Annotated in this window: 52 protein-coding genes and 1 pseudogene (1 of these 53 cut by a window edge); 40 read left to right on the top strand and 13 right to left on the bottom strand. The window is 64.1% G+C overall.

The window, feature by feature from the left end:
* From AC0L3J_RS25045 to AC0L3J_RS25155, 23 genes are all read left to right on the top strand, one after another.
* Positions 1-922 carry the 3' portion of an FkbM family methyltransferase gene (locus tag AC0L3J_RS25045; RefSeq protein ID WP_473348681.1) on the top strand. 41 nt of this gene lie to the left of the window's left edge, so the window shows 922 of its 963 coding nt (coding positions 42-963); its start codon lies beyond the left edge, outside the window; the stop codon is at positions 920-922.
* Positions 923-934: 12 nt separating this feature from the next.
* Positions 935-1546 carry an NADH-quinone oxidoreductase subunit NuoE gene (nuoE, locus tag AC0L3J_RS25050; protein WP_007610983.1) on the top strand — a complete coding sequence of 204 codons (612 nt, stop codon included), beginning with the start codon at positions 935-937 and terminating at the stop codon, positions 1544-1546.
* Positions 1546-1749, top strand: coding sequence for a hypothetical protein (locus tag AC0L3J_RS25055; protein ID WP_247289471.1), 204 nt, complete (start codon positions 1546-1548; stop codon positions 1747-1749). The genes nuoE and AC0L3J_RS25055 overlap by 1 nt, the downstream gene beginning before the upstream one ends.
* Positions 1750-1764: 15 nt before the next feature.
* The gene (nuoF, locus tag AC0L3J_RS25060; RefSeq protein WP_456764096.1) at positions 1765-3090 is read left to right on the top strand and encodes an NADH-quinone oxidoreductase subunit NuoF; all 1326 of its coding nucleotides are present in this window, start codon (positions 1765-1767) and stop codon (positions 3088-3090) included.
* Positions 3091-3095: 5 nt separating this feature from the next.
* Entirely contained in the window at positions 3096-5171 is a 2076-nt protein-coding gene (gene nuoG, locus AC0L3J_RS25065) for an NADH-quinone oxidoreductase subunit NuoG (protein ID WP_247397462.1), read from the top strand.
* A gap of 4 nt (positions 5172-5175) precedes the next feature.
* Positions 5176-6243, top strand: coding sequence for an NADH-quinone oxidoreductase subunit NuoH (gene nuoH, locus AC0L3J_RS25070; protein ID WP_007603555.1), 1068 nt, complete (start codon positions 5176-5178; stop codon positions 6241-6243).
* Between the two features lie 14 nt (positions 6244-6257).
* Entirely contained in the window at positions 6258-6746 is a 489-nt protein-coding gene (gene nuoI / locus AC0L3J_RS25075) for an NADH-quinone oxidoreductase subunit NuoI (RefSeq protein ID WP_026232873.1), read from the top strand.
* Between the two features lie 9 nt (positions 6747-6755).
* Positions 6756-7394 (top strand): NADH-quinone oxidoreductase subunit J, encoded by a 639-nt coding sequence (locus AC0L3J_RS25080; protein ID WP_007610978.1) that lies wholly within the window; start codon positions 6756-6758, stop codon positions 7392-7394.
* A complete protein-coding gene (gene nuoK / locus AC0L3J_RS25085; RefSeq protein WP_007603558.1) occupies positions 7391-7699 on the top strand; it encodes an NADH-quinone oxidoreductase subunit NuoK in 309 nt (102 codons plus the stop codon). The genes AC0L3J_RS25080 and nuoK overlap by 4 nt, the downstream gene beginning before the upstream one ends.
* A gap of 61 nt (positions 7700-7760) precedes the next feature.
* Positions 7761-9860 carry an NADH-quinone oxidoreductase subunit L gene (gene nuoL, locus AC0L3J_RS25090; RefSeq protein WP_473348647.1) on the top strand — a complete coding sequence of 700 codons (2100 nt, stop codon included), beginning with the start codon at positions 7761-7763 and terminating at the stop codon, positions 9858-9860.
* A 1-nt stretch (position 9861) separates the two neighbouring features.
* Positions 9862-11370, top strand: a complete 1509-nt coding sequence (locus tag AC0L3J_RS25095; protein WP_473348648.1) for an NADH-quinone oxidoreductase subunit M — start codon at positions 9862-9864, stop codon at positions 11368-11370.
* 22 nt (positions 11371-11392) lie between these two features.
* On the top strand, positions 11393-12829 hold the full coding sequence (nuoN, locus tag AC0L3J_RS25100; RefSeq protein ID WP_007610975.1) for an NADH-quinone oxidoreductase subunit NuoN: 1437 nt from the start codon (positions 11393-11395) through the stop codon (positions 12827-12829).
* Between the two features lies 1 nt (position 12830).
* Positions 12831-13637: a biotin--[acetyl-CoA-carboxylase] ligase gene (locus tag AC0L3J_RS25105; RefSeq protein ID WP_473348649.1), complete on the top strand. Its 807-nt coding sequence runs from the start codon at positions 12831-12833 to the stop codon at positions 13635-13637.
* Complete coding sequence (locus tag AC0L3J_RS25110) at positions 13637-15307, top strand: ribonuclease J (protein ID WP_473289333.1); 1671 nt, start codon at positions 13637-13639, stop codon at positions 15305-15307. Before AC0L3J_RS25105 ends, AC0L3J_RS25110 begins: the two co-directional genes overlap by 1 nt.
* Before the next feature lie 13 nt (positions 15308-15320).
* Positions 15321-15725: a methylmalonyl-CoA epimerase gene (mce, locus tag AC0L3J_RS25115; RefSeq protein ID WP_106944962.1), complete on the top strand. Its 405-nt coding sequence runs from the start codon at positions 15321-15323 to the stop codon at positions 15723-15725.
* A 9-nt stretch (positions 15726-15734) separates the two neighbouring features.
* The gene (locus tag AC0L3J_RS25120) at positions 15735-16010 is read left to right on the top strand and encodes a DUF1467 family protein (RefSeq protein ID WP_473289330.1); all 276 of its coding nucleotides are present in this window, start codon (positions 15735-15737) and stop codon (positions 16008-16010) included.
* 30 nt (positions 16011-16040) lie between these two features.
* A complete protein-coding gene (locus AC0L3J_RS25125; RefSeq protein ID WP_007603574.1) occupies positions 16041-16388 on the top strand; it encodes a hypothetical protein in 348 nt (115 codons plus the stop codon).
* A gap of 31 nt (positions 16389-16419) precedes the next feature.
* Positions 16420-17700 (top strand): S-methyl-5-thioribose kinase, encoded by a 1281-nt coding sequence (gene mtnK, locus AC0L3J_RS25130; protein ID WP_473348650.1) that lies wholly within the window; start codon positions 16420-16422, stop codon positions 17698-17700.
* Positions 17701-17833: 133 nt separating this feature from the next.
* Positions 17834-19423, top strand: a complete 1590-nt coding sequence (locus AC0L3J_RS25135; RefSeq protein WP_473348651.1) for an ABC transporter substrate-binding protein — start codon at positions 17834-17836, stop codon at positions 19421-19423.
* 60 nt (positions 19424-19483) lie between these two features.
* Complete coding sequence (locus tag AC0L3J_RS25140) at positions 19484-20407, top strand: ABC transporter permease (RefSeq protein WP_473348682.1); 924 nt, start codon at positions 19484-19486, stop codon at positions 20405-20407.
* Positions 20404-21225, top strand: a complete 822-nt coding sequence (locus AC0L3J_RS25145) for an ABC transporter permease (protein ID WP_027518234.1) — start codon at positions 20404-20406, stop codon at positions 21223-21225. Before AC0L3J_RS25140 ends, AC0L3J_RS25145 begins: the two co-directional genes overlap by 4 nt.
* Positions 21222-22202, top strand: a complete 981-nt coding sequence (locus AC0L3J_RS25150; RefSeq protein WP_473348652.1) for an ABC transporter ATP-binding protein — start codon at positions 21222-21224, stop codon at positions 22200-22202. The genes AC0L3J_RS25145 and AC0L3J_RS25150 overlap by 4 nt, the downstream gene beginning before the upstream one ends.
* On the top strand, positions 22195-23247 hold the full coding sequence (locus AC0L3J_RS25155; protein WP_473348653.1) for an ABC transporter ATP-binding protein: 1053 nt from the start codon (positions 22195-22197) through the stop codon (positions 23245-23247). The genes AC0L3J_RS25150 and AC0L3J_RS25155 overlap by 8 nt, the downstream gene beginning before the upstream one ends.
* Before the next feature lie 97 nt (positions 23248-23344).
* On the opposite strand, the gene AC0L3J_RS25160 is transcribed toward AC0L3J_RS25155, so the two are convergent.
* The 3 genes and pseudogenes from AC0L3J_RS25160 to AC0L3J_RS25170 all read right to left on the bottom strand — a co-directional run.
* Positions 23345-23965 (bottom strand): alpha/beta hydrolase, encoded by a 621-nt coding sequence (locus AC0L3J_RS25160; protein ID WP_473348654.1) that lies wholly within the window; start codon positions 23963-23965, stop codon positions 23345-23347.
* A 2-nt stretch (positions 23966-23967) separates the two neighbouring features.
* The gene (locus AC0L3J_RS25165; RefSeq protein ID WP_473348655.1) at positions 23968-24579 is read right to left on the bottom strand and encodes a hydrolase; all 612 of its coding nucleotides are present in this window, start codon (positions 24577-24579) and stop codon (positions 23968-23970) included.
* Positions 24580-25051: 472 nt separating this feature from the next.
* A pseudogene (locus AC0L3J_RS25170) lies at positions 25052-25990 on the bottom strand (alpha/beta fold hydrolase); the annotation flags it as partial.
* Positions 25991-26095: 105 nt separating this feature from the next.
* On the opposite strand from AC0L3J_RS25170, the gene AC0L3J_RS25175 reads away from it, so the two are divergent.
* Complete coding sequence (locus AC0L3J_RS25175; protein ID WP_473348656.1) at positions 26096-27055, top strand: LysR family transcriptional regulator; 960 nt, start codon at positions 26096-26098, stop codon at positions 27053-27055.
* Positions 27056-27173: 118 nt separating this feature from the next.
* Here the strand turns inward: AC0L3J_RS25175 and AC0L3J_RS25180 are convergent, their stop codons facing one another.
* Positions 27174-27797: a LysR family transcriptional regulator gene (locus AC0L3J_RS25180; RefSeq protein WP_473348657.1), complete on the bottom strand. Its 624-nt coding sequence runs from the start codon at positions 27795-27797 to the stop codon at positions 27174-27176.
* A gap of 129 nt (positions 27798-27926) precedes the next feature.
* Here AC0L3J_RS25180 and AC0L3J_RS25185 point away from each other — a divergent pair, with 129 nt between their 5' ends.
* Both AC0L3J_RS25185 and AC0L3J_RS25190 read left to right on the top strand, forming a co-directional pair.
* On the top strand, positions 27927-28319 hold the full coding sequence (locus tag AC0L3J_RS25185) for a RidA family protein (protein ID WP_473348658.1): 393 nt from the start codon (positions 27927-27929) through the stop codon (positions 28317-28319).
* A 42-nt stretch (positions 28320-28361) separates the two neighbouring features.
* A complete protein-coding gene (locus AC0L3J_RS25190; protein WP_473348659.1) occupies positions 28362-29066 on the top strand; it encodes an L-2-amino-thiazoline-4-carboxylic acid hydrolase in 705 nt (234 codons plus the stop codon).
* Between the two features lie 327 nt (positions 29067-29393).
* Here the strand turns inward: AC0L3J_RS25190 and AC0L3J_RS25195 are convergent, their stop codons facing one another.
* The 4 genes from AC0L3J_RS25195 to AC0L3J_RS25210 form a co-directional block, all read right to left on the bottom strand.
* Positions 29394-30422 carry an ABC transporter permease gene (locus tag AC0L3J_RS25195; protein WP_247819375.1) on the bottom strand — a complete coding sequence of 343 codons (1029 nt, stop codon included), beginning with the start codon at positions 30420-30422 and terminating at the stop codon, positions 29394-29396.
* Between the two features lie 14 nt (positions 30423-30436).
* Positions 30437-31939 carry a sugar ABC transporter ATP-binding protein gene (locus AC0L3J_RS25200; RefSeq protein ID WP_473348660.1) on the bottom strand — a complete coding sequence of 501 codons (1503 nt, stop codon included), beginning with the start codon at positions 31937-31939 and terminating at the stop codon, positions 30437-30439.
* A gap of 6 nt (positions 31940-31945) precedes the next feature.
* Positions 31946-32968 carry a sugar ABC transporter substrate-binding protein gene (locus tag AC0L3J_RS25205; protein WP_199198585.1) on the bottom strand — a complete coding sequence of 341 codons (1023 nt, stop codon included), beginning with the start codon at positions 32966-32968 and terminating at the stop codon, positions 31946-31948.
* Positions 32969-33110: 142 nt separating this feature from the next.
* Positions 33111-33515 (bottom strand): globin, encoded by a 405-nt coding sequence (locus AC0L3J_RS25210; protein WP_473348661.1) that lies wholly within the window; start codon positions 33513-33515, stop codon positions 33111-33113.
* Between the two features lie 478 nt (positions 33516-33993).
* Here AC0L3J_RS25210 and AC0L3J_RS25215 point away from each other — a divergent pair, with 478 nt between their 5' ends.
* The 8 genes from AC0L3J_RS25215 (at position 33994) to AC0L3J_RS25250 (ending at position 42977) form a co-directional block, all read left to right on the top strand.
* Positions 33994-34368 carry a DUF2946 family protein gene (locus AC0L3J_RS25215; protein ID WP_473348662.1) on the top strand — a complete coding sequence of 125 codons (375 nt, stop codon included), beginning with the start codon at positions 33994-33996 and terminating at the stop codon, positions 34366-34368.
* An 84-nt stretch (positions 34369-34452) separates the two neighbouring features.
* The gene (locus AC0L3J_RS25220; protein ID WP_473348663.1) at positions 34453-36660 is read left to right on the top strand and encodes a TonB-dependent receptor family protein; all 2208 of its coding nucleotides are present in this window, start codon (positions 34453-34455) and stop codon (positions 36658-36660) included.
* A 141-nt stretch (positions 36661-36801) separates the two neighbouring features.
* On the top strand, positions 36802-37320 hold the full coding sequence (locus AC0L3J_RS25225) for a copper chaperone PCu(A)C (protein ID WP_473348664.1): 519 nt from the start codon (positions 36802-36804) through the stop codon (positions 37318-37320).
* 26 nt (positions 37321-37346) lie between these two features.
* On the top strand, positions 37347-37862 hold the full coding sequence (locus AC0L3J_RS25230; protein ID WP_456769618.1) for a YcnI family copper-binding membrane protein: 516 nt from the start codon (positions 37347-37349) through the stop codon (positions 37860-37862).
* Entirely contained in the window at positions 37862-39424 is a 1563-nt protein-coding gene (locus AC0L3J_RS25235) for a copper resistance CopC/CopD family protein (RefSeq protein ID WP_473348665.1), read from the top strand. The genes AC0L3J_RS25230 and AC0L3J_RS25235 overlap by 1 nt, the downstream gene beginning before the upstream one ends.
* Positions 39425-39577: 153 nt before the next feature.
* A complete protein-coding gene (gene proS / locus AC0L3J_RS25240) occupies positions 39578-40897 on the top strand; it encodes a proline--tRNA ligase (RefSeq protein ID WP_007610920.1) in 1320 nt (439 codons plus the stop codon).
* 90 nt (positions 40898-40987) lie between these two features.
* Positions 40988-42268, top strand: a complete 1281-nt coding sequence (locus AC0L3J_RS25245; RefSeq protein ID WP_007603606.1) for a lipoprotein-releasing ABC transporter permease subunit — start codon at positions 40988-40990, stop codon at positions 42266-42268.
* 7 nt (positions 42269-42275) lie between these two features.
* A complete protein-coding gene (locus AC0L3J_RS25250; RefSeq protein WP_007603608.1) occupies positions 42276-42977 on the top strand; it encodes an ABC transporter ATP-binding protein in 702 nt (233 codons plus the stop codon).
* A 79-nt stretch (positions 42978-43056) separates the two neighbouring features.
* Here AC0L3J_RS25250 and AC0L3J_RS25255 read toward each other — a convergent pair whose 3' ends face one another.
* Positions 43057-44136 (bottom strand): alcohol dehydrogenase catalytic domain-containing protein, encoded by a 1080-nt coding sequence (locus tag AC0L3J_RS25255; RefSeq protein WP_473348666.1) that lies wholly within the window; start codon positions 44134-44136, stop codon positions 43057-43059.
* 108 nt (positions 44137-44244) lie between these two features.
* On the opposite strand from AC0L3J_RS25255, the gene AC0L3J_RS25260 reads away from it, so the two are divergent.
* Positions 44245-45018: a helix-turn-helix transcriptional regulator gene (locus AC0L3J_RS25260; protein ID WP_473348667.1), complete on the top strand. Its 774-nt coding sequence runs from the start codon at positions 44245-44247 to the stop codon at positions 45016-45018.
* Positions 45019-45044: 26 nt separating this feature from the next.
* Here AC0L3J_RS25260 and pdxR read toward each other — a convergent pair whose 3' ends face one another.
* Positions 45045-46451 (bottom strand): MocR-like pyridoxine biosynthesis transcription factor PdxR, encoded by a 1407-nt coding sequence (gene pdxR, locus AC0L3J_RS25265; protein WP_473348683.1) that lies wholly within the window; start codon positions 46449-46451, stop codon positions 45045-45047.
* Between the two features lie 125 nt (positions 46452-46576).
* Between pdxR and AC0L3J_RS25270 the strand changes: the two genes are divergently transcribed.
* Positions 46577-47041: a carboxymuconolactone decarboxylase family protein gene (locus AC0L3J_RS25270; RefSeq protein ID WP_473348668.1), complete on the top strand. Its 465-nt coding sequence runs from the start codon at positions 46577-46579 to the stop codon at positions 47039-47041.
* Between the two features lie 90 nt (positions 47042-47131).
* Positions 47132-47770 carry an HD domain-containing protein gene (locus AC0L3J_RS25275; protein WP_473348669.1) on the top strand — a complete coding sequence of 213 codons (639 nt, stop codon included), beginning with the start codon at positions 47132-47134 and terminating at the stop codon, positions 47768-47770.
* Positions 47771-47809: 39 nt separating this feature from the next.
* On the opposite strand, the gene AC0L3J_RS25280 is transcribed toward AC0L3J_RS25275, so the two are convergent.
* Complete coding sequence (locus AC0L3J_RS25280) at positions 47810-49069, bottom strand: hypothetical protein (RefSeq protein WP_473348670.1); 1260 nt, start codon at positions 49067-49069, stop codon at positions 47810-47812.
* A gap of 329 nt (positions 49070-49398) precedes the next feature.
* Here AC0L3J_RS25280 and AC0L3J_RS25285 point away from each other — a divergent pair, with 329 nt between their 5' ends.
* Together AC0L3J_RS25285 and map are read left to right on the top strand one after the other, a co-directional pair.
* Entirely contained in the window at positions 49399-52548 is a 3150-nt protein-coding gene (locus AC0L3J_RS25285; protein ID WP_473348684.1) for a GAF domain-containing protein, read from the top strand.
* Positions 52549-52626: 78 nt separating this feature from the next.
* Positions 52627-53376 (top strand): type I methionyl aminopeptidase, encoded by a 750-nt coding sequence (gene map / locus AC0L3J_RS25290; protein ID WP_473348671.1) that lies wholly within the window; start codon positions 52627-52629, stop codon positions 53374-53376.
* Positions 53377-53386: 10 nt separating this feature from the next.
* On the opposite strand, the gene AC0L3J_RS25295 is transcribed toward map, so the two are convergent.
* Complete coding sequence (locus AC0L3J_RS25295; RefSeq protein ID WP_473289268.1) at positions 53387-54721, bottom strand: MFS transporter; 1335 nt, start codon at positions 54719-54721, stop codon at positions 53387-53389.
* A 217-nt stretch (positions 54722-54938) separates the two neighbouring features.
* The gene (locus tag AC0L3J_RS25300; RefSeq protein ID WP_473348672.1) at positions 54939-55259 is read right to left on the bottom strand and encodes a DUF3551 domain-containing protein; all 321 of its coding nucleotides are present in this window, start codon (positions 55257-55259) and stop codon (positions 54939-54941) included.
* Between the two features lie 252 nt (positions 55260-55511).
* Here AC0L3J_RS25300 and AC0L3J_RS25305 point away from each other — a divergent pair, with 252 nt between their 5' ends.
* Positions 55512-56231, top strand: coding sequence for an outer membrane protein (locus AC0L3J_RS25305; protein WP_473348673.1), 720 nt, complete (start codon positions 55512-55514; stop codon positions 56229-56231).
* The last annotated feature ends 199 nt before the right edge of the window (positions 56232-56430 follow it).

Genomic DNA, 56430 nt, shown 5'->3' on the forward strand with positions numbered 1-56430 from the left:
CCTTGAAGGGGCCAACCTGTGGGAGCGGACGGCTGCCTTGGCGCTGGTGACGGGATCGAAGATCTCCTCGCATTTCTCGCATATGGGCTACATCGCCTGCGCCAATCTGCTGCGGAAGACGCTGCCCGAGCGCAACATCGCGATCAAGCTCAACCCGGACGCCGTGTTCGAATTTCCCTACGGCGACGGCTATTGGAGCAAGCTGCTCAACCGCTCGTACAATTACGAGGACGAGCTGGAGCTGCTGTTCGCCGACTCCATCGACGTCGACTACACGCTGCTCGATTGCGGCGCGAATTACGGCTATTGGTCGGTGCTGGTGTCGAGCAAGCCGTTCGGCTCGCACAAGGCGATCGCGATCGAGCCGTCGGGTCAGAACCATCCGAAGCTCGCCAACAACGCCCGCATCAACGGCAGCCGCTTCGAGACCATGAAATGCGCGATCGGCGCGGCCCGTGGCACCGCGCGTCTGTCAGGCACCAAGCACGAGGCCTTCAGCATCGCCGGCGATGCGTCGATGGGCGGCGAGGACGTGCCGGTCATCGCGCTCGATAATCTCATCGACGACGGCAAGATCGCTAGCACCGGCAAGTACCTGATCAAGCTCGACGTCGAGGGCGTCGAGATCGAGGCGATCAAGGGCGGCGCCCGGCTGCTCCAGGCCGACAGCGTCATCATGTGCGAGGAGCACGGCAGCGACCGCTCGCATGCGGTCTCGCGCTACATCCTCGAACACACCCCGCTGAAGCTGATCGTCTACGATCCCAGCACAAGGCGTATGGAGACGGTGACCGAGCTGTCGATCCTCGACCGCATCAAGGTCTCGACCCACGTCGGCTACAATGTTTTCGGCACCGCAAGCGCATTCTGGCAGGACAGGATCAATGCCCTGAATGCGAAAACCGCGCGCCGCGTGCAGTGAGAGATTGAAGAGATGTCCGTTCGCCGATTAGCACCGAAGGAAGTCCAGCCCGCGAGCTTTGCGTTCACGGAGGAGAACCTCGCGTTCGCCAAGCAGCAGATCGCGAAATATCCGGCCGGCCGACAAGCCTCCGCGGTCATCGCCATTCTCTGGCGCGTACAGGAACAGCACGACGGCTGGGTCTCGGAGGCCGCGATCCGCGCTGTCGCCGACATGCTCGACATGCCCTATATCCGCGTGCTCGAGGTCGCGACCTTCTACACGATGTTCCAGCTGGCCCCGGTCGGCAAGAAGGCCCACGTCCAGGTCTGCGGCACCACGCCGTGCCGCCTGCGCGGCGCCGAGGATCTGATCCACGTCTGCGAGCACCGCATCCATCACGAGCCCTTCCATCTCTCCAAGGACGGCAATTTCAGCTGGGAAGAGGTGGAGTGCCTCGGTGCCTGCGTGAACGCGCCGATGGTGCTGATCGGCAAGGACACCTATGAAGATCTGACCAAGGAAAGCTTCGGCAAGGTGCTCGACGGCTTTGCTTCGGGCAATCCGCCCAAGCCCGGTCCGCAGAACGGCCGCCAGTTCTCGGCGCCGACCGGTGGGCCGACCACGCTGAAGGAGATCACCTGATGCGTGATCTCTCGCCGCCAGCTGAAGGGAGCAGTGTTGTGAAGAAGTGGGGCTTCGTCGCAATGCATTCCGCCGTGGCGGCTACATTCATTTTCCTGCTTCAGCGCTTCGCCCTGAACGCGTCGCTGGAATCCAGTCTGCTCTGGGCGCTGACCTTCGCCGTCTGCGCCGCCGGGCTTGCCTACAAGCAAGCCAACCGTTGATCGGAAAGCACTGACATGCTCGAGGACAAGGACCGCATCTTCAAGAACCTCTACGGCCTCCACGATTGGGGGCTCGAGGGCGCGCGGCGCCGCGGCGCCTGGGATGGTACGAAGAACATCATCGACAAGGGCCGTGACTGGATCATCAACGAGATGAAGGCGTCGGGGCTGCGCGGCCGCGGTGGCGCCGGCTTCCCGACCGGCCTGAAATGGTCGTTCATGCCGAAGGAATCGACCGACGGCCGGCCGAGCTATCTCGTCGTCAACGCCGACGAATCCGAGCCCGGGACCTGCAAGGATCGCGAGATCATGCGGCACGATCCGCATCTGCTGATCGAGGGCTGCCTGATCGCGAGCTGCGCGATGAACGCGCATGCCTGCTACATCTATGTCCGCGGCGAGTTCATCCGCGAGCGCGAGCATCTCCAGGCGGCGATCGACCAGGCCTATGAGGCCAAGCTGGTCGGCAAGGACAATGTCAACGGCTGGCCGTTCGACATCTACGTCGCCCACGGCGCCGGCGCCTATATCTGCGGCGAGGAAACCGCGCTGCTCGAGAGCCTCGAAGGCAAGAAGGGCCAGCCGCGCCTGAAGCCGCCGTTCCCGGCCAATGTCGGCCTGTACGGCTGCCCGACCACCGTCAACAATGTCGAGTCGATCGCGGTTGCGCCGGACATTCTGCGCCGTGGCGCGGCGTGGTTCGCCGGCATCGGCCGTCCGAACAATGTCGGCACCAAGCTGTTCTGCATCTCCGGCCATGTCGAGCGGCCCTGCAACGTCGAAGAAGCCATGGGCATTCCGTTCCGTGAGCTGATCGAGAAGCATTGCGGCGGCGTCCGCGGCGGCTGGGACAACCTCAAGGCCGTGATCCCCGGCGGCTCCTCCGTGCGCATGGTGCCGGCCGAGCAGATCATCGACACGCCGATGGATTTCGACAGCTTGAGCAAGCTGCGCTCGGGTCTCGGCACCGCGGCCGTGATCGTGATGGACAAGTCGACCGACTTGATCCGCGCCATCGCCCGCATCTCCTATTTCTACAAGCACGAGAGCTGCGGCCAGTGCACGCCGTGCCGCGAGGGCACCGGCTGGATGTGGCGCGTCTTGACCCGCATGGCCGACGGTCGCGCCCACAAGCGCGAAATCGACATGCTGCTGGAAGTCACCAAACAGGTCGAAGGCCACACCATCTGCGCGCTTGGCGACGCCGCCGCGTGGCCGATCCAGGGCCTGATCGCGCATTTCCGTCATGAGATCGAAGCGCGCATCGACGAATATTCGCACAAGGCCGACATTGACGATGCCGGCGTCCGCGATCCCGTGAACATGGTCGCGGCGGAGTAGAGACAATGACCAAGCTCATCATCGACGGTAAAGAGATCGATGTCCCCGCCGAATACACGCTGCTTCAGGCGTGCGAGGCGGCCGGCGCCGAGATTCCGCGCTTCTGCTATCACGAGCGGCTGTCGATCGCCGGCAATTGCCGGATGTGCCTCGTCGAGGTGAAGGGCGGCCCGAAGCCGGTCGCGAGCTGCGCCTGGGGCGTGCGCGATTGCCGTCCGGGTCCCAAGGGCGAACCGCCGGAAATCTCCACCCGTTCGCCGATGGTGAAGAAGGCGCGCGAAGGCGTGATGGAATTCCTTCTCATCAACCATCCGCTGGATTGCCCGATCTGCGACCAGGGCGGCGAGTGCGACCTGCAGGACCAGGCGATGGGCTACGGTGTCGACACCAGCCGCTTCGCCGAGAACAAGCGCGCGGTCGAGGACAAATATCTCGGCGCGCTGGTCAAGACCTCGATGAACCGCTGCATCCAGTGCACCCGCTGCGTCCGCTTCTCGGCGGAAGTGGCCGGCGCCCCCGAAATGGGCGCGACCGGCCGCGGCGAGGACATGGAGATCACGACCTATCTCGAGCACGCGCTGACGTCTGAGCTTCAGGGCAATCTCGTCGATATCTGCCCGGTCGGCGCGCTGACCTCGAAGCCTTATGCCTTCGCCGCGCGCCCGTGGGAGCTCGGCAAGACCCAGTCGATCGACGTGATGGACGGCGTGGGCTCTGCGATCCGCGTCGACACCCGCGGCCGCGAAGTGATGCGTATCCTGCCGCGCATCAACGAGGCCGTGAACGAGGAGTGGATCTCCGACAAGACCCGTCACGTCGTCGACGGCCTGCGCACCCAGCGCCTCGACCGGCCCTATATCCGCGAAGCCGGCAAGCTGCGCGCGGCGAGCTGGCCCGAGGCCTTTGCCGCGATCGCCTCCAAGGCGGCGCGCACCGACGGCAAGCGGATCGGCGCGATCGCGGGCGACCTCGCCGGCGTCGAAGAGATGTTCGCACTGAAGGATCTGCTGGCCAAATATGGCTCGGCCAATCTGGCGGTGCAGGGCGGCGACGCCTTCGATCCCGCGCTCGGCCGCGGCTCCTACATCTTCAATCCGACGCTCGCCGGCGTCGAGCAGGCCGATGCGCTGCTCATCATCGGCGCCAATCCGCGGAAAGAGGCGGCCGTGTTCAACGCCCGCATCCGCAAGCGCTGGCGCGCCGGCGGCTTCAAGGTTGGCGTGATAGGGGCCAAGCCCGACCTCACGTACGACTATGATCACCTCGGCGCGGGCACCGACACGCTCGGTGAGCTCGCGGCCGGCAAGCACTCCTTCATGGACGTGCTGAAGAACGCCAAGAACCCCATCATCCTGGTCGGTGCGGGCGCCGCCTCGCGCCACGACGGCGCCGCCATTCTCGCAGCCGCGGCCAAGCTCGCGCTCGACGTCGGCGCGCTCAAGGACGGCTGGAACGGCTTTGGGGTGCTGCACGAGAGCGCCTCGCGCGTCGGCGCGCTCGATATCGGCTTTGTCGCCGGTCAGGGCGGGCTGAATGCGGCGCAGATGACGACGTTCGGGACGCTCGATCTGCTGTTCCTGCTCGGCGCGGACGAGATCAAGCCATCGGACGGCACCTTCGTCGTCTATATCGGCACCCACGGCGACCGCGGCGCCCATCGCGCCGACGTCATCCTGCCGGCAGCCGCCTATACCGAGAAGTCCGCGATCTACGTCAACACCGAAGGCCGCGTGCAGATGACCGGACGGGCCGCATTCCCGCCGGGTGAGGCCCGCGAGGACTGGGCGATCGTCCGCGCGCTGTCGGAGGCGCTCGGCAAGAAGCTTGGCTATGACTCGCTTTCGGCCCTGCGCCAGGCGATCTTCAAGGCCGTGCCGCATCTGATCCGTCTGGACCAGATCGAGGCCGGCGCGGCCGACCAGATCAAGAAGCTCGCGGGGAAGGGCGGCACGACGGAGAAGGCTCCGTTCAAGCCGCTCGTCGAGGACTTCTATTTGACCAACCCAATCGCGCGTGCGTCCGCCGTGATGGCGGAGTGTTCGCGGCTTGCCTCCGGGCAGATGCTGACCGCAGCGGAGTGAGCCGATGGAATTCTTCGAAAGCGCATTCTGGACCGGGTTCCTCTGGCCGCTGATCATCATGATCGCGGAGAGCGTCCTGGTGCTGGTCGTCCTGCTGGTGGCGATCGCCTACATCCTGCTGGCCGACCGCAAGATCTGGGCGGCGGTGCAGATCCGCCGCGGCCCGAACGTGGTAGGGCCCTGGGGTCTGCTGCAATCATTCGCCGACCTCCTAAAGTTCGTGCTGAAGGAGCCGATCATCCCATCCGGCGCCAACAAGGGCGTGTTTCTCTTGGCTCCCTTGGTCTCATGCGTGCTTGCGCTCGCCGCCTGGGCGGTGATCCCGACCAATCTCGGCTGGGTGATCTCCGACATCAATGTCGGCGTTCTCTTCATCTTCGCGATCTCGTCGCTGTCGATCTACGGCATCATCATGGCCGGCTGGTCGTCGAACTCGAAATATCCGTTCCTGGCGGCGCTGCGCTCGGCGGCGCAGATGGTCTCCTACGAGGTCTCGATCGGCTTCGTCATCATCACGGTGCTGCTCTGCGCCGGCACGCTGAACCTCTCGGCCGTTGTCGAGGCGCAGCATGTCCGCGGCCTCGCCAGCCTGATCGGGTTGCCGCAGCTCACCATCCTGAACTGGTACGTCTGGCCGCTGTTCCCGATGTTCGTGATCTTCTACGTCTCGGCGCTGGCTGAAACCAACCGCCCGCCGTTCGACCTCGTCGAAGCGGAATCCGAGCTCGTCGCCGGCTTCATGGTCGAGTACGGCTCGACGCCGTATCTTCTGTTCATGCTCGGCGAGTATGTCGCGATTGCCACGATGTGCGCGATGGCGACGATCCTGTTCCTGGGAGGCTGGCTGCCGCCGGTGGATCTGCCGCCCTTCAACTGGGTGCCGGGGATCATCTGGTTCTCGCTAAAGCTGTTCTTCATGTTCTTCCTGTTCGCGATGGCCAAGGCGATCGTGCCGCGCTACCGCTACGATCAACTGATGCGCCTCGGCTGGAAGGTGTTCCTGCCGTTGTCGCTGGCGATGGTGATCGTGGTGGCAGGTGTGCTGCACTTTGCCGGCATCGCACCGAAGTGAGGGCCGTCATGGGTATCAACATCAACGCCACTGCACGCTCGCTCCTGTTGTCGGAATTCGTCTCGGCGTTCTTCCTCGCCATGCGCTATTTTTTCCAGCCGAAGCCGACGCTGAACTATCCCTTCGAGAAGGGCCCGATCTCGCCGCGCTTCCGCGGCGAGCATGCGCTGCGCCGCTATCCGAACGGCGAAGAGCGCTGCATCGCCTGCAAGCTGTGCGAAGCGGTCTGCCCGGCCCAGGCCATCACCATCGAGGCCGGCCCGCGCCGCAACGACGGCACCCGCCGCACAGTGCGCTACGACATCGACATGGTGAAGTGCATCTATTGCGGCCTCTGCCAGGAAGCCTGTCCGGTCGACGCCATCGTCGAAGGTCCGAACTTCGAGTTCGCGACCGAGACCCGCGAGGAACTGTTCTATGACAAGGCCAAGCTGCTCGCCAATGGCGATCGCTGGGAACGCGAGATCGCGAAAGCGATCGAGCTCGACGCGCCGTACCGGTGAGATGAGAGCATGATCCTTCCCGCGCTGTTCTTCTATCTGTTCGCCGGCGTCTGTGTCGCCTCGGCGGTGATGGTGATTGTCTCGCGCAATCCCGTGCACTCCGTGCTGTACCTGATCCTGGCCTTCGTCAACGCCTCCGGCCTGTTCGTGCTGATGGGCGCCGAATTCCTGGCGATGATCCTGATCGTGGTCTATGTCGGCGCGGTCGCGGTGCTGTTCCTGTTCGTGATCATGATGCTCGACGTCGATTTCCTCGAGCTGCGCGAGGGCTTCATCGAGTACCTGCCGGTCGGCCTCGTGATCGGCGGCATCTTCCTGTTCGAGCTGCTGCTCACCGTCGGCTTCTGGGTCATCAACCCCGGCGTCGCCAAGACGATCACGGCGGCGATCCCGACCAACGTCTCCAATACCGAGGCGTTGGGCCTGGTGCTCTATACCAAGTACATCCACTACTTCCAGCTCTCGGGCATGGTGCTGCTGGTCGCGATGATCGGCGCCATCGTGCTGACGCTGCGGCACAAGGCGAGCGTCAAGCGGCAGGACATCAACGTTCAGAACGCGCGCACGCCCGAAATAGCGATGGCGATCCGCAAGGTGGCGCCGGGGCAGGGACTCCAGGACTCTGACGCGGCGGAGTGGGTGAAATGACGATCGGGCTCGGACATTATCTGGCGGTCGGCGCGATCCTGTTCACGCTCGGCATCCTCGGCATCTTCCTGAACCGCAAGAACATCATCGTCATCCTGATGTCGATCGAGCTGATCCTGCTCGCGGTCAACGTCAACCTCGTGGCGTTCTCGACCTTCCTCGGCGACATCGTCGGGCAGGTCTTCGCGCTCCTGGTGCTCACCGTCGCGGCCGCTGAAGCCGCGATCGGTCTCGCCATCCTGGTGGTCTATTTCCGCAACCGCGGCTCGATCGCGGTTGAGGACGTCAATCTGATGAAGGGCTGATCGCATGATCCGGAAAAGTGGATACCGGTTTTCCGACCAGATCATGCGGAAAGATTAAATCATGGTCCAGGCAATCGTCTTTCTGCCTCTGCTGGGCGCTATTCTGGCCGGCTTGATCGCGCTTTTCGGCGCGCATGCCCGCAACCCCTCGGGCGACACGGTCGAGCATCACGATGATCACGGCCATGGCGCGCACGCCCATGCGTCGGACGCCATCAACGAGGATGCGTCGGTCATCCACGAGACCCATCACGAACCCGGCGACGGCCACGACGACCACCACGTCTCCGAGCCGCCGGCGGCGGGCTCGCGCGGCGCCGAGCTGATCACCACGGCGTTGCTGTTCGTGTCGGCGGCGCTGTCCTGGATGACGCTGGTCGATGTCGGCTTCATGCGCCATGACATGCGCATTCCGCTGCTGCCGTGGATCCTCTCCGGCGATCTCCAGGTCTACTGGACGCTGCGGGTCGACACGCTCACCGCCGTGATGCTGGTGGTGGTGACCACCGTGTCATCGCTCGTGCACCTCTATTCCATCGGCTACATGGACGAGGACCCGAACCGGCCGCGCTTTTTCGGCTATCTCTCGCTGTTCACCTTCGCCATGCTGATGCTGGTGACCGCGGACAACCTCGTGCAGCTGTTCTTCGGCTGGGAAGGCGTGGGTCTGGCGAGCTACCTCCTGATCGGCTTCTGGTACCAGAAGCCCTCGGCGAACGCCGCCGCCATCAAGGCCTTCGTGGTCAACCGCGTCGGCGACTTTGGTTTTGCGCTCGGCATTTTCGCGATCTTCCTGCTGACGAACTCGACCGATTTCGAGACCATCTTCCATGCCGCACCCAGCCTGACCGGCAAGACCATCGACTTCCTCGGCTGGCACGCCGACGCGCTGACCCTGACCTGTCTATTGCTGTTCATGGGCGCGATGGGCAAATCGGCGCAGTTCCTGCTGCACACCTGGTTGCCGGACGCGATGGAAGGCCCGACCCCGGTGTCGGCGCTGATCCACGCCGCGACCATGGTCACCGCCGGCGTGTTCATGGTGGCGCGTCTGTCGCCGCTGTTCGAGCTCGCGCCGAACGCGCAGGCCGTCGTGATGTTCTTCGGCGCCACCACGGCGTTCTTCGCGGCGACCATTGGCCTCGTCCAGAACGACATCAAGCGCATCGTCGCTTACTCGACCTGTTCGCAGCTCGGCTACATGTTCGTGGCGATGGGGGCAGGGGCCTATTCGGTCGGCATGTTCCATTTGTTCACGCACGCCTTCTTCAAGGCGCTATTGTTCCTGGGCTCCGGCTCGGTGATCTACGCGATGCACCACGAGCAGGACATCCGCAACATGGGCGGCCTGTGGCGCAAGATCCCCTACACCTACGCGGTGATGGTGGTCGGCACGCTCGCGCTCACCGGCTTCCCGCTCACCGCCGGCTATTTCTCCAAGGACGCGATCATCGAGTCCGCCTACGCCTCGCACAATCCGTTCGCGATGTACGGCTTCCTGATGACGGTCGTCGCGGCCGGCCTGACCTCGTTCTACTCGTGGCGCCTGATCTTCAAGACCTTCCACGGCGAGCCGCATGACGATCACCACTACGAGGCCGCGCATGAAGCGCCGATCTGGATGCTGATCCCGATCGGTGTGCTCGCGGTCGGCTCCATCCTGGCCGGCTTCCCCTTCAAGGAGCTATTCGCCGGTCACGGCATCGAAGAGTTCTTCCGCGAATCCGTGAAGATGAACCCGCACATCATCGAGGAGATGCACCACATCCCCGAGACCATCGCCTTCCTGCCGACGGTGATGATGGTGCTGGGCTTCCTGGTGTCATACCTGTTCTACATCCGCCGGCCTTATCTGCCGGTCGAACTCGCGAACACGCAGCCGATGCTGTACAAATTCCTGCTCAACAAATGGTACTTCGACGAGCTCTACGACATCATCTTCGTCCGACCGGCGAAGTGGATCGGCTACCAGCTCTGGAAGAAGGGCGACGGCTTCATCATCGACGGGCTCGGTCCCGACGGCGTCTCGGCCCGGGTGCTGGACGTCACCCGCAACGTCGTGAAGATCCAGACCGGCTATCTCTACCATTACGCGTTCGCCATGCTGATCGGTGCCGCCGGCCTGATCACCTGGTTCATGTTCGGCTTTGGGGGCCAGTAAAATGACGACCTGGCCAATTCTATCCGTCACGACGTTCCTGCCGCTGGTCGGCGCGCTGATCGTCTATCTCAGCCGCGGCGATGACGAGGCAGCCCGGCGCAACTCGCGCTGGATCGCGCTGTGGACCACGCTGATCACCTTCGCGGTGTCGGTGATTCTGGTCATGCGGTTCGATGCGTCCAACGCCGACTTCCAGTTCGTCGAGAAGGCGAACTGGCTCGCCACCGGCATCACCTACCACATGGGCGTGGACGGCATCTCGTTGCCGCTGGTGATCCTGACCACCGCCATCATGCCGTTCTGCATCATCGCGAGCTGGAAGGCGATCACGAACCGCGTCCGCGAATACATGATGGCGTTCCTGATCCTGGAAACGCTGATGATCGGCACCTTCTCGGCGCTCGATCTCGTGCTGTTCTACCTGTTCTTCGAAGGCGGCCTGATCCCGATGTTCCTGATCATCGGCGTCTGGGGCGGTCCGCGCCGGGTCTATGCGTCCTTCAAGTTCTTCCTCTACACGCTGCTCGGCTCGGTCCTGATGCTGCTCGCCATCATGGCGCTGTACTGGAACGGCGGCACCACCGACATCCCGACCCTGATGCACACCGCCGTGCCGCGCTCGCTGCAGACCTGGGCGTGGCTCGCCTTCTTCGCCTCGTTCGCGGTGAAGATGCCGATGTGGCCGGTGCACACCTGGCTCCCCGACGCCCACGTCGAGGCGCCGACGGCGGGCTCGGTGGTCCTGGCTGCGATCATGCTGAAGATGGGCGGCTACGGCTTCCTGCGTTTCTCGCTGCCGATGTTCCCGCTCGCCTCGCACGACTTCGCGCCGCTGATGTTCACGCTCTCGGCCATCGCCATCATCTACACCTCGCTGGTGGCGCTGATGCAGGAGGACATGAAGAAGCTGATTGCGTACTCCTCGGTGGCGCATATGGGCTTCGTCACCATGGGCATCTTCGCGGGCACCATGCAGGGCGTCGCTGGCGGCGTGTTCCAGATGATCTCGCACGGCATCGTCTCCGGCGCGCTGTTCCTCTGCGTCGGCATCGTCTACGACCGCATGCACACTCGCGAGATCGCGGCCTATGGCGGCCTCGTCAACCGGATGCCGCTCTACGCGCTGACCTTCATGGTCTTCACCATGGCCAATGTCGGCCTGCCCGGCACCTCCGGCTTCGTCGGCGAGTTCATGACGCTGCTCGGCACCTTCAAGGTCTCGATCCCGACCGCGTTCTTCGCCACCTTCGGCGTGATCTTGTCGGCCTGCTACGCGCTGTGGCTCTACCGCAAGGTGGTGTTCGGGGCGCTGGTCAAGCCGTCGCTGGCGAGCATGAAGGATCTCACCTTCCGGGAGGGCCTGACGCTGTTCCCGCTGATCGCGCTGACGATCCTGTTCGGCATCTATCCGAAGCCGGTGCTCGACATGTCGGCGGCCTCGGTCCAGCAACTCGTCAACAATTACAACACCGCTGTGACGGCCGTGAAGGCCGCCGCACTGCTCCAGTGAGCGGGCAGGTCAGGATATCGCCATGAGCTTTGAGACTGCAGGTTATCAACTGGCGCCGGTGCTGCCCGAGCTCGTGCTCGCGGTTGGGGCCATGGCACTCCTGATGCTCGGCGCCTATCGCGGGCAGGAGACCACCAAGACGGTCACGACGCTTGCGGTGCTGCTCCTGATCGTGGTCGGCGTGCTCGAATACATGTTGCCCGCGGGCAAGCACGTAACCTTCGGCGGCAGCTTCATCGTCGATGATTTTGCCCGCTTCATGAAAATCCTGGCCCTGATCGGCTCGGCCGTGACGCTGGTGCTGTCGACCGAGTTCCTGTCGGATCCATCGCGCCGCATCTTCGAATACGCGATCCTGGTGCTGCTCTCGACGCTCGGCATGATGGTGCTGATCTCGGCCGGCGACCTGATCTCGCTCTATCTCGGCCTCGAATTGATGTCGCTGGCGCTTTACGTCGTCGCGGCCTCCAACCGCGACAACGCCAAGTCGACCGAAGCCGGCCTGAAGTACTTCGTGCTCGGCGCGCTGTCCTCGGGCATGCTGCTCTACGGCTCCTCGCTGATCTATGGCTTCACCGGCACCGTCGCCTTCACCGGCATCGCGGCGGCCGCGACGATCTCGAATGTCGGCCTGGTGTTCGGCCTCGTGTTCCTGCTTGCCGGCCTCTGCTTCAAGGTCTCGGCGGTGCCGTTCCACATGTGGACGCCCGACGTCTACGAGGGCGCGCCGACGCCCGTGACGGCCTTCTTCGCCTCGGCGCCGAAGGTGGCCGCGCTCGCGGTCTTCACCCGCGTTACGCTGACCGCATTCCCGGGCATCGTCTCGCAATGGCAGCAGATCCTGGTGTTCGTGGCGATCGCTTCGATGGCGCTGGGCTCGTTCGCCGCGATCGGGCAGAGCAACATCAAGCGCCTGATGGCCTATTCCTCGATCGGCCATATGGGCTTTGCCCTGGTCGGCCTCGCGGCGGGCACGGTGGAGGGCGCGCAGGGCGTACTGATGTACATCGTGATCTATGTCGCGATGACGCTGGGCTCCTTCGCCATCATCCTGGCCATGAAGCGCAACGGCCAGCCGGTCGAGCAGATCAGCGATTTCGCTGGTCTCTCGCGAACCAATCCGCTGCTCGCCTTCATGTTCGCGATGCTGCTGTTCTCGCTCGCCGGCATTCCGCCGCTCGCCGGCTTCTTTGCCAAATGGTACGTCTTCGTCGCCGCCATCAAGGCGAATTTGTTCACGCTCGCCGTGATCGGCGTGCTGACCAGCGTGGTCGGCGCCTACTACTATCTCAGCATCGTCAAGACGATGTATTTCGACGAGCCGGCCGGACAGGTCGATCCGGTGCGCGTCGAAGTCAAGACGGTGCTGGCGGTCGCTGGCCTGTTCAACATTCTCTTCGCGTTGTTCGCGGGCCCGGTGGTGAGCGTCGCTTCCGCCGCGGCAAAGTCGCTGTTCTAGGATGGCATTCGCGCTCGGTCCTCGTGCGGCATCGGCGGGCTACAAGCTCGCAGCTTTCGAACGAACCGGCTCGACCAATACCGAGGCGATCGAGCACGCAAGGGGCGGCGAACGCGGCCCGATGTGGTTCGTGACGTCGGAGCAGACCGCCGGCCGTGGCCGCCGCCAACGCGCCTGGATCGCACCGAAGGGTAACCTTGCGGCCAGCGTCCTCGAAGTCCTCGACGTCGCCCCTTCCGTCGCCGCGACGATCGGCTTTGCGGCCGGGCTGGCCGAGGAGGCCGCCTTGGAGAAGGTCAGCCTGGAGGCGGCACTGCGCCTCGGCGAGGGCCGTCCCCGCTACGCCCTGAAATGGCCGAACGACGTGCTGGCCGGCGGCAAGAAGCTGGTCGGCATCGGCCTGGAGGCCGAAGCCATCGGCGAGCGCCTTGCCATCGTCGTCGGCATCGGCACCAATGTCGTCGCCGCGCCCGAGGGCACGCCCACGCCTGCGGTGTCACTGGCCGCGCTCGGCGTCCAGATCAGCGCGGAGGAGTTGTTCTCGGCGCTCTCGGACGCCTGGGTGGAATTCCGCGGTATCTGGGACAATGGCCGCGGCTTTGCCGAAATTCGCAAATTGTGGCTGGAGCGCGCCGCCGGCCTCGGCGAGCGGGTCGCGATCCACACGGGAGTGATGACGCTGGAAGGCATTTTTGACACGATCGACGACACCGGCTGCCTGATCGTCCGCACCGCGGAGGGCCGGCGCGTGCCGGTGGCCGCCGGCGAGGTGTTCTTCGGCACGGCCGCCTCCGTGGGAGCTGCGTGATGGCGAAGCCTGAAGAACTGGTATTTGCACCGCTCGGCGGCGTCGGCGAGATCGGCATGAATTTGTCGATCTACGGTCTCGGCAACCGCCAGCAGCGCGCCTGGCTCGCGATCGATCTCGGCGTCTCCTTCGGGGACGAGGAGCATCTGCCGGGCATCGACCTGATCATGCCGGACGTCAGCTTCCTGGAGAAGGAACGCAAGAACCTGATGGGGCTGGTGCTGACCCACGCCCATGAGGACCATTTCGGCGCCATTATCGACCTGTGGCCGAAGCTGAAATGCCCGATCTACGCGACGCAGTTCAGCGCCGCGCTGTTCGAGGCCAAATGCGCCGCCGAGCGCAATGCGCCGAAGATCCCGGTGACGGTAGTGCCGTCGGGCGGGCGCGTCGATATCGGGCCGTTCAACGTCGAGTTCATCCCGGTCGCGCATTCGATTCCGGAGTCGCATGCGCTGGCGATTCACACCGACGTCGGCACGGTGCTGCACACCGGCGACTGGAAGATCGATCCGACCCCGATCATCGGCCGCCCGACCGACGAAAAGCGGCTGCGGGAGCTCGGCGATGCGGGCCTGCTCGCCCTGATCGGCGATTCCACCAACGCCGTGCGCGACGGCCGCTCACCCTCGGAAGCCGAGGTTGCGAGATCCATCACCGAGCTCGTCAAGGCCGCCAAGGGCCGCGTCGCGGTCACGACCTTTGCCTCCAACGTCGCGCGCCTCAAGGCGGTCGCCATCGCTGCGAAGGCCGCCGACCGTGAGGTCGTCGTGGTCGGCCGCGCCATGGAGCGCGTGGTGCAGGTCGCGCGCGAGACCGGCTATCTCGACGGCGTGCAGAGCTTCCGCTCGCCCGACGTCTACGGTCATCTGCCGCAGGACAAGGTGCTGGCGCTCTGCACCGGGAGCCAGGGCGAGCCCCGCGCCGCGCTGGCGCGCATCGCCAATGACGACCATCCCGAAATCACGCTCAACCGCGGCGACAGCGTGATCTTCTCCTCGCGCACCATTCCCGGCAACGAGAAGGCGGTCGGCGCCATCATCAATGGCCTGGTCTTGCAGGGCGTGGAGGTCATCACCGACCGCGACCAGCTGGTCCATGTCTCCGGTCATCCCCGCCGGGACGAATTGCGCGACATGATCGCCTGGACCAGGCCGCAGCTCCTGATCCCGGTCCATGGCGAGGCTCTGCACCTGAACGAGCACGCCAAGCTCGCGCGTGCCGCCGGCGTGCCGCGCGTGCTGGTTTGCCGCAACGGCGATCTCGTCAAGCTCGGCCCCGGCGATCCCGGCATCATTGGGCAAGTGCCCGCGGGCCGTCTCTACAAGGACGGCACGATTCTGGAGGACTCCAAGTCCCGCGCGGTGGTCGAGCGGCGCCGCATGGCGTTCTCCGGCTGCGCCTTTGTCGCCATCGTCATGACGGAGCAGGGCGAGCTTGCCGACGATCCCGCGGTCGAACTGGTCGGCATCCCCGAGAAGAACAAAGCGGGCGAGCCCTTCGACGACATCGTCTTCGACGCCGTGGTCTCCACCGTCGAAGGTCTTCCGAAGGCGCGCCGTCGCGACGCGGACGCGCTGGCGGAGTCGGTGCGACGCGCTGTCCGCTCCGTGATCAACGAACATTGGGGCAAAAAGCCCCCCTGTCTGGTACACGTCCTGACAGTGTAACGGGAGAAGAACAATGCTGGGCCGGCTCAACCATGTCGCGATCGCGACCAAGGACGCCGTCAAGGCCGCCAGGATCTATGGCGCCGCGTTCGGGGCCCAGATATCGGAGGCCGTCGCGCTGCCCGAGCATGGCGTCACCACCGTGTTCGCGACGCTGCCCAACACCAAGATCGAGTTCATCGAGCCGCTCGGCGAGGCCTCGCCGATCGCTAAGTTCCTCGATCGCAACGCCGACGGCGGCATCCACCACGTCTGCTACGAGGTGGTCGACATCATCGCCTCGCGCGACACGCTGGTGAAGGAGGGCGCAAGGGTGCTCGGCGACGGCGTGCCGAAGATCGGCGCCCACGGCAAGCCGGTGCTGTTCCTGCACCCGAAGGATTTTTCCGGCGCGCTGGTCGAAATCGAGCAGGCATAGGCCGAAGCCATGGCCATCCAGATCTCAACCGCAATCGCGATCTACTTCGTCATCTGGTGGGTCGCGCTGTTCCTGACGCTGCCGTTCGGCGTGCGCAGCCAGCACGAGGACGGCGTCGGAGTGCCGGGCAGCGACCCCGGCGCGCCGATCCTGACGCGGATGAGGAGCAAGCTGATCTGGACCACGATCATCTCGGCGATCATCTACGGGGTCGCCATGGTCGCCTATCACGCCGGCTATCTCTCGATCGAACGCCTGTCGAAATTGATGGGCATGCCGTTCTAAGAATTTTTGGTTGGCTTTGTTGGGGGACCAATGACTTTTCAGCGGATCGTCGTCGCGCTTCTGGTGCTGATCGTCGCGGGCCTCGGTGCCATCGGCTATTTCGAGTGGAAGATGGCCGTGCAGGTGCGCACCCTGAAGGCGTTCGTCGAGGGCTACGTCTTCAACGAGGCCGTGATCGCCTGCGAGCAGGCCAAGAGCTCGACGCCGTTCAAGTGGAACGGCGGCAAAAGCACCGCGGTGATCGGCCTGAACTCGGTCAAAACAGACAAATACACCGTCAGCGCCAGCTACACGCTGGTGGCGGACAGCGTCTATTGTGATTACGATCCGATCAAAAGAAAGGCCGAGATCGGCTCGAGCTTCCTGGAGCGGGAGTAACGATCCGGCCCCTATATGGGATGGGATCGTCATGGCGCAGGGGCAGGGGGACTACCGGATTCTGCATGAGGCTGACTTGCGGGATTATCTCGCAGGCGTTGCGGATATCGCTGCGACCCTCGGTGGCGAGCCGGCCTCCTGGTCGATCACGGAGGTCGGCGACGGCAATCTCAATCTCGTTTTCATCGTCAAGGGCGGCCGCGGCGGCGTCGCCGTGAAGCAGGCGCTGCCCTATGTCCGCTTGGTCGGCGAGAGCTGGCCGCTGCCGCTGTCCCGCGCTCATTACGAATATCTCGCTTTGTCGCGGCAGGCCGAGCTCGCGCCCGGCCTCGTGCCGGCGCTGCTGCATCACAACGAGGCCCTGGCGCTGACGGTGATGGAGCTGCTCGAGCCCCACATCATCATGCGCAAGGGGATGGTTGCCGGTTCGCAATATCCGCGCTTTGTCGATGACATCACCACCTTCATGGCGCGGATCTTGTTCTTCACCTCCGACCTCGCGCTGTCGGCGGCCGAGAAGAAGCAAGGCATCGCCGCCTTCGCCGGCAACCATGCGCTGTGCAAGATCACCGAGGATCTGATCTTCACCGATCCCTACCGCATCGCCGAGCAGAACCGCTGGACCGCGCCGTATCTCGATGCGCTCGCCGCAGAGCTGCGCGAGGACATGGATCTGCATGTCGCGATCTCCCGGCTGAAGCTGAAGTTCATGGCGAGCCCCGAGGCGCTGCTCCACGGCGACCTGCACACCGGCTCGATCATGGTGACGGACAGCGAGACGCGGGTGATCGACCCCGAATTCGCATTCTACGGCCCAATGGGTTTCGATGTCGGCGCCGTGCTGGCCAACCTGCTGATGGCCTATTTTGCCTCCGCCGGCCATGAGCGCGTGCCGGGCGAACGGCGTGCGTTCGAAGTCTGGGTGCTGGAGACGGTCGAGCAGGTCTGGAACGCGTTCGCCCGCAAGTTCCTCGAGCTCTGGCGCGCTGGCGCCGCAGGCGATGCCTATCCCGCCTCGCTCTTCGCCGGCGAGACAGGCGCGGCACGCCTGGAAGCCGAGCGGCAGGCCTACATGCAGCGGCTGTTCGCGGACACGGTCGGCTTCGCCGCGGCAAAAACCATCCGCCGTATCTTCGGTCTCGCCCACAACATCGACTTCGAGCTGATCGAGGATCCGCGCCGGCGCGCGACCAGCGAAGCACGCGCGGTGCGGCTGGCAAGGACGATGATGCTGGAGGCAGCGGCGTTTCCGACCATTGCGGACGTTACTTCTGCAGCGCGAAAATTGTGCGACTGGCAGCCGGAGTTCTAGCGGGCGTCCTTGCAAATCGGCGGGACCCGCGCGCGACGCTCGCACACGTCAACCCCTTCAAGGTGCTTGCGCTCGACCCGCCGTGGATGGTCAACTCTCGGACCGGAGCACGGCTTGCGTTGTCGGAGGGACCATGATGTTCAGGATAGTGGCGATTGTCGCGGGTCTGGGGCTGGCACTGGCCGCCACGGCGGAGGCCCAGACACCGCGCAAGGGCGGAACCATCCGCATGACCGCGCCTTATGGCTCGAGTTTCACAAGCCTGGACATTCTTACCACGCAGCGCGCCCAGGACGAGATCTACGCCAAGGCCCTGCACCGGTCGCTCTACATCTGGAATTCCACGGAAGGCAAGCCGGTTCTGGAGCTTGCCAAGGAGGACGTCGTCTCGGGCGGAGGTCTCGTTCACACCTTCAAGCTGCGCGACGACGCCTATTTCCACAACGGCCGCAAGATGACGGCCGACGACATCATCTGGACCTACAACCGCATCATGGATGGCACCAAGGCATATCCCGGCGCGCGCTATGTCCGCGTGATCGAGGGCGCGGCGGCGGTCGAGAAGGGCCAGGCCAAGGAGATCTCCGGCCTGAAGAAGATCGACGACTTCACCATCGAGATGAAGCTGACCGAGAAAGTCGATCCAGGTTTCTACTTCTGGAACGCGATCACGTCGATCTACCCCGCCGACGAAGCCGCCAAGGAGAGCTTTCTCCAGAAGCCGATCGGTCTTGGGCCTTTCAAATTCGTCGAGCACGTGCCGGGATCGCGCATCGTCCTGGAGCGGTGGGACCGGTTCTACAAGCCCGGCAAGCCCTACGCCGACAAGATCATCGTGTCGGTCATGGGGGAGGCCGCGGCACGCGATGTCGCCTTCCGCAACAAGGAGATCGACACCTCGGTGCTCGGACCGGCGCAATATGTCGCCTATCAGAACGACGCCGACCTCAAGGGCACTGTGGTCGAAGTCGCCGAGGTCTTCACCCGCTACATGGGGATGAATCCCGCGTTCAAGCCGTTCGCCGACAAGCGGGTCCGGCAGGCGATCAACTACGCGATCGACACCGACCTGATCATCAACAAGCTGGTCAAGGGCAAGGCCTACCGGGCCACCAGCTGGCTGCCGCTGACCTCTACCGCCTACGACAAGGCCATGAAGCCCTACGCCTTCGATCCCGCCAAGGCCAAGCAGCTGCTCGCTGACGCCGGCTATCCCTCGGGCTTCGAATTCGAATGGACCACCAGCCAGAACGAGAGCTGGGGTCTGCCGATCGTCTCGGCCGTGATCCCGATGCTGGACAGGGTGGGCATCAAGGCGAAGGTCAAGCAGGTCGAGACCGCGGTGCTGGCGGAGGTAGTCCGCAGCGGCGACTACCAGGCGTTTGTCTATTCCCAGGCGACCGGACCCGATCCCCAGGCCGCCCTCAAATGCTTCCACTCGGCGACGCCGCAATCGGCCTGCAACTACATGAACTTCAAGAATGCCGAGTTCGACAAGCTGATCGACGAGGCCGGGCAGTCCGATGACGCTGCAAAGCGTACCCAGCTGCTGCAGAAGGCCAATGCGCTGCTCTACGAAGAGGCGCCGGTCTGGTTCTTCAACTACAACAAGGCGGTCATGGCGGTGCAGCCGTGGCTCAAGGGGGTTCAGCTGAACGCGACCGAACTGACCCATCAGAACGTCGAAGACCTCTGGGTCGATGAGACCTCGCCCGCGAAGTGACACGCGCTCTCGCGCTCCCTCCGTCGCCATGAACGACGGAGGGAGAGAGGAAAAGTGCCGATGCTCTCCTTCCTGTTCCGCCGCCTCCTGCAGACCATCCCGACCGTGCTCGCCGTGGTGGCTCTGGTGTTCGTGCTGTTCAGCGTCGTTCCAGGCAGCATCGTCTCGTCCATGAGCGACGATGCCGATCCGCAGGTCGAGCTGCGCATGAAGAAGCAGCTCGGCCTCGACGATCCCATCTATGTCCGCTTCGGCGCCTACATCGCCAAGCTTGCGACCGGTGATTTCGGCACGTCGTTCCGGACGCGCGAGCCTGTGACGTTCATGATCGCCAAACGGATATGGCCGACGCTCCAGCTCATCTTCACCGCCATGGCGTTTTCCGTCGTGATCGGCGTTCCCCTGGGTTTCATCGCCGCGCTCAAGCCGGGAGGCATCGTCGACACGCTGGCCATGGTGGTGGCGGTGTCAGGACTTTCGATCGCCAAATTCTGGCTCGGACTGGTGCTGATGTATCTGTTTGCGTTGAAGCTCGGTTGGCTGCCGAGTTTCGGCTATGGCGATGGCGGACTGAAATACCTGATCCTGCCTGCCGTGACGCTCGGCGTCTCCCCGATGGCGCTGTTCGCCCGGACCACACGCGCCGCTGTCCTCGAGATCATGACCGCGGATTTCGTCCGCACCGCGCGCTCCAAGGGCATGAGCGAGACGCGGGTCGTGAAGTGGCATGTGATGCGCAACGCGCTTGTCATCATCCTCACCACCGTCGGCCTGCAGTTCGGCGCGCTGATGGGGCAGGCGGTCGTGGTCGAAAAGCTGTATTCCTGGCCGGGCATCGGCTCGCTGCTGGTGGACAGTGTCCTGCAGCGCGACATTCCGGCCGTCCAGGGCTCCATTCTCGTCGTGGTGCTGTCCTTCCTCGCCATCAATCTGCTGATCGACGTGCTCTACGGTGTGATCGATCCCAGGATCAGATACGCATGAAGCTCCGCGCCAATCTCGTCATCGGTGGCGCGCTGTTCGCGCTTGCGATCCTGGTCGGCCTGCTCGCGCCATGGCTGGCGCATACCGATCCTGTGCTGGACGCCAATCTGCTCAACGCGGAAGAGCCTCCGAGCTGGACCTGGTGGTTCGGCACCGACGACCAGGGCCGCGACATCTATTCCCGCGTCGTCTACGGCGCGCGCGTTTCGCTGACGGTCGGCATCGTCTCGCAGCTCATCAACAGCGTCATCGGCGTCGCGCTGGGCCTGAGCGCCGGCTATTGGGGCGGCTGGTGGGACGATGTCGTCAACGGCCTGACCAATCTCATGCTCGCGATCCCATCGCTGATCTTCGCGCTGGCCATCATGGCGGTGCTTGGTCCCGGCCTGACCAGCCTGCTGATCGCACTCGGCTTGACCAACTGGTCCTTCACGTGCCGGATCGCGCGGGCCTCGGCGCTGTCGCTGAGGAGCCAGGGCTATGTGCAGGCCGCAACCGTGCTCGGCTACGGCGATCTGCGCATCATGATCACCCAGCTGCTGCCGAACATGCTGGGGCCGATCGTCGTCATCGGCACGCTCGGCATGGGCAGCGCGGTGCTGTCGGAAGCCGCATTGTCGTTTCTCGGCCTCGGCGTCCGCCCGCCGTTTCCGAGCTGGGGCAGCATGTTGTCGGATGCCCGCGACCAGATCACGACGGCGCCGTGGCTCTCGGTGTTTCCCGGCCTTGCCATCTTCCTGACGGTGCTCGGCCTCAATCTGCTCGGCGACGGCCTGCGCGACATTCTCGACCCGCAATCGCGGAGCCGGCGCACATGACCGGCGCGCCGCTGATCGAAGTCGAGGATTTGCGCATCGATCTCGACGACGGATCGCGGCGCGTTGCGGCGGCCGAGGGCATTTCATTCCGCATCGATCGCGGCGAGACCTTCGGCCTCGTCGGCGAATCCGGCTGCGGCAAGAGCATCACGGCGCTCGCCTTGATCGGCCTGTTGCGCCAGCCGTTGTCGATCGGCGGCGGCGTCATCCGGTTCGAGGGGCGGGAGATCCAGCACCTTTCAGCCGCCCGGCAACGGGAGCTGCGCGGCAATCGCATCGCCATGATCTTCCAGGAGCCGATGACGGCGCTGAACCCGGTCTCGCCGGTGGGCCGGCAGATCGCCGAGATGTTCGTGCTGCACAAGGGCAAAAGCTGGCGGGAGGCTGACCAGTTGGCGGTCGAGGCGCTGGCGAGCGTCCGCGTTCCCGCGCCGGAGCGGCGCGTGAAGGACTACCCGCACCAGCTGTCCGGCGGCATGCGTCAGCGCGTGATGATCGCCATCGCATTGGCCTGCGGTCCGGATCTCCTGATCGCCGACGAGCCGACCACGGCACTCGACGTGACCGTGCAAGCCGAAATCATCGAGCTGATGCGGAATTTGTGCGCCGAGCGGGGAACTGCCATCCTGATGATCAGCCACGATCTGGGGCTGGTCGCCAATGTCTGTCGCCGCGTGGCCGTGATGTATGCCGGCCGCATCGTCGAGGAGCGCGGCTCGGCCGACATCTTCCGGGCACCTTCGCACCCCTATACGCGAGGCCTGGTCGCCTCGCTGCCGCGGCTCGGCAGTCGCGCAGCCCTTGGCCGCAGCCGGCTGACGGAGATCGCGGGCGTGGTCCCGGCCATCACGAATTTTCCCGACGGCTGCCGGTTCAATCCGCGTTGCGCGCAGGCGACCGATATTTGCCGGACCACCGCGCCGGGAGCGGATTTGCTGGAGGCCGGCGGTCTGGTCAGGTGTCATCACCATGCATGAGGCGCAGGACAGGTTGGGTGAGACACGGCCGGACGACGACGTCATTCTCAGCGTCAGGGATCTCGCGGTCCATTTTCCGCTCGGCGGCGGCTTGCTCGGGCGCAGCCGTCGGCTGCTCCGTGCCGTCGACGGCGTCGATCTCACCCTGAAGCGGGGCGAATGCCTCGGCCTTGTCGGCGAGTCCGGCTCCGGCAAATCGACCGTCGCATTGTCGATCCTTGGCCTCGTGACGCCGACGCGCGGCCACATCGTGCTGGACGGACAGGACGTGACCAACCGGCCATCCGGCGATCGAAAGGCGCTGGCCCGCATCGTGCAGATCGTGTTTCAGGATCCCTACGCCTCGCTCAATCCGCGCCAGACCGTTCGCCGCACGCTGGAAGATCCCCTGCGTGTGCATGGCGTCACGGCCAAGAGCGAGATCGAGGACCGCGTCGCGAAGATGCTGCGGCATGTGGGCCTGCGGCCTGAGCAGGCCGACCGCTACCCGCATGAATTCTCCGGCGGCCAGCGCCAGCGCATCGGCATTGCGCGTGCGCTGATCCTCAACCCGAAGATCGTCATCTGCGACGAACCGGTCTCGGCGCTCGATGTCTCGATCCGCGCCCAGATCATCAATCTGCTGCTGGAATTGAAGGAGACGCTCGGTCTCTCCTACATCATGATCAGCCACGATCTCGGCGTGGTCGAGCACATGAGCGACAAGGTCGCCGTCATGTATCTCGGCCGCATCGTCGAGAACGGCCACTGGCGCGAGATTTTCGAACGGCCGGCGCACCCCTACACCCAAGCCCTGATCGCCGCCATCCCCGATCCCTTGCGCCACGCACCGTTGGCAACGACAGGCGGCGATCTTCCCAATCCGCTCAATCCGCCGAACGGATGCGCGTTCAGCCCGCGGTGTCGCTATGCGGAAGCGGTGTGCCGCCGCGAACCCGGGCCGGCGCTGGAGACGCGTGCTGACGGACATGCGGTGCGATGCTGGCGAGCGGATGAGATTGCGGGGCAGGCGGCGTTGGTGTCGACCGAGGGCGAACATTTTTAGGAAGGCGTGCGGCGACCGAAGCGGAAAAGTTGGTGAGCCATCCGCTGCGTGGCCAGAAGCGGCAGTTGAGCCGCCCTCGAACACGAGCGACTGAACGCTATAGAAGGCATAGAAAGCGTCTCACGAATGTCAGCGCGGTCTGCGCCACCTCCCGCCAGCCGCTGTTTATGGGCCGCGAGCGGTCGTGTCGCGGAAGTTGGACGAACTCGGTAACAGGGTGCTTGTTGCGCTTCTGCCGTTCGTGGGCGGCGCGGGTGACCGATGGCGGCACGGTGTGGTCGCGTTCGCCGGAGATCGTCAGCAGCGGTCCACGCCCGGCGGCCTCGACGTCGACGGGAGCCTCGGTCCAGACGGGCAGCTCCAGCACCCCGCGAAACGGAGCCGGTTCGATCGCCACCGTCGCAGCCGAAAGCCCGCGCCCGGCCAGGGTCTGCGCGATCAGCCCGCCAAACGAATGGCCGATCAGCGCCGGGCGGCGGTCCAGCGCCCCGGCGATGCGGGCGAAATGCGCCGCGACCTCGCCGATGGTTTCCGGTGCCGCGGCGCCGCCCAGCTCCGCCGGCCATCCGGGCGCCAACGGAGCATAGCCGGCGGCCTCGAACATTTCGGCCCATCGGTCCCACGAGCTCGGCTTCGACCACAGGCCATGGATGAAGATGACCGGCGGCTTCTGCGATGCGTTAGTCCGCTCGATCATCGCAGCGTCGACGGTCTCCATGATCAGTGGCCTTCGACCGCGAACAGGATCTCCGAAAAGCCGGTCACTGTTGCCGCGCGGTTCCAGTCCCGCTGCAGTTCGCAGATCAGCTGCACCCAGCTGGTGGGCTGGGCACCGGCTTGGACCAGGCGCAGCAGGCCGGCGTCGTGCGCCTCGCGGGAGGTGCCACCCACCGCGTCGACCACCGGATAGACTTCGAAACCCTCCTGTAGCGCGTCCAGCGCCGGGTGCACGAGGCACACCTCGGTCCAGAGCGCCGTTATGATCAGCTTCTTGCGGCCGGTGTTGCGGACTGCGGCGACGAAGTCCGCGTCCTCCCACGCGTTGATCGAGGTCCGGTCGATTGGCGCGACATCCGGAAAAACATCCGATATCTGGTGGATGGTGGGTTGGTTGCGACCGGTGGCGACATTCACGGTAGCGATCACCGTCGGCAGGGCGAATAGCTTCGCGGTCCTGGCCACCGCGGTGATGTTGGCGACGAGGGTCCGCTTGGGCATCGATTGGATCGAGCTGACCTGAACCGGTTGGTAGTCGATGATCACCAAAGCCGCATTATGCGGGGTCAAAAGCTGGTCGGTCTTGGGATCGCGGATGGTGGGCAACGACGTCATCGGAATTTCCTTTGGATTTGAAGTGCTCTGGAGCAGGTCAGTGGGATGCGGGCGGAGGGACGAAAGCCGTGTCGCTGGGGCCGATCCCGGTCAGACGGACGACCGCACCCTCGGCCCGTGTGAAGGCGAAGTGCGCAACGCCGCCGGGCTCGGTGTAGAGGCCGCCTGCCGTCAATGGCTTGACCGGCGCGTCGGAAACCTTGCTGCCGTAACCGAAGTACCAGGTGCCGGAGATCACCGTGGCGAAGCGGTCGTCGCGGTGGGTGTGCGGTGCGATCGCGGTGTTCGGCGGCACGTGAATTTCGAGCACATACGGGCCGGCCTTGGCGGGGTCGCCCGAGAGCAGCACGGTACGGATAGCAGCAACTCCGGAGGTGCCGGCGCCTGCGCCGGACTGCGGCATTGCCTGCGTCTGCTCCAGCGTCAGAGCGGTCTGACCCAGGTGTCCGTTCTCCGCGGCGACGGGCCGTTCGTTGAGGAAGGCCTCGATCGCGGCCGACGTAGCCGCGGGTTGCTCCTCCATCAGCCAGTGCCCGGAACCTCCGATGACCCGCTCCTGCACGTCGACCGCGCCGGCCTGCATCACCGCCGCCATTGCGGGGCCGAAGGATGCACCGCCCCCGATCGCGAGAACCGGCATGAGCAGCTTGCCGTGCGCCGAGAGCCAGGCGCGGTTGTCGATCGCGTCCTGATCGAAGGCGGCGAACTGGCGGAAGCCGGCGTGCATGCGCCCCGGCGCGGCGTAAAGCTGCGCGTAGTGGGCTCGGGACGCCTCCGGGAAATTGGCCGGATTGGCCGAGAACTCGTTCCAGAACCGGTCGAGATAGATCCGCTCGCGGCCGGCGACAAGGCGCTCCATATCCGGCCCGCCGAACCGGAAGTGCCACAGCAACGGGTTCTTCAGGATGTCTTCCCACGGCCCGACGCCCGGCACCGGCGCATCCATCAGCACCAGCTTCGTCACCCGCCCGGCGTGCCGCGAGGCCAGAGCGAACGCGACCATGTTGCCGATGTCGTGCGCCACGATGTCAGCGCGCGGCGCTTGCAGCGTGTTCATCACGCCGACGATGTCTTCCGCCTGATTGACCTTCTCGAAACCGGCCTCGGCGCGGGCGGAAAGGCCCATGCCCCGCAGATCGGGCACGATCACCGTGTGATTGCGAGCAAGGTTCGTCGCGAGCGGCGCCCACATGTCTCCGGTCTCGCCATAGCCATGCAGCAGCACGACCGTCGGTCCAGACCCGCCGACCCGGACGTGGAGGGTCGTGCCATTGGTCGCGACCTCTTCGGTGTGGAAGGTATTCGGGAAATCCGTGGGCCCGTCGGCCGCCGACGCGGCGGCGGTGCCGGCCAGGATGGCGAGCGCGGCTCCGGTGAGGGCAAACCGGCGAAGCTGGTCGGGGACGTTCATGGGCGATCTCCTGTGTTGGCCTTTTTCGTAGACGCAAAGCTAGACGAGGAAGATCGTTGGGATTAGCTAGTACCCAGGCCAAGCATTTTTGACTGGAGCGCAAAGGTGGCAGCAGATACCGCGGACCGTGCCCGGGAACTGGAAGTGTTCTGCGCGGTCATCGACGGCGGCAGCTTCTCGGCTGCGGGCCGCGCGTTTGGACTGACGCCGTCGGCCGTGAGCCGCACTCTGGACCGGGTCGAGCAGCGGCTCGGCGTACGCTTGCTGTTGCGGACGACGCGCGCGTTGACGCCGACCGCGGAAGGCCGCGCCTATCTCAGCGCGGCCCGCCGCATTCTCGCCGATCTCGACGAAGCCGAGCAGGCGATCTCCGACCAGGGTTCGCCGCGCGGCCGCATCCGGGTCAGCGCTGCGGTCTCCCACGGGCGTCTTTGCATCGTGCCTCTGCTTGGCGAGTTCGTGCGCCGCTATCCGAACATCGTGGTCGACATCAATCTTGGCGATGGGATCGTTGACGTCGCTGCGGGGCAGGCGGATGTGGCGGTTCGCGGCGGTCCGCTGACTGACAGCGCGCTCACGGCGCGGCGCCTCAGCGAGAACGGCCGAACCATCGTCGCCTCGCCGGGCTACCTGGCGCGCTGGGGCGTGCCCGAAACGCCGGAAGACCTCTACAACCACAATTGCCTGAATTTCAGTTTTCGCCGGGCCGAGCCGGTTTGGCCGTTCCGCCGGGACGGAGTCGACTTCGCCCTGAAGGTGCGAGGCGCCATCGAGGCGAACAGTGGCGAGACACTGGGCCAGCTGGCGCTCGACGGCGTCGGCATCGCCCGTGTCGGCAATTTCAGTCTCGGTGACGCGATCGCGGAGGGGCGCCTGGTCCCGCTTCTCGAACCGTTCAATCCTGGTGACAAGGAGATCTTCCACGCCGTCTTCGTCGGCGGGCCGAACATGCCTGCTCGCGTCCGAGTGTTCGTGGACTATCTTGTGGAGTGCATGGGCGGCAGTCGTGTTGAGGGAAAATCTGGTTGGCACGCGAGGCGTGGAACGGAATCGGTTTCGACCTGACGCGACGGAGGCGGTCGACGGTTTCGGCTCTCCAGAACCTATGATGTCTGGTGCTATCGATATCCGCCAACGACATATGAAATGGCGTCGCGGCGAGGCTATCGATTGTCGGTCGAGCCTATCGTCTGACGCCGACCAGACGAGGGCGGGGATTTGCGAGCGCCTTCCCGACGGGCAGGGCACGCAGCCATTCGCGGAAGCTGACGATCTCGGGGCAATCCGCCGTACCCTCAGGCGCAATCAGCCAATCACCCAACCCAGATCCCTGATCGATCCGGTCGCAGCGATAGCCGGGATGGTGGCCGAGGCCGCGGGCGATCAGCAGATCGACCTTGCCTTCGACCAATTCGTGCAGGCCGGCCGGATGCAGCACCCGCAAGCCGATCTCTGCATGCGTGCTGCGAAACGCTGCTAGATCGAGGCGGCGGAGGTCGAAGCTGCCATGGACGCCCAATTGCAGCAGCACTGCACCAGCCGGTTTCAACTGTGAGGTCGCCTCCGCGATGTGGCGAAAGCCTTCGGAGACGCCGGGCAGATAGGCCTGACCGGCCGCGGTGAGGATGAGCTGCTTATGCAGCCGCTCGAACAGCTGCACGCCGAGGCGCGCCTCCAGCGCTTTCACCTGCTGCCCCACGGCGGCGGGCGTCACGTGCAGCTCGTGCGCGGCGAGCTTGAAGCTGAGATGCCGGGCGGCGGCTTCGAACGCGCGGAGCGCGTTGAGTGGTGGAAGGATGTAGGTCATCGGGCTCCATTTTGACACTGATGGGCTGCGGCCTTGCAATAGATTTTCTTGCGCTGAGCCGCAGCAATGATGCTTTGCGAAGCGGCGATGGCGCCGGCTACGGTCGAACCCGCAATCCGGAGAAACCCTATGTCCCCAGCTCACATCGTCAGCCACAATCCCGCAACCGTGCACGCTCCCGCCGGCGGCTACTGCATGGGACTTGAACTGACGCAGCATCGACGACTGTTGTTCATCAGCGGCCAGGTGCCCCAGAGATCCGACGGCACCGTGCCTGACGGTTTTGAGGCGCAGTGCGAGCAGGCCTGGCGCAATTTGATCGAGGTGCTCGCTGCCGCCGGCCTTGGCGTCGCGCATCTGGTCAAGGTCAACACGTTCCTGACCGACCGCAATCAACTCGTGGCCAACCGCTCCATTCGTCGCGCAGTGCTGGGCGACCACCAGCCCGCGCTGACGGTGGTGATCGTCGAGACCGTCGACAGCAAATGGCTGCTGGAGATCGAGGCGATCGCCGCGGAATGAAACCAGCCGACATTGCAATGAGCCAATCATATCAGGTGTCCCATGGCTGAGATCATCCATCCGTTTTACGAAGCGCATCGCGGTGCCATGGAGGCCGCCATGCGCGAGCGGCTCGACCTGGCCGAAGCGATGCTGCGTGAGCGCGCGCAGCTTTCCGAGATCGACGGCATCAGGCGGGAGGTGATGAACGAATTCGAAATCGTGCTCACCCAGATGCCCTATGTCGGCGGCGCGGCGAGCCGCATGAGCGATTTCTTCATGCGCCTGATGGGCTTCATGGCGATCAGCCGGGTGCTGCGGCGCCACGGCGTGCCGGTGCCTGTGATCGGCGAGATCGAGCGGGAAACCTACAAGGCGCAATTGCTCACCATATCGGAAGCAGAACGTCTCGCCGCGGGTCGTCAATTCATGTCGCCAGAGAACCAGGCCCTGCTACGCGGGCAGGCGGCGAGAAGCGCGACCGAAAGCCATCAGACCGAGTTTCCGGAAGACTTCGTCTACGATTTCGTCGAGCCTGATACGGGTGACAGTTTTGAATTCGGCATCAACTACAAGGCTTGCGGCTTCTGCAAACTCGCGGCGCGCCACGGCGACAAGGACATCCTGCCGAACATCTGCGGGCTCGATTTCGTCGCCTACGCAGCGCGCGGCATCCGCCTGGAGAGGACACAGACGCTAGCGGGCGGTGCGAGCCACTGTAACTTCCGGTTCTCGCGGCTTGCGTTGGATGAGAAGGCGGAGAGTTAGGCCGCCCTCTCATGCTCTGCGATTGAGGGTGAGGCTGGATTGCCCCTGCTGTCACCTCGTCATTGCGAGCGCAGCGAAGCAATCCAGAATCGTTCCGCGGCGGCAGTCTGGATTGCTTCGCTGCGCTCGCAATGACGGAGGTTGGGGCGCTGTCCGGAGCCGACCCGCGCACATCGCCATGATGACATCCTGCTCCTGTTTTGCCCGACGAGTCAAACGCCGCTGCAGTCGCACTCGCGCAATTTCGGGTTTTTGTAACCCGTTGAATTCCCTCACACTGTCTACTGTGCATGGGGTTGTTTTCGCGTTTTTTGTTTTGAGGGCTGTCTATTCCACTGCTTTCTCCCTCAGCCGCTGCGCATAGACGTTGATGACCAGCGCCGCCAGCAGGATCAGGCCGCGGATCAGGATCTTCAGGAAGCTATCGATGTTGACGTGGTCGAGGCCGTTGTTGAGAACGCCGAGAACGAAGAGACCGACGATGGTGTTGCCGATGCCGCCGCGGCCGCCGAACAGGCTGGTGCCGCCGACCACGACGGCAGCGATGGAGTCGAGCAGATAGGTGTCGAACTCGTTCTGCTGCGCGCTGCCGAAATGAGCGACACCGAGCATGCCGCCGATTCCGGAGCACACCGCCGAGATGACCATAACCGCGCCGAGGATGAGCTTGACGTTGAGGCCGGAATATTCGGCCGCCTCGCGGTTGCCGCCGACCATGTAGACGTAGCGGCCGAAGCGCGTGTAGGTCAGCACCAGATGTCCCAAGAGCAGCATGATTGCGGCGACGATGACGATCCATGGGATGCCGCCGATCGATCCGGAGCCGAGCGTGGTGATCACGCCGGGCACCTTGTAGGCGATCTGGCCGCGCACCAGCAGCGCCGAGATGCCGGCCGCGATCTGCATCATCGCCAAGGTCATGATGAAGGAGGGGATGCCGATCACGGTCAGCCCCAGCGCATTGACGAGGCCGAGAAACGCGCACAGCAAAATGGCCAGCAGGATCGCCGCGGCGCCGGGCAGGGGAATATTGGGAATGTTGACGTAGGATTCCTGGAGCGTGAAGTAGGCGACCGCGATGCCGGTGACGTTGGCGATGCTGGCAATCGAGAGGTCGATCTCCGCGCAGAGGATCACGAAGGTGAGGCCGACGGCGATGATGCCTGTGACCGACACCTGCGTCAGGATGTTGCCGAGATTGTCCAGCGTCGCGAACGAGGGGCTGGCCAGCGCAAAGAAGCCGGAGAGAAAGATCAGCGTCAGGAACGGGGCGATGTTGCGCATCTGCGAGCGCAGGAAAGGCGCAAGCCCTCGCGCCCGCTGCCCCGCCGCCAAAGCCGTGTCACTGCTCGCCATGGTGTGCTTCTCCGTCACGCCGCTTCCAGCAGGCGGTCCTTGCTGACCGGCTCGTTCGTGAATTCGCGCACCAATGCGCCGCGCTTGAGCACGAGGATGCGGTCGGCCAGCGACAGCACCGTTTCCGGCTCGGTCGACAGCACGATGATCGCGAGCCCCTTGGCGCGGAGATCGCGGACGATGTTGATGACGTCGTTCTTGGCTCCGACATCCATGCCGCGGGTGGGCTCGCACAGCACCAGGAGTTTGGGCGGATAGGTCAGCCATTTCGCCAGCGCGACTTTCTGCTGATTGCCGCCGGAGAGCATGCCGAGATCGAGCCCGACCACCGGCGGTCTGATCTGGAGCTGCTCGACCTGGCGCTGGGCAATGTCGCGCTCCTGCGCCGGCTTGAGCAGCAGCGCCGAGATGCGATCGAGAATGCTGATCGAGATGTTCTTGTAGACCGGCTCCTGGTGAAACAGCATCGCGCGCCGGCTCTCCGGCACCAGCGCCACGCCGGCGCGCCGCGCCGCCGCCGTGCTGGCGAAGGTCTTGGGCTTGCCCTCGACCGCGAGCGTGCCGCCGTCCGGCTTCAGCTTGCCAAACAGGATGCGCGACAGTTCCTGCTGGCCGCAGCCCATGAAGCCGTAGATGCCGAGCACTTCACCGGCGCGTGCCTCGAAGGAGATGTCCTTCAGGCTGCGCGCCAGCGACAGCTGGTCAACCCTCAGCACCACCGAGCTGTCGCTCGGCCGCGGCAGCATCAGATCGTCGCTATAGCTGTGCTCGAGCGCTTCGCCGCCGCGGCCGATCATGGCCTCGATCAGCGCGCCCTTGCTGGTGGCAGCACTTGCGGTCTCCGCGACCTTCCGCCCGTTGCGGAACACGGTCACCGTGTCGGACACCCGCAAGATGTCCTCGATGAAATGCGAGATGAAGACAATCGCCGTGCCTTCCTCGCGCAGCCGCCGCAGCGTCGCGAACAGTCGCTCGACCTCGGGTGGTGAGAGGGCGGAGGTCGGCTCGTCCAGGATGACGATGCGCGCGCCGGAGAACAGCACGCGCGCGATCTCGATCAGCTGCTGGAGTCCGATCGGGAGATCGCCCAGCCTGCTCATCGGATCGACGTCGATGCCGAAGCGGGCGAGCTGCTCGCCGGCCTCGCGCGCCATCCGCCGCCATTGCACGAGGCCAAGCCGGTTGGTCGGCTGGTTGCCCAGAAACACGTTCTCCGCGACCGTGAGGTCGGGCGCGACGGACAGCTCCTGGTGCACCATGGCGATGCCGGCGCTGTGAGCGTCGCGGGCCGAGCGGAAATGCGTCTCCTGTCCGTCGACCAGGAAGCGACCGGAGAATTCGGTGTGCACGCCGGCGATGATCTTCATCAGCGTGCTTTTTCCCGCGCCGTTCTCGCCGACGAGACCATGGATCTCGCCGGGTGAGAGCGCGAAGTCGACACCACGAAGCGCCTCGACGCCGCCGAAGCTCTTCGTGATGCCCTGCAGTTCCAGGATGGGCGAACGATCCTCTCGCATGAAGGCTCAGATCAGGAAGTGATCCTGCATCCACTGCATGCCGGCGGCGTTGGCCTTGGTCACGACCGGACCGTCGGTGACGACGTTCTTGGGAATGCCCTGTCCGCTCTTTTCGCCGCCGACCACGGCGGAAACGCCCGCGATGACGGCGCCGCCATGAATCCGGCAGGACGGATTGCGAACGGTGGCGAACATGCGGCCTTCGCTGACGGCCTGGATCGCCGGCGGCATCGCATCGACACCGCCGATCAGGATGTTGGTGCGGCCCCGCGCCTTCATGATGTTGGCGGCGGCGAGCGCCATGTCGTCATTGTGGAAGAACGCCGCGTCGATCTGCGGATACTTCGTCAGGTAGGTTTCCCAGAGACGTGCAGTCTTGGAGACGTCCCAGTCGGCCGGCTGGGTGTCGAGCACCTCGATCCCGGGGAATTGCTTCACGACATTGTTGAAGCCCTTGGCGCGACCTTGCGCGCCGGTGTGGCCGAGCGCGCCTTGCGTCATGATGATCTTGCCCTTGCCGCCCATGGCGTTGCACAGCGCCTGCGTCACGGAGGCGCCCATGAACTCGTTGTCGGGGGCGAGGAAGGAGTGGACGTTGATCTGGTCCAGCGGCGCGATCAGCGTGTCCATGTCGATCACGGGCGTGCCGGCGTCGATCATTTTCTGCACCGGCTGGGTGAGGGTGCCGATGCCGAAAGCCTGGATCGCGACGAAGTCCCATTTCTGCGACGCCATGTTGTCGATCGCCGCGCGTTGCTTCACGGCGTCGAGCTGGCCGTCGAACCAGGTGACCTCGACATTGAACAGCTTGCCCCAGAATTCCGCGGCCTGCTTGCCCTGGGCGCACCAGGTCGCCTGGAGGCCCGCGTTGGAGAACGCCGCCTTCAGCGGCTTCTCGCTGCGTCCGACTTCGGCTGCAAGGGCGGGGTTTATGCCCATGCTGCCGAGGATGGCAGTCGCGGCGCCGGCGGTTGCTGCCGCCTGAAGAAGATCGCGCCTCGTCGTCGAGAAATCTTTCGTCCCGGACATCGCTCGCTCCCATACAATTTTATCTTCGGCGCGTCATTGATTGCGCGACCGATGTCCGAAAGTGTCTCACAAGAGTTGGTGCCACTCAATCCGCAATCAACGGCGGGATCGCCGCGAGCCCGTGTTGGTGCAGCGCAAAGCGTCAGGCCGGGATACCCGCGAACGCGTCGATCTCGATGAGCAGTCGGTCCCAGGCCTGCGCGATGTTCGGCGACCATTCATCGCGCAGAAGATCGCGCAGCGTATCCCTGATGACGGCGAAGAAGGCGATGAACAGCTCGCGCGGCGTGCCGTAGCCATCGTGCGAGGCGACCTCGCACGCGATCAACCGGAAATGCCCCCGGCGATCACCGGCGAAGTCGAGAATCGCCTCGATCGTGAGTGCGAGCATCGATCCCATCACGAGTTCGCTGCCTTGCGTGCGGAACATCGCCCGCGTTTCGGGATGCTGTTCGAACAGCCGCTGATAGACGTGTGGCGTGAGATCGGTGCAACGCGAGGCTGCAAGTTCAAAGCTCTGTTCGATCGGATTGGGAGAAGCATTCATCGGTGCTTTAGCCCCGCAGACAAAAAAAGAGCGGGGCCCTAGCCCCGCTCGAAAATTGTGTCGACCCTATTATCCCCGATTCTAAGATTTGATCTTGATTGGCGGGGCGACGCTGCATTTTGCGCGTCAGGGGCTCCTCCCGAGACTTGGACCACCAGACTTCGACCTCGCGGCCAGCCTGAGCAAGGGGATGCTAGATCAACTTTTCTCACTTGTCATCATTTTCGGCAACGAATGTTCAAAATTCGAGCATTTGACGAAACGATCGGGCTTTCGGCACTGTAAGCATATGACAAATATAAGAAATCTGTGCATGGGGCCGGGTGCTCGACTGCCTCAAATGCCGGAGGTTCCCTCCCGCGGGCGGCCGGACCACAGTTTTCCGGGAAGTTTGCGCTGGATTAAGGAGGCGGCGGAACCGGGCTCGACTCGGCCATCCGCCGGTGTTTAGTTAGTAGACGAACGAATGGTTCGGCGGATGCGCGCACGGCTGCAAAAATTCCTCCCCCTGGTCCTGCTCGCTTTGGTGATGCAGGTGCTGGCGCCGATTGCCGCCTGTCTGGCGGCCGGCCAGGCCGTGGCCGATCCGCTGTCTGCCGCCGTCATCTGCCACAGCGTGAACGAGCAGGGCGGCCTGAACGATCCGGCTGGTACGCCGGTCGCACATGCCGGTGCCTGCGCCCTCTGTTGCCTGGCGCAGATGGGCGCGTCGCTCGATTCGCCGCCGCACGCCGCGCTTTCCGTTCCCTTCCGCCACGCGGAGCGCGTGGTGTGGCACGCGGCGGAGGCATCCGCCGGCGCCGTCCATAAGGGCTCGAGTGCCCAGGCGCGCGCGCCGCCTCAATTTTCCTGACGACTCTCGTGATCGCAGCGGTCCGCCGCAGGCGATTGATGCTGTCGAATGGCCGGAGAGAAAGCCCGGCGTCAGGAATGCCCCATGTTACGTTGTCATGCCCGCCGTGGTGTGAGCGTCGTTGCCATTCAGGCCGCGCTGCTTGCGTCGTCGAGCGGAGCCTTTGCCCAAGGCAGCAGCGCAGTGCTGCCGCCAATCACCGTAGAGGCGCCTCAGCAGAAGCGTGCGTCGGCGATCCGACCGCCACGCAATTCTGCGCGATCGGCCCGCGTCACGCGAAGCCTGCGAACGACCCCATCACCGCAGCAAACCGCGAGCGAACAGAGTGCAGGGGCTCCGGGTGCCCTGACGGTTCTGACTGCGCAACAAGCGCTGGCGGAGATTAACCAGACTCCGGGCGGCGTGGCGCTCGTCTCGGCCGAGGCGTACAGGAACTCGACGCCGTCCAACACGATCAAGGATGTTCTGGATTACGTGCCCGGCGTGTACGCCCAGCCCAAATGGGGCGACGACACCCGCCTTTCGATCCGCGGGTCCGGCCTGTCGCGCAATTTTCATCTGCGCGGTGTGCAGCTCTATATGGACGGCATTCCGATCAACACTGCGGACGGCTATGGCGATTTCCAGGAGATCGATCCGAGTGCCTACAAATATGTCGAAGTCTTCAAGGGCGGCAACGCGCTTCAATTCGGCGCCAATTCGCTGGGAGGCGCGATCAACTTCGTGACCCCGACCGGCCGCGACTCGTTTTCGAATGGTGTGTCCTTCGATGTCGGAGGATTCGGCTACAAACGACTTCAGGCGAACGCAGGAGGCGTCAACGGGCCGTGGGATGGTTTCGTGACCGCTTCCACGCAGGCCGCAGACGGATTTCGCGATCACAGTTTTGGCTCGAGCAACCGTTTGAGCGGTAATGTGGGCTACCAGTTCTCCCCGGATGTCGAGACCCGGTTCTACCTCAATGCCAACGAAGTGCGGCAGCGAATCCCGGGTACCGTGACCAAGACATCCGCTTTGACCGATCCGGAAGCTGCTGCACCCGCGAATGTTGCGATGGATCAGCAGCGCAATATCGATACCGTTAGGCTCGCCAACAAAACCTCCGTTCGATTCGATGACACCAAAGTTGAATTCGGCGCCTTTGGCGTCGATCGGCATTTGATGCATCCGATTTTCCAGTGGCTGGACTACCGTTACAAAGACTACGGCGGATTCGCGAAGATCACGGATGACCGCACCATTGGCGGCTTCCGCAACAGATTGGTCGCGGGCGTAAATGTGCTGAACGGCAGCATCGACAACCAGCAGTTCGCCAACATTGGCGGGCAGAAGGGTGCACTGCTTTCTTCCTCGATCGATCGGTCGGAGAATACCTCCGCCTATGTCGAAGACAGCTTCTACGTCATTCCAAATCTTGCAGTGATCGGCGGCACGCAATTTCTGTACGCGACCCGCAATCGGCAAGACCGTTTCCTCAGCGACGGGGATCAATCGGGGGCAACGCGCTTTAATCTCTGGTCGCCGAAAGGCGGTGTGTTGTGGCAAATCGATCCGAGCTGGCAGGCCTTCGCCAATGTCTCGCGGAGTGCCGAGGTGCCGAGCTTTGGCGAAAGCGCGATTGGTCCCGGCATTCCGACGATCCCGTTCACCAGCATCCGCCCGCAGATTGCGACCACGTACGAAATCGGGACTCGCATGAAGCGACCTGATTACGCCTGGGAACTGACGGCCTACCGGGCCAACATTCGCGACGAATTGCAATGCCTCTATAGTGCTTTCGGCAATTGCAATGTGACCAATGCCGATCGCACCATCCATCAAGGCATCGAGGCCGGCGCGGGCGCAGCGATCTTTCGTGACATCTTCGTCAACGGCCCGGCTCCGGACAAGATCTGGCTGAATGTCGCTTATTCCTTCAACGACTTCCGCTTCGACAAAGATCCGACCTTCGGAAACAATCGATTGCCGGGAGCTCCAAATCACTACCTGCGCGCGGAGCTTCTCTACAAGCACCCTACCGGGTTCTATGTTGGACCCAACGTCGAATGGGTGCCGCAGGCCTACTTCGTCGACAGCATGAACACGCTGACGACAGAGCCCTACGCGCTGTTGGGATTGAAGGCCGGCTTCGATAATGGCGGCCCGATGTCTGCCTACATCGAGGGGCGCAATCTCACCAACAAGACCTACATAGCCAGCGCGAGCATCATCGATCGAGCGACGGCGACGTCAGCATTGTTTGAGCCGGGCACGGGACGGGCAGTGTACGCTGGAATGAGGTATCGATGGTGACGTGCAAATGGGCGCTTGGGTCTATATTCGGCTCCGCGGCAGGCCGGCATTCCGAATGCCGATGCTGACGGTGGCGGAAGGTCGTCGTGGAAGAAGGCAGGGCCATTCTCGGCCCGATCAATCGCGAAAGAGGCAATCAACATGAAGACTATCGGACGAACTCTCCTCGCAATTTCACTGTTGCTGACCGCCTGTGCCGTCGCGCAGGCCGAGGACGTCAAGGCCGGCGATCTCGTCATCTCGCAGGCGTGGAGCCGGGCGACACCAGGCGGAGCCAAGGTGGCCGGCGGCTATCTGACCATTGAGAACAAGGGCACAGTGGCAGACAAGCTGGTCAGCGTTTCCGCCGATATCGCGGGGAAGGCTGAGGTCCACGAGATGGCGATGGACAATGGCGTGATGAAGATGCGCTTGCTCGACAAGGGCCTTGTGATCGAACCGGGCAAGACGGTGAAGTTCGCCCCTGGCGGCTATCACTTGATGCTCCAGGAGCTGAAGGGCCCCTTCAAGCAGGGCGACAAGGTGCCGGTGACGCTTCAGTTCGAGAAGGCCGGCAAGGTCGCCGTCTCCCTCGACGTCCAGGGCGTCGGCGCGCAGGCGCCCGGCGACAGTGGGCACATGATGAAGAAAATGCCTGATCATTCGGGAATGAAGATGTGATGAAACAGATCAAGCCTTCCATGACAATGCATCGAATCCTTGCGAGTCTGATCGCGGCGCTCGCAGCGTCGCCCGCGGCGGCGCATATCACGCTAGAGACCAAACAGGCGGCGGTCGGCGCCTACTACAAGGCCGTCTTCGCCGTGCCGCACGGCTGCAAGGGCTCGCCCACGGTGAAGATCCGGGTGCAGATTCCGGAAGGCGTGATCGCGGTGAAGCCGATGCCGAAGGCGGGCTGGACCGTCGATATCGTCGAGGGCAAATACGCCAATGAGTACGACTACCACGGCAACAAGCTTTCCTCCGGCGTCAAGGAGGTGGCCTGGTCCGGCGGCAAGCTGCCGGACCACAATTACGATGAGTTCGTCATCAGCAGCTTCCTCACCACGAGCCTGAAGCCGAATACGACGCTGTATTTCCCCGTCGTCCAGGAATGCGAGACGGGCGTCAGCCGCTGGATCGAGATTCCCGCGGATGGAACCGGGCATTCGCACGAGGACAAGTCACCGGCGCCTGGCCTGAAACTCCTGCCGAAACCCTGATGCGCCTGCTCGCCGCGCTCGCGACGCTGCTCCTCTTTGTCGGCTTCGCGACCGGCGCCTCGGCGCACGCGGCGCTGGTCGCGGTCGAGCCGGCGAGCGGCAGCATGCTCGCGAGCGCGCCGAAGACGGTGGAGTTGCGCTTCAACGAGACGGTGACGCCGGGCGCGATCCAATTGATCGACGGCGCGGGCAGGGCGCGGGATGATTTGCGCGTCAACGCATCGGGCGAGATCATCTCGGTTGCGATGCCGGCGGACATGCCGCAGGGCACGGCGGTCGTCAGCTACCGCGTGATCTCGCAGGATGGCCATCCCGTCGCGGGATCGGTGATCTTCTCGATCGGCATGCCGACGGGGACGCAACCTCCCGCAACCGCCGATGCCGGATTGAACGTGCTGATCTGGCTGGCGCGGGTCGGTCTCTATCTTGGCCTGTTCGTCGGCGTCGGCGGCGTGTTCTTTGCGCGCTGGGTTGCGTGGTCGATGACCGGCATAACCGTGCCGTGCGTGGCGCTCGCCATCGGTGTCCCGAGCGCGGTGGTCTCCCTTGGTGTGTTGGGGGTGGATCTCCTCGGGCTACCGCTATCCGCTCTCGCGACGATGGCTCCCTGGAAAGTCGCATTCGGGACCAGCGCGGGCCCGGCCTCGCTCGTGGCCGTCGCTGCAATGCTGTTCGCATTGCTGGCGCTAGGCAGCGCGTGGTGCGCGCGCGCTCTGGCGATCATTGCCTTCGTCGGCGTCGGCTTGTCGCTGGCCATGACCGGGCACGCCGCTACGGCATCGCCTGAACTATTGACCCGGCCGTCAATCTTTCTCCATGGTCTCGGTGTCGCCTTGTGGATTGGGGCCCTCGCGCCGCTGGGCGCCCTGTTGTCAAAGCGACCCGCCGCGGCATTGCCCGTCGTGAACCGCTTTGCTCGCATCGCCGCGCCGGCCGTTGGCGTTCTCGCATTGACCGGCCTCACGCTCGCCATCGTCGAGCTTGAGAAGCCGTCTGCATTGGTCGAGACCCGCTATGGACTGATCCTCTCGATCAAGCTGGCGTTGGTGCTCGTGCTGCTGGCGCTTGCCGCGCTCAACCGCTTCCGCCTGACCCCGGCTCTGGCGGGGGATCACAAGGCCGCGCCGGCACTGAGGCGCTCGATTGTACTCGAATGCGCCATCGCGCTAGGCATCTTCGCCGTCGTGGCCGGTTGGCGCTTCACGCCGCCGCCGCGAACGATCGCTCCGGAGACGCCGCTGGCGATCCACATCCACACCGACAGGGCGATGTTTCAGGTCCTGGTCTCGCCGGGCAAGGCGGGTATCGACGATTTCGTCCTGCAGCTCATGACCGGCGAGGGGGCGGTGCTCGGGGCCAAGGAGGTGACGCTGACGCTAAGCCTGCCCGAACGCGGCATTGAGCCGATGGAGCGGAACGCCTCGCTCGGGCCGGACCGCTACTGGCACGTGCGCAAGGTCGAGCTGCCCTTTGCCGGCCGTTGGCATGTGCGGATCGACGCGCTGGTGACCGATTTCGAGAAGATCACGCTGGAGGACGAGTTCGAGGTGGCGGCGCCCTGAACCCGGCTCTTCGGCACCTCGCGTCGAATCTGAAGTCGACGGAAAAATGACAGGAATTCCGCTGTGTTAGCGGGTTTTCCTCATTCCCGGTCTTGTGTTTTGGCTCCCAATCCGGTTTCACTGCAAGCCATCACTGATTCCTCGAGTATTGCCATGCGGTTGTCGCGGTTCTTTCTGCCCATCCTGAAGGAAAATCCGAAAGAGGCGGAGATCGTCTCGCATCGGCTGATGCTGCGTGCCGGCATGATCCGGCAGGAGGCCGCCGGCATCTATGCCTGGCTGCCGCTCGGCTTCCGCGTGCTCAAGAAGATCGAGCAGATCGTGCGCGAGGAGCAGGACCGGTCCGGCGCGCTGGAACTGTTGATGCCGACGCTTCAGCTTGCCGATCTCTGGCGCGAGAGTGGCCGCTACGATGCCTATGGCCCCGAGATGCTGCGCATCGCCGACCGGCACAAGCGTGAGCTGCTGTACGGGCCGACCAACGAGGAAATGATCACCGAGATCTTCCGCGCCTATGTGAAGTCCTACAAGAGCCTGCCGCTCAATCTCTATCATATTCAATGGAAATTCCGCGACGAGCAGCGCCCGCGCTTCGGCGTGATGCGCGGCCGCGAGTTCCTGATGAAGGACGCCTATTCGTTCGACCTCAACGAGGCCGCGGCGCGCGTCGCCTACAACAAGATGTTCGTCGCGTATTTGCGCACCTTCGCGCGGATGGGGCTGAAGGCGATCCCGATGCGTGCCGAGACCGGCCCGATCGGCGGCGACCTCAGCCACGAGTTCATCGTGCTCGCCGAGACCGGCGAATCCGGCGTGTTCATCAATCGCGACGTGCTCGACCTGCCGGTGCCGGGCGAGGACGTCGATTATGAGAGCGATTTGACGCCGATCATCAAGCAATGGACCTCGGTCTATGCGGCGACGGAAGACGTTCACGACGCCGCGCGCTTCGAGCAGGAAGTGCCCGCGGACAAGCGGGTGAACACCCGCGGTATCGAGGTCGGGCAGATCTTCTATTTCGGCACGAAATATTCCGACGCGATGAAGGCGCTGGTGGCGGGCCCCGACGGTGTCGACGTGCCGATCCATGGCGGCTCCTACGGCGTCGGCGTCTCCCGCCTGCTCGGCGCCATCATCGAGGCCTGCCATGACGATGCCGGCATCAAATGGCCGGAGGCCGTTGCCCCGTTCCGGGTGTCGATTCTCAACCTCAAGCAGGGCGATGCCGCGGTCGATGCGGCCTGCGAGAAGCTCTATGCGGAGCTGTCCGCCAAGGGCGTCGACGTGCTCTACGACGATACCGACCAGCGCGCCGGAGCCAAATTCGCCGCCGCCGACCTGATCGGCATCCCCTGGCAGATCATGATCGGGCCGAAAGGGCTCGCCGACGGCAAGGTCGAGCTCAAGCGGCGAAGTGACGGCGCCCGCGAGACCATGTCGCCTGCGGACGCGGTCGCAAGACTTGTGGGCTGATAAGGCTGGTCGGCTGAATATTGTTCATCGCCCGAGATCGCGGCCGCCAATCCGGCCACATTTGACCCCGAATCATGGGACTATCGAGCGATGGATGAGACCATGACCGAAACCGTTCAAACCGCGCCTTTTGCGCCATTCGAGTGGATGCTGTCGGCGCGTTACTTGCGGGCGCGCCGAAAGGAGGGATTCATCTCGGTCATCGCCGGGTTCTCCTTCCTCGGCATCATGCTGGGCGTGGCGACGCTGATCATCGTCATGGCCGTCATGAACGGCTTCCGCAAGGAGCTGCTCGACAAGATCCTCGGGCTCAACGGCCACATCCTGGTCCAGCCGCTGGAATCGCCGCTGACCGACTGGAAGGACGTCGCCGACCGCCTCAGCCAGGTCCAGGGTATCCGGCTCGCAGCGCCCGTGGTGGACGGCCAGGCGCTGGCGTCATCGCCCTGGAACGCCTCCGGCGTCCTGGTGCGCGGCATCCGCTCCGACGACCTCAACAACCTCACCTCGATCGCCAAGAACATCAAGCAGGGCTCGCTCGAGGGCTTTGACGACGGGCAGGGGGTCGCGATCGGCCGGCGCCTCGCTGACCAGCTGTCGCTGCACGCCGGCGACAGCATCACGCTGGTGGCGCCGAAGGGCGCGGTCACCCCGATGGGCACGACACCGCGCATCAAGCCGTACAAGATCGCTGCGGTGTTCGAGATCGGCATGTCCGAGTATGATCTCGGCTTTGTGTTCATGCCGCTCGCGGAGGCGCAGGCCTATTTCAACCGCAGCAACGACGTCACCTCGATCGAGGTCTTCACCACCAATCCGGACCAGATCGTCGCGTTCCGCCAGGCGGTGACGGAGGCGGCGGGCCGGCCGGTGTTCCTGGTTGATTGGCGCCAGCGCAACTCGACCTTCTTCAACGCGCTCCAGGTCGAGCGCAACGTGATGTTCCTGATCCTCACAATGATCGTGCTGGTCGCGGCGCTCAACATCGTGTCCGGCCTGATCATGCTGGTGAAGGACAAGGGCAGCGACATCGCAATCCTGCGCACGATGGGAGCCTCGCAAGGCTCGATCATGCGCATCTTCCTGATCACGGGCGCTTCGATCGGCGTCGTCGGTACGATGGTCGGCTTCATCGTCGGGCTGGTGATCTGCCTCAACATCGAGTCGATCCGGCAATTCCTGTCCTGGCTGACCAGCACCGAACTGTTTTCGCCAGAACTCTATTTCCTGTCGAAGCTGCCCGCCGAGATCGACATCGGCGAGACCTCGGCCGTCGTCATCATGGCGCTGACGCTGTCGTTCCTGGCGACGCTGTATCCGTCCTGGCGCGCTGCGCGCCTCGATCCCGTCGAAGCGCTGCGGTACGAGTGAGGGGCTGATGGAGAGCCAGGGGGCGGAAGATGTACCGGTCATTTATCTCCACGAGATAAAGCGCCAGTACTTGCAGGGCGAGGTGCCGCTGACGATCCTCGACGGCGCCAAGCTCGCGCTGTGGGCGGGCCAGTCCGTCGCGCTGGTGGCGCCGTCCGGCTCGGGCAAGTCGACGCTGCTGCACATTGCGGGGCTGTTGGAAGCGCCCGATTCCGGCGAGGTCTACGTCAACGGCGCGCCGACCTCGCAACTGCCCGACATCGAGCGCACCCAGCTTCGCCGCACCGACATCGGCTTCGTCTACCAATCGCACCGGCTGCTGCCGGAGTTCTCGGCGCTGGAGAACGTGATGATGCCGCAGATGATCCGCGGCCTCAAGAAATCCGAGAGCGTCAAGCGCGCCAAGGAGATCCTCGGCTATCTCGGCCTCGGCGAGCGCATCACGCACCGTCCGTCCGAGCTGTCGGGCGGCGAGCAGCAGCGCGTTGCGATCGCGCGCGCGGTGGCCAATGCTCCGCGGGTGCTGTTTGCGGACGAGCCGACCGGCAATCTCGATCCGCACACCGCCGACCACGTTTTCCAGGCCCTGATGCAGCTCGTCAAGGCGACCAAGGTCTCCATGCTGATCGCGACCCACAACATGGAGCTCGCCGGTCGCATGGACCGCCGCGTGTCGTTGTCGAACGGCCAGGTGGTCGAGCTCGAGTAAAAAACCCTCGAAAACAACCCCATGCACAGTAGCCAAGTGCTTGGCCGGACTAACAAAAAAATGGTGCTTCCCGGAGCGCTCAAGGCCGGATCACCGTCAATTTGAACGGCCCACCATTGGCGGCGGCATGGTCCACCGCCTCGTTGGCGTGGTCGAGATCGAAGGCGGTGGCCTCGTACTCCTCCAGTCTGAGCAGTCCCGCGCGCACCAGAGCGATCAGGCGGCCTGCCGCATCCGGCGGGTACATCCAGACGCCGTGGATGCTGATGCAGTTGCGCATGATCCAGGGATAGGCCAGTTCGAGCCCCGCGCCGCCCGCCATGCCGACGCCACCCATCAGCACGACGCGGCCGTAAGCGCGCACCGTCATGATCGCCGCGCGCACCACATTCGTGCTCACCGAGGGCGGCATGATGTCGAGCACGCAGTCGATCGGCCCTCGCGCCGCGCGCTTCATGCTCTCGCGGTCGTCGTCCTCGTTGCCGGAGAGCCTGACCGGCTTGACGCGATCGCCGAAGCGGCGGACGAGGTCGGCCAAGATCTTGTCGTTGCGGCCGGGCGCGACCACGCAGGCCGCGCCCATCGCGAGCGCGACCGAGACGGCTGCGCTGCCGAAATTGCCGGTGGCCCCGCTCACCAGCACGGTCTCGCCGGGCTGGAGGTTGGCGGCGAGGAAACCGCCATAGGGCACCAGCAGAGTCCCCAGCGCGCACCATCGCGTGGCTTCGTCGGACGTGATTTGGCCTAGGGGCTTTACGTTCTCAGTCGGCACTCGCATCTGCTCGGCGAACGAGCCGTGGCGAAAATGCTGTTGCAGGCGCATCGCGCCGGCACCGGGGGCGGTGAGTCCTTGCAGGGCAATGTCGGGCGCCGCGGCGTTGTCGCGCGAGCGCACCGTCGGGTCGCAGAACACCCAATCGCCGATTGCGAGTTTGGTTGCGTCCGGGCCGATGGCGCGGACCCGGCCGATGCCGCCAGGCCCGGGGATGATCGGCAGCTCGAGCGCATAGTTGCGCTCACCGCTGAAGACCTCGTTCATGTAGGACAGCACCCGCGTTGCGATGACGTCCACGATGACCTCGCCGGTCCCGAGTACCGGCTCGGGTGCATTCTCGATGACGAGCGGAGATCCCAGGGATTTGAGTACGGCGGCTTTCATGGTGGTCACCTCATGTTCGGGTGATGCCCATATGCACCGCCTTCCCAGGGTCAGGAAGGCCTGGTATTATCCTAGTATTCTCCAGGCCCTCCATCGAGGCACGTCACCATGGCCGATCCACGCCGCGTCGAATTCGGCGACTTTCTCAGGTCTCGCCGCGAAAAGCTGTCGCCGAAGACGGTCGGGCTTCCTGCCGGCCGGCGGCGCCGCACTGCGGGCCTGCGCCGCGAAGAGGTGGCGCAGCTCGCCGGCATCGGAGTCGATTGGTACATCCGCCTCGAGCAGGGCCGCACCGTCAGCCCCTCGGTCACCACCATCGACGCGCTGGCGCGTGCGCTACGCCTCAGCAAGACCGAGCACGCCCATCTCAAGGCACTGGCCCGCGACGGCGACAGGCGCGCGTTCACGCGCGAGATCGTACCGCCGCCAATTCGGCGGATGATCGAAAGCCTGAAGCAGCCGGCCTACATCACGGGGCGGCGCTGGGACGTGTTGGCCTGGAACGCGGCGGCCGAGGAGATCTTCGGGTTCGGACAATTGCCCGAACAGGACCGCAACACGCTGCTGCTGGTGCTGACGAACAAGCAGACGCGAAAGTTCTACGGTGCCGGCTGGAGCGACGTCGCGAAGAGCATGGTCGCGATGTTTCGCGCCACTCACGACGTCTGGGCCGGCGATCCTGCCTTCACGGAATTGCTGACGCAGCTGCGCCAGGGCAGTCCGGAATTCGTCAAATGGTGGGAAGCGCACGAGATCCGCAGCACCGCCGCGGGCCTCAAGATCATGAACCATCCGACCAAGGGCGTGCTCCGGTTCGAGCACACGAGCTTTCAGGCCAACGACGATCCGGCGCTGAAGCTCGTGATCTACACGCCGGTTTAGTTGCGGAAGCATAGGGCCCAAGCTCGTCACGTATGACGGTCGATGATCTGAAGAAGCCGGTCGCAGGATGCCTCGATCCTTTTGTGGGGAGATGTGGCGACGCCCAGCAACAGGCCGGATCGCGCCGAGGCCGCAGATGCATGCCATAGCGACAGGGGCGTGGGCGCCAATCCAAACGATGCCGCTTCCCGCGCGATCGCGACGTCGGAGGTTCCGTCCGGCAGTCTCAGGACCGCGGCCAATCCGGCGATCGCAACGTCCTTGGCGCGCGCCTTGAGGCATTTCAGCAGCGCATCGCCTTGCGCGGCATAGGCCCGCTTCGTGCGTCGAAGATGCCGTAGATAGTGGCCGTCGCGGATGAATTCGGCGGTTGCGATCTGTACGGAAGCCCCGGGCGCCGGAGCGAGGCATGCCGCAACCTCGGCAAAACGGGAAGCCAGCGAGGCGGGTGCAACGACGAAGCCCAGCCGCAAGGCAGGAGTCAGGGTCTTGCTGAAAGACCCGATGTGAATAACGCGCCCGAAACGATCGAGAGAAGCGAGCGCCGGTGTGGCCCGCCCCCTCAGCTGAAGCTCGCTCAGATAGTCGTCCTCGATCACCCACACCCGTTCCCGGGCTGCCCAGTCGAGAAGACGCGAACGTCGTGGCAGCGACAAGGTGGAGCCAAGCGGTGCCTGCTGTCCCGGGGTCACGACGACCAATGCAGCATCAGGAGCGTGTTTCAGGCCGTATCCCACGTCAATGCCGTCCGCGTCGACCGGGATCGGCGTGATCGACAACCTTGCAAGCTCAAGGCCGTGTCTCGTGAAGGGGAAGCCCGGGTCCTCCATCCAGACCTTCTTCTGCTCAAGGCCGAGAACCCGGAGTGCCAGTCCGAGCCCGCTGCTGAAGCCGCCGGTGATAATGATCTGCGACGGTGCACATTCGACCCCCCGTGCCAGCGCGAGATACGCCGCAATGTCGCGCCTCAATTCCAGCTCGCCGCGCGGATCCCGATAGATGGCCGGTGCGCTGGTTTCCGCGCGCACCGCCCGTGTGCGCATCCTCGCAAACAGCTTGGCAGGAAAGGTCTCGTGAGCGGGCACACCCATCTGGAAAACGGCCGGTCCCGCAGTGAGCTCCTGGTACATCTCCATGAACGAGCCGGGGTGGGGAGCTGCTTCCTGCCGAGGGGAAAAGGCGGGTCGATCCGCGACGTGGGTTCCGGTCGCGCGCGACGCGACGATCAGTTGCGCGGATGAGAGTTTTTCGTAAGCCGAACGCACGGTGCCGCGGGCGACACCCAGCTGAGCCGCCAAATCCTGCCAGGACGGCAGACGAGCTCCCGGCGCGAGCACGCCGCTCTCGATGGCAGCCCCGATACCTCTGCGGATCTGTTCCGCCAATGGCGTCTTCGCAGATCGATCGAGCTCCAGCCGCAGCGGTTTGACCATGCCTTCGTGGTACACGGTTTTTGTCCATTCTTGGTGCTTTTTTGTAGACCAGCGCAGAGACATTTATCGGACAAGGAAAGTATCCGGCGACAGCCGCCGAACAGAACCGATCATGGAGTATGAAAATGGCTAAGCGTCTCGATTACGACCGCGTCGCACCCGCAGGCATGAAAGCGCTCGGCGGCGTTTACGGCTATGTCATGCAGAGCAATCTTCCTGCAACGCTCGTCACTCTGGTCTATCTGCGCATTTCGCAGATCAACAACTGCGCCTACTGCCTCGACATGCACACGCGCGATCTGCTGAAGAGCGGACAGAAGATCGAAAAGATCGCGCTGGTGCAGGCCTGGGCGGAAGGCGGGCATCTGTTCGACGAGCGGGAGCGTGCCGCCCTCGCATGGGCCGAAACGGTGACCCGCGTGGCCGAAACCGGCATCCCGGATCAAGCTTACGAGGCTGCCCGCGCCGTCTTCGAGGAGCGCGAGCTCGTCGATCTCACCATCGCGATCGGCCTGATGAACGCCTACAATCGCATGGCAATCAGCTTCCGAAACACGCCGCAGCCCGCGAAGGAGGAGATGGCAGCCTGACCGCGGTGCCGGACGGCAAGAGGGTGGACACATGCCTTCGACTGCGACGGCATGTCCTGAGATCTCAGCGATGCAAGGCAGGAGCTTGATATGACCATCGCAATTTCCGGCGTGAAGATTCCCGACAGCAAGATCGCACGGGAGGCCGCCGAGCTGGTGCGCCAGTACGAAAACGACATGTTGTTCAACCACTCGGTCCGCGTTTTTGTATTCGGCGCGATCAAGGGACATCGGCAAAATCTAAAATTCGATTCCGAGCTGCTCTACATCGCGGCGCTGTTCCACGATCTCGGACTCGTCGACCATTACCACACGCAGACCAAGCGGTTTGAAGTTGATGGCGCCGATGCCGCCCGCGAATTTCTGAGGGGGCACGGCATTGACGAGCCAAAAACCGATCTGGTTTGGGAGGCGATCGCGTTACATACGACGCCTGGAATTCCACAATACATGCGGCCGGAAATCGCTCTCACGAATGCGGGTGTGTTGGTCGACGTCGTGGGGATTGGCTATGATGAATACACGCCGGAGCAGCGCGACCAGGTGACCACCGCATTTCCGCGCGGTGATTTCAAGAACGAGTTCCTTCAGATTCAAACCTGCTCGGCCTTGAAGAAGCCGCAGACCACATTCGGCACGGTCAATTTCGATTACATCGAAGATCACGATCCCACATTTCACAAGCCGAACGCGTGCACGCGCATTCGCAACACGCCCTGGCAGAGCTGAGCCCCTTCGGCGCGGTGTTCGAGTTTTGCCTCGTTGAACTTACGGCGACGGGGCGGCCGGGAGCGTTACGCCGGCGTTCGGCCGCGGAAGGGCCGGCCACGGGCTTTTCGGAGCCGGCGTCGCCGCCGCGCATGAAGCCGCAAGCTGCGGCCACACTGACGTCAGGCCCGTCAAGTCGATGTCGAAATTCGTGATGTCCGCCTTGTCGTCGGGTAACAGCGTGGTCTCGCGGACATGCAGGGAGCGGGACGCCAGTATCGCCTTGACCATGTCGGGATCGATGCTGCCGCGCCAGACTTCGTATTTTCCGGCGCGCAACGCGGACCCTCCGGCCGCCCTGTCCCTGTCGGCATCCGCCGTCACCAGGATGGTGCTTTTGCCGACGGCTGGCTCGTCGATCTCGCCCGCGAATGTCAGCGGCACGCGTTTCCCGCTTTCGCAGGACAGACGCCATTCCATGGGCCGGAACGACGCGCCGTTCTCCTTCTTCAGCATCGCGAGCTTGCGGACGAAGGGACGCGCTTCCTCTTCCAGCTTCCACGCCGTTTCGGCAAGCGAACGCGTGTCGATGCCGAAACGATAAAGCTCGGCGCGCGTCAGCATGTGCAGGTTTTCGAACTTCACCGTCCGGATCAGATCATCAAGCTCGTGGCTGATCCCCATCGCCGCGATGAATGCAGCGCGATCGCGATCGGCCCTCGCCATCCGCCGCTGTCTGTATTCCGCGACGGCCGCCGGGGGCGGATGCCCGTGAAAGGCAAGGACCAGCCTGGAATTATGGACCGCCAGCGCGGCGTCGGGGGCAATCTCACGCGACGTCGCCCCGAGCAACAGGTAACCGCAGGCAGAGTTGCACATCGCATGGTAGGTGGTGAGTTCAGCTTCCACCTCACCGCCCGCGTTCTTGATCTTCAGGCACGCGGCGTCCACCTGCGTGCCCGCGGCGCACGCCGTCGCGATGCTCCGGCCAACCCGGGCGATCGCCTTGCGGCTGCGCAACAACCGCCCGATGACATAGGACTGCTCCACGTTTCCGCCCGGTGAATAGAGGTAGATCGGACGCTGCGTGTCCTTGACGCCGGTGAGGAAGCGGCGAATGCGCGGCGCAGCGTCCTGGTCGATATCGCCCTCGATGGCGATCCAGCGGTCGCAGCCCGGTCCGCATGCGTCGGGTGGTCCCTTGGCAAGATAGATCGTCAGCCTGGACGCAAATCCAGTCTTCTCGGCCGGCGTCCCTTCGGCATGCAATGCGCCGGGAAGCAACAGCAAGGCCAGGACAAGCAGACGACGGGCGAGCATGAAACGATCGGGACCACGCGCGGTGAAAGGCGGAGATCGATGCTACACGACGATCCGCGCTGCCACAACTTGCGGTGGCGCATCCGCGTGCCTGTCCGCGACGTCTGGATTGGCAATCGGACCGCCAGGTGGGAGCAGGCAGAACGGCCTCTCCCAGGGGGCGGTGATGACGGGAACCTAAATGCCATCATGCGGTTATCGCGCATACAATTTGCGCGACCGTCTGCATCACTCGAAGTTCAGGCGGGCTACCTGTGGTCGAAGCGAAGCAGCGGGACGATCAAACAGCTGGCTCATCGTGGAGCCAGGAAAGTGGCAGGGGAAGACCAATGACGACAGCGACCGGGGTCCGCTCGGCCGATCGCAATTCCGTCTTAGCCACACTCGGCGACTACATCCGGGAGATCAGCAATCCCGACGATCTCGCCTATGCTGCGGCAGAGCTGCTTGGCCGCAGCCTGAACGTCAGCCGGGCGGGCTATGGCACGGTCGACACCTCAGCCGAGACCATCACCATTGTCCGCGACTGGAACGCACCGGGCATCGTGAGCCTCGCAGGCGTACTGCGCTTCCGCGACTATGGCAGCTACATCGAAGATCTCAAGCGGGGCGAGACCGTCATCTGTGCCGATGCGGAAAAAGACCCTCGTGTCGGCGATCGTGCCGAGGCGCTGGAGGCGATCTCTGCGCGTGCGCTCGTCAACATGCCGATCTCGGAGCCCGACGGGGTCGTGGCGCTGCTGTATTTGAACAATGCCGGGCCGCGCGAATGGAGCCCCGAAGAGCTGGAGCTCATCCGCGATGTTGCCGAGCGGACGCGCACGGCCGTCGAGCGTCGTCGTGCGGAAACGGCCGTGCGGGAGAACGAAGCCCGCCTGCTTTTCCTGGACGCACTCAACAAGGAGACCGCCAGGACTCGCGATGCGGACGGCGTGATGGCGGTGACGACCAGGATGCTTGGCGAGCATCTCGACGTCTCGAACTGCGCCTATGCCGACATGGACCCGGACCAGGACGGCTTCACGATACGCGGCGATTGGGCCGCGCCCGGCGCAATGCATATCATCGGGCACTACAGTCTGGCCGACTTCGGCAAGAAGGCGGTGCGAGAGTTGGGCGCCGGCAGGCCGCTCATCATCAATGACAATTTAAGGGAGATTGCGCCGGACGAAGCCGCCACTTTCCAGAACATCGGGATCGGCTCGACGATCTGCATGCCCTTGGTGAAAGAAGGGCGACTTACCGCCTTGATGGCGATTCATCACCGCGGCCCGCACCAGTGGACGCCGCGCGAACTCGCCTTGCTCGCCGAAGTGACCGAGCGATCATGGGCCCACATCGAGCGCGTCCGATCGGAACAGGCAGCGCGGGAGGCTGCCGAACGACTGACGCTTGCGAACAAGGCGGCTGGTATCGGCACCTGGGACTACGACCCGGTCAACAACGTTCTTCGATGGGATAACCGCTGCAGGGAGGTGTTCGGTTTACCGGCCGATGCCGAAGTCAGCTATGAAGGGTCGTTCCTGAAGGGCCTTCATCCCGAGGACAGGCAGCGCGCCCACGAGGCCGTGTCCGCAGCCCTGACGCCGCACGCGCCGACAAGCTACAATATGGAATACCGAACCATCGGCATCGAGGATGGGGTCGAGCGCTGGATCGCCGCGACCGGTCAAGCCATCTTCGTCAACGGCCAGGCTGTTCGGTTCATCGGAACGGTTCTGGACATCACCGCGCAAAAGAAAACCGAGCGTCATCTCAGACTACTGAATGATACCGGGGCCTCGGTGTCTCGCGAGCGCGATCTCGAGAAGATCGTCCAGATCGTCACGGATGCCGGCGTCGAGCTGACTGGCGCTCAGTTCGGGGCCTTCTTCTACAATGTCGTTGCGCCGGATGGCGGCAGCTACATGCTGTATTCGCTGTCGGGTGTGCCGCGGTCCGCTTTCGAGAACTTCCCGATGCCACGCAACACCGCCGTGTTCGAGCCGACGTTCAAGGGCACGGGTGCGATGAGGTCCGACGACATCCTGCAGGACCCGCGCTACGGCAAAAACGCGCCACGGAAAGGCATGCCGGAGGGTCATCTTCCGGTCCGATCCTACCTGGCGGTCCCCGTGACCTCGCGAACCGGCGAAGTCCTCGGCGGACTTTTCTTCGGTCACGCCGAGACGGGTAAATTCCAGGCAGAGCATGAGGCCGCCTTGCTTGGTATTGCGGGCCATGCCGCCACCGCTATCGACAACGCCCAGCTCTTGACCCGGCTCGAGGCGCTCAATGCCGGATTGGAGCAACGTGTTGCCGACGAAATTGCCGAGCGCATGAAAGCCGAAGAGCAATTGCGGCAATCCCAGAAGATGGAAGCCGTCGGGCAATTGACCGGCGGTATTGCCCACGACTTCAACAATATGCTGGCCGTGATTCTCGGCAGCCTGAATCTTGCCAAGCGGCGGCTCGGCAGGGGAGAGGTCAGCATAGACCGCTTCATCGAGGGCGCCATCGACGGTGCAAATCGCGCCGCTACGTTGACGCAGCGACTGCTCGCATTCTCGCGCCAACAGCCGCTCGCGCCTGAGGTCGTGGACATCAACAAGATGGTCGGCGGGATGAGCGAGCTGCTCGAGCGGTCACTTGGCGAGCTGATCCGCCTCGAAACGGTGCTGGCGGATGGCCTTTGGCGGGTCAAGGCAGACCCGGCCCAGCTTGAAAGCGCCATGATCAATCTCGCGGTCAATGCGCGCGATGCCATGCCAAAGGGCGGCAGGCTGACGATAGAAACCAGCAACGCCTCGATCGATCGAAAATATGCTCGCGAGTACGCACTCGCTCCGGGGCAGTACGTTCTCGTGGCGGTGACGGACAACGGCACGGGAATTCCGGCCGATGTGCTCGGCAAGGTGTTCGATCCGTTTTTCACGACCAAGGTCGTGGGCAAGGGCACCGGCCTCGGCCTTAGCCAAGTCTATGGTTTCGTGCGGCAGTCGGGCGGCCATGTCAAAATTGACTCGGAAGTCGACGTTGGCACGACCGTGAAGGTCTACCTTCCACGGTTTGCCGGCGAGGAGACGGGCTCAGATCTGTCGCAGGAAGAGATATCCGCCGGTGCAAACCATCAGAACGAAACCATTCTCGTCGTGGAAGACGACGAGCGCGTCCGCAGCATGTCCTCCGAAAGCCTGCGCGAACTTGGCTACACCGTCATCGAGGCAGCCAGCGCCAAAGAGGCGATCAGGACGATCGAAAATGGTTTCGTTCCGGATCTGCTGTTCACGGATGTCGTCATGCCCGACATGACCGGCGCCGAGCTTGCGGCCGAGCTGTCGAGACGATACCCGGGGCTGAAAGTGCTGTTCACCACCGGCTACACGCGTAACGCAATCGTTCACAATGGCGTGCTCGATGCCGGTAGGCATCTGCTTCCGAAACCCTTCGCGATCGAAGACCTCGCTGCCAAGGTCCGCAGCTTGCTCGATGAGATCTGAGCGCGGCTTCGAAACGATCTCTTCCGTTTGCAAGGCGCCTTCACAAGGGCTATGTCCCGGCTTTCGGAAGAGCCTGACATGACAATCTCGGATGACAACGACCTCGCGCGCCTGAAAGAGATCGGGCGCATCGTCGCCAATATCCTGGAGGCAATGGGCAAGGCGCTCGAGCCGGGCATGACCACCTCCGAACTCGACCGGATCGGGCGAACCTTGCTGGAGGCTGCCGGCGCACGTTCGGCTCCGGAGCTGGCCTACGACTTTCCGGGCGCGACCTGCATCAGCGTGAACGAGGAGATCGCTCATGGCATCCCCGGCGATCGGCGGATCGCGCGCGGGGATCTCGTGAACATCGACGTGTCAGCCGAGAAGAACGGCTTGTTTGCGGATACGGGAGCGTCGTTCGCCGTTCCACCCGCAACCCGAGCGGTCGAACGTCTTTGCAGAGATGGCCGGCGCGCGATGTGGACCGGCCTGCAGCAGGTTGGAGCCGGCAAACCGATTGCCGGTATCGGTCAAGCCATCGGGACTTTTGCGCGGAAGAACGGTTACAGCCTGGTCAGGAACCTTGCCAGTCACGGCGTCGGCCTGTCGCTCCACGAGGAGCCGACGGAGATCGCAACATGGCCCGACCGCTCCGAACGCCGCGTCATGAGCGAAGGCCTGGTGTTCACCGTCGAGCCGTTCCTGTCTCTTGGCGCCGAATGGGCACAGGATGGCGATGATCCGTGGACGCTCTACAGCAGCCCCGAGGCGCCGACCGTTCAATACGAGCACACCGTGATCGCAACCCGAAGCGGACCGTTGATCGTCACGATGGCTGGTTAAGGAGGCGTCCTCAAGCCACCGGATCTCGGGCAGCATCCGAACGGCTTCGATCATCCGGCGCCAGCGGCGGTGCACGTCTCGCCGGAGGATTCTCCGATGGGGCGGTCTTGCTTCCTGAGCTGATATCGACCGGAACAGATCTGGCGTCGCGATAGGCGACGATCCAGATCAGGAAACCCAGAACCGCCAGCGCGGCGCCAACGGGGCCCGTGGAGGTCCAGCCCAGCCCCTCGCGAATGGCGATGCCGCCGAGGAACGGGCCGAGCGCATTGGCGGTGTTGAACGCCGAATGGTTGAGTGCGGCGGCGAGCGCCTGCGCGTCGCCGGCGACGTCCATCAGCCGCGTCTGGAGGATGGCTCCGAGCGAGACGCCGGCGCCGATGGCGAAGACGTCTGCCGCCAGCGCCCAGGGATTGCCGGCGGCGAGCGGAAACACTGAGAGGGCGACCGCTGAGAACAGCAGGATGCCTCCCGCCGTCGGCATCAGCGCGCGGTCAGCAAAGCGCGGCACGAACAGATTGCCGAGCGTCGCGCCGATGCCAAACACGGCCAGAAAAACTGGTATGAGCGCGGGGCTGACCTTGGTCACCTCGATCAGCGTCGTCGCGAGATAAGTGTAGACGGCGAACATGCCGCCGAAGCCGATGGCGCCGATTGCCAGCGTGATCCAGACGCGGCCGCTTCGCAGCGCGCCGAGCTCTCGCAGCGGATCGGACCGGCCAGCCTTGTCGCGCGGCGCGAACAAGGCGCACAGCAGCACCGTGAGCAACGCCAGCACCGACACGAGGCCGAAGCTCGCGCGCCAGCCGATCGCCTGCCCAATCAGATTGGCCAGGGGCACACCGACGATGGTGGCGCCGGTCAGGCCCAGCATCACCTGGCCGATCGCCTGCGAGCGACGATGTTGAGGGACCAGCGAGGCTGCGACCAGCGCGGCGATGCCGAAATAGGCGCCATGCGGCAATCCCGAGAGAAAACGCGCCGCGATCATCGAGCCAAAGCCCGGCGCCAGCGCAGTGAGGGCATTGCCGAGCGCGAACACGGCCATCAAGATCAATAGCTGCGCGCGCCGCGCCAACCGTGCGCCGAGCACGGCGATCAGCGGCGCGCCCAGCACGACGCCGAGCGCGTAGACGCTGATCGCGTGTCCCGCGGTCGGCTCGTCGACCCCGAGGTCGGCGGCGAAAAACGGCAACAGGCTCATCGATGCGAATTCGGTGGTTCCGATCGCAAAGCCACCCATCGCGAGCGAGAACAGGACGATGGCGAGATGAGGGGGCGTGGATGCCGCGGTCGCGCGGGGCGAGGTCGCTTGCTGCGATGTCGCTTGCTTCGATGTCGTCATATGTCCTGCAATGGTGGCGTTAACGGGAACCAGCCCAGCGAACGTCGCCACCCCTGCAAGATTTGTCTGTCGTAGTTAAACCCGGATCGGTCGGCGTCAACGCTGCAATCTCAACGCAGGGCAGGCCGCATATCAGCGTCCCAAATTTGTGAGCCACGACGCGAACACCGTGCTTCTTGATTGCTCGTCCGCTACAATCGGGCGAGCGCGGCCCATCTCAGCGCGGCACGTAGTAACCGGGTGAATAACCCGGCACCTGGGCGCGCGGCCTGTTCTGATATGCATAGGGATCGTCGCTCTGGCCTGCGAAATACGGGTTCGCGATGCAGGTGAGGGCGCGGCCCGATGAACTCGCCTGGCACTGCGCGTAAGTATCGAACGTGCAATTGCTCAGCCCCGGCCATTCATCGCCGGTCAGGCAGAAGGCATGGTGGGTCCCGAACGCGTGTGCAGGTGTGCTTGCGCCGAGCGTGAGCGCAAATGTGGCGAGTACGAGCGAAAATGTGGCGACAATGGGGAGAGGAATTCGTCTGCGCATTCAATTCTCCAATCACGCGAACGTGCGCGCGACGTTGTCACGCGCACGTGCTGCAGATGTCGTGTAGCCGACGGTGGAACTCATGAAAACACTTGTTTCAAAGGGTTTCCCGCACGCGCCGGTAAATCTTCATTAATGAAGCGCGATCCTTTGGCGCGGACTGTGGCGTCGAGGTTACAGCAATTCCGTCGAGCGCTGTTATGACGACGCCACGGCCCGGGGGCCTAACGACGAAACTGGAACGGGAATCAAATGAACAAGAATCTGTTGCTTGCTGCTGTGAGCCTTGTCGCGCTCGGCGCGGCTGCACCGGCGGTGGCTGCTGACCTCGCTGCGCGGCCCTACACCAAGGCGCCGGCGATGGTTGCCGCGATCTACGACTGGAGCGGCTTCTACATCGGCGTCAACGGCGGCGGCGGTTCCGCCCACTCGACCTGGGATCTCGTCGGCGGTGGCCGCGAGGGTTCGCACGATGCGACCGGCGGCACGGTCGGCGGTCAGATCGGCTACCGCATGCAGTCGGGCCAGTGGGTGTTCGGCATCGAAGGTCAGGGCAACTGGGCTGACTTCTCGGGCGACAACGTCAGCGCGCTGTTCGCGACGCGCAACCGCTCGAAGATCGACTCGTTCGGTCTGATCACCGGTCAGATCGGCTACGCCTGGAACAACGTCCTCCTTTACGCCAAGGGCGGTGCGGCTGTCGTCGGCAGCAAGTATGAAGTCTCGACCATTGGCGGCGCGCTGCTCTCGTCGGCAGACCAGACCCGCTGGGGTGGTACGATCGGTGCAGGCCTCGAGTACGGCTTCGCGCCGAACTGGTCGGTTGGCGTCGAGTACAACCACATCTTCCTGCAGGACAAGAACGTCACCTTCGCGCTGGTGCCCTCGACCGACCGCATCCGTCAGGACGTCGACATGGGCCTCGTCCGCCTGAACTACAAGTTCGGCGGCCCGAGCCTCGGCCGTTACTGAGTAAAAGCCTGATACCGATCGCTCGACTTCGAGCGGTCGGCGAAAGCCCCGGCCATCGGCCGGGGCTTTTTTGTTGTTCAATTTCAGCGGGTTAACCATTCGGTTTCGAGATGGCGAAGATGGCTTGACTCCCAAGAACGAAATGAGAACAATGTTCTTCATACGTTCTCGCCATGGAGCAAGCCATGTTCAGGATTTT

Source organism: Bradyrhizobium sp. Kon37, assembly GCF_055807535.1.

What these genes read in the sequence shown, in the direction of transcription:
- nuoE (WP_007610983.1), top strand. Translation starts at nt 935, where the DNA reads ATGTCCGTTCGCCGATTAGCACCGAAGGAAGTCCAGCCCGCGAGCTTT.
- AC0L3J_RS25055 (WP_247289471.1), top strand. Translation starts at nt 1,546, where the DNA reads ATGCGTGATCTCTCGCCGCCAGCTGAAGGGAGCAGTGTTGTGAAGAAG.
- nuoF (WP_456764096.1), top strand. Translation starts at nt 1,765, where the DNA reads ATGCTCGAGGACAAGGACCGCATCTTCAAGAACCTCTACGGCCTCCAC.
- nuoG (WP_247397462.1), top strand. Translation starts at nt 3,096, where the DNA reads ATGACCAAGCTCATCATCGACGGTAAAGAGATCGATGTCCCCGCCGAA.
- nuoH (WP_007603555.1), top strand. Translation starts at nt 5,176, where the DNA reads ATGGAATTCTTCGAAAGCGCATTCTGGACCGGGTTCCTCTGGCCGCTG.
- AC0L3J_RS25080 (WP_007610978.1), top strand. Translation starts at nt 6,756, where the DNA reads ATGATCCTTCCCGCGCTGTTCTTCTATCTGTTCGCCGGCGTCTGTGTC.
- nuoK (WP_007603558.1), top strand. Translation starts at nt 7,391, where the DNA reads ATGACGATCGGGCTCGGACATTATCTGGCGGTCGGCGCGATCCTGTTC.
- nuoL (WP_473348647.1), top strand. Translation starts at nt 7,761, where the DNA reads ATGGTCCAGGCAATCGTCTTTCTGCCTCTGCTGGGCGCTATTCTGGCC.
- AC0L3J_RS25095 (WP_473348648.1), top strand. Translation starts at nt 9,862, where the DNA reads ATGACGACCTGGCCAATTCTATCCGTCACGACGTTCCTGCCGCTGGTC.
- nuoN (WP_007610975.1), top strand. Translation starts at nt 11,393, where the DNA reads ATGAGCTTTGAGACTGCAGGTTATCAACTGGCGCCGGTGCTGCCCGAG.
- AC0L3J_RS25105 (WP_473348649.1), top strand. Translation starts at nt 12,831, where the DNA reads ATGGCATTCGCGCTCGGTCCTCGTGCGGCATCGGCGGGCTACAAGCTC.
- AC0L3J_RS25110 (WP_473289333.1), top strand. Translation starts at nt 13,637, where the DNA reads ATGGCGAAGCCTGAAGAACTGGTATTTGCACCGCTCGGCGGCGTCGGC.
- mce (WP_106944962.1), top strand. Translation starts at nt 15,321, where the DNA reads ATGCTGGGCCGGCTCAACCATGTCGCGATCGCGACCAAGGACGCCGTC.
- AC0L3J_RS25120 (WP_473289330.1), top strand. Translation starts at nt 15,735, where the DNA reads ATGGCCATCCAGATCTCAACCGCAATCGCGATCTACTTCGTCATCTGG.
- AC0L3J_RS25125 (WP_007603574.1), top strand. Translation starts at nt 16,041, where the DNA reads ATGACTTTTCAGCGGATCGTCGTCGCGCTTCTGGTGCTGATCGTCGCG.
- mtnK (WP_473348650.1), top strand. Translation starts at nt 16,420, where the DNA reads ATGGCGCAGGGGCAGGGGGACTACCGGATTCTGCATGAGGCTGACTTG.
- AC0L3J_RS25135 (WP_473348651.1), top strand. Translation starts at nt 17,834, where the DNA reads ATGATGTTCAGGATAGTGGCGATTGTCGCGGGTCTGGGGCTGGCACTG.
- AC0L3J_RS25140 (WP_473348682.1), top strand. Translation starts at nt 19,484, where the DNA reads ATGCTCTCCTTCCTGTTCCGCCGCCTCCTGCAGACCATCCCGACCGTG.
- AC0L3J_RS25145 (WP_027518234.1), top strand. Translation starts at nt 20,404, where the DNA reads ATGAAGCTCCGCGCCAATCTCGTCATCGGTGGCGCGCTGTTCGCGCTT.
- AC0L3J_RS25150 (WP_473348652.1), top strand. Translation starts at nt 21,222, where the DNA reads ATGACCGGCGCGCCGCTGATCGAAGTCGAGGATTTGCGCATCGATCTC.
- AC0L3J_RS25155 (WP_473348653.1), top strand. Translation starts at nt 22,195, where the DNA reads ATGCATGAGGCGCAGGACAGGTTGGGTGAGACACGGCCGGACGACGAC.
- AC0L3J_RS25160 (WP_473348654.1), bottom strand. Translation starts at nt 23,965, where the DNA reads ATGGAGACCGTCGACGCTGCGATGATCGAGCGGACTAACGCATCGCAG.
- AC0L3J_RS25165 (WP_473348655.1), bottom strand. Translation starts at nt 24,579, where the DNA reads ATGACGTCGTTGCCCACCATCCGCGATCCCAAGACCGACCAGCTTTTG.
- AC0L3J_RS25180 (WP_473348657.1), bottom strand. Translation starts at nt 27,797, where the DNA reads ATGACCTACATCCTTCCACCACTCAACGCGCTCCGCGCGTTCGAAGCC.
- AC0L3J_RS25185 (WP_473348658.1), top strand. Translation starts at nt 27,927, where the DNA reads ATGTCCCCAGCTCACATCGTCAGCCACAATCCCGCAACCGTGCACGCT.
- AC0L3J_RS25190 (WP_473348659.1), top strand. Translation starts at nt 28,362, where the DNA reads ATGGCTGAGATCATCCATCCGTTTTACGAAGCGCATCGCGGTGCCATG.
- AC0L3J_RS25195 (WP_247819375.1), bottom strand. Translation starts at nt 30,422, where the DNA reads ATGGCGAGCAGTGACACGGCTTTGGCGGCGGGGCAGCGGGCGCGAGGG.
- AC0L3J_RS25200 (WP_473348660.1), bottom strand. Translation starts at nt 31,939, where the DNA reads ATGCGAGAGGATCGTTCGCCCATCCTGGAACTGCAGGGCATCACGAAG.
- AC0L3J_RS25205 (WP_199198585.1), bottom strand. Translation starts at nt 32,968, where the DNA reads ATGTCCGGGACGAAAGATTTCTCGACGACGAGGCGCGATCTTCTTCAG.
- AC0L3J_RS25210 (WP_473348661.1), bottom strand. Translation starts at nt 33,515, where the DNA reads ATGAATGCTTCTCCCAATCCGATCGAACAGAGCTTTGAACTTGCAGCC.
- AC0L3J_RS25215 (WP_473348662.1), top strand. Translation starts at nt 33,994, where the DNA reads ATGCGCGCACGGCTGCAAAAATTCCTCCCCCTGGTCCTGCTCGCTTTG.
- AC0L3J_RS25220 (WP_473348663.1), top strand. Translation starts at nt 34,453, where the DNA reads ATGTTACGTTGTCATGCCCGCCGTGGTGTGAGCGTCGTTGCCATTCAG.
- AC0L3J_RS25225 (WP_473348664.1), top strand. Translation starts at nt 36,802, where the DNA reads ATGAAGACTATCGGACGAACTCTCCTCGCAATTTCACTGTTGCTGACC.
- AC0L3J_RS25230 (WP_456769618.1), top strand. Translation starts at nt 37,347, where the DNA reads ATGCATCGAATCCTTGCGAGTCTGATCGCGGCGCTCGCAGCGTCGCCC.
- AC0L3J_RS25235 (WP_473348665.1), top strand. Translation starts at nt 37,862, where the DNA reads ATGCGCCTGCTCGCCGCGCTCGCGACGCTGCTCCTCTTTGTCGGCTTC.
- proS (WP_007610920.1), top strand. Translation starts at nt 39,578, where the DNA reads ATGCGGTTGTCGCGGTTCTTTCTGCCCATCCTGAAGGAAAATCCGAAA.
- AC0L3J_RS25245 (WP_007603606.1), top strand. Translation starts at nt 40,988, where the DNA reads ATGGATGAGACCATGACCGAAACCGTTCAAACCGCGCCTTTTGCGCCA.
- AC0L3J_RS25250 (WP_007603608.1), top strand. Translation starts at nt 42,276, where the DNA reads ATGGAGAGCCAGGGGGCGGAAGATGTACCGGTCATTTATCTCCACGAG.
- AC0L3J_RS25255 (WP_473348666.1), bottom strand. Translation starts at nt 44,136, where the DNA reads ATGAAAGCCGCCGTACTCAAATCCCTGGGATCTCCGCTCGTCATCGAG.
- AC0L3J_RS25260 (WP_473348667.1), top strand. Translation starts at nt 44,245, where the DNA reads ATGGCCGATCCACGCCGCGTCGAATTCGGCGACTTTCTCAGGTCTCGC.
- pdxR (WP_473348683.1), bottom strand. Translation starts at nt 46,451, where the DNA reads ATGGTCAAACCGCTGCGGCTGGAGCTCGATCGATCTGCGAAGACGCCA.
- AC0L3J_RS25270 (WP_473348668.1), top strand. Translation starts at nt 46,577, where the DNA reads ATGGCTAAGCGTCTCGATTACGACCGCGTCGCACCCGCAGGCATGAAA.
- AC0L3J_RS25275 (WP_473348669.1), top strand. Translation starts at nt 47,132, where the DNA reads ATGACCATCGCAATTTCCGGCGTGAAGATTCCCGACAGCAAGATCGCA.
- AC0L3J_RS25280 (WP_473348670.1), bottom strand. Translation starts at nt 49,069, where the DNA reads ATGCTCGCCCGTCGTCTGCTTGTCCTGGCCTTGCTGTTGCTTCCCGGC.
- AC0L3J_RS25285 (WP_473348684.1), top strand. Translation starts at nt 49,399, where the DNA reads ATGACGACAGCGACCGGGGTCCGCTCGGCCGATCGCAATTCCGTCTTA.
- map (WP_473348671.1), top strand. Translation starts at nt 52,627, where the DNA reads ATGACAATCTCGGATGACAACGACCTCGCGCGCCTGAAAGAGATCGGG.
- AC0L3J_RS25295 (WP_473289268.1), bottom strand. Translation starts at nt 54,721, where the DNA reads ATGACGACATCGAAGCAAGCGACATCGCAGCAAGCGACCTCGCCCCGC.
- AC0L3J_RS25300 (WP_473348672.1), bottom strand. Translation starts at nt 55,259, where the DNA reads ATGCGCAGACGAATTCCTCTCCCCATTGTCGCCACATTTTCGCTCGTA.
- AC0L3J_RS25305 (WP_473348673.1), top strand. Translation starts at nt 55,512, where the DNA reads ATGAACAAGAATCTGTTGCTTGCTGCTGTGAGCCTTGTCGCGCTCGGC.